At 37.2% G+C, this 54,775-nt stretch carries 51 protein-coding genes and 2 pseudogenes; 42 read left to right on the forward strand and 11 right to left on the reverse strand.

Features of this window, described 5'->3' with window-relative positions; genetic code table 11:
- Window positions 1-237: 237 nt before the first annotated feature.
- Both recQ and KQI76_RS06575 read right to left on the reverse strand, forming a co-directional pair.
- A complete protein-coding gene (gene recQ / locus KQI76_RS06570; protein WP_216399527.1) occupies window positions 238-2,319 on the reverse strand; it encodes a DNA helicase RecQ in 2,082 nt (693 codons plus the stop codon).
- 198 nt (window positions 2,320-2,517) lie between these two features.
- Window positions 2,518-3,603, reverse strand: a complete 1,086-nt coding sequence (locus tag KQI76_RS06575) for an AI-2E family transporter (RefSeq protein WP_216399528.1) — start codon at window positions 3,601-3,603, stop codon at window positions 2,518-2,520.
- Between the two features lie 237 nt (window positions 3,604-3,840).
- On the opposite strand from KQI76_RS06575, the gene KQI76_RS06580 reads away from it, so the two are divergent.
- Complete coding sequence (locus KQI76_RS06580) at window positions 3,841-4,836, forward strand: acyltransferase family protein (RefSeq protein ID WP_216399529.1); 996 nt, start codon at window positions 3,841-3,843, stop codon at window positions 4,834-4,836.
- A 30-nt stretch (window positions 4,837-4,866) separates the two neighbouring features.
- Entirely contained in the window at window positions 4,867-5,151 is a 285-nt protein-coding gene (locus KQI76_RS06585; protein WP_216399530.1) for a DUF5327 family protein, read from the forward strand.
- Between the two features lie 90 nt (window positions 5,152-5,241).
- On the opposite strand, the pseudogene KQI76_RS11755 reads toward KQI76_RS06585, so the two are convergent.
- The 3 genes and pseudogenes from KQI76_RS11755 to KQI76_RS06600 form a co-directional block, all read right to left on the reverse strand.
- Window positions 5,242-5,433, reverse strand: a pseudogene (locus tag KQI76_RS11755) (transposase); the annotation flags it as partial.
- Window positions 5,434-5,853: 420 nt separating this feature from the next.
- Window positions 5,854-6,288: a spore coat protein GerQ gene (gerQ, locus tag KQI76_RS06595; RefSeq protein ID WP_216399532.1), complete on the reverse strand. Its 435-nt coding sequence runs from the start codon at window positions 6,286-6,288 to the stop codon at window positions 5,854-5,856.
- 29 nt (window positions 6,289-6,317) lie between these two features.
- Window positions 6,318-6,737, reverse strand: coding sequence for a cell wall hydrolase (locus KQI76_RS06600; protein ID WP_216399533.1), 420 nt, complete (start codon window positions 6,735-6,737; stop codon window positions 6,318-6,320).
- Between the two features lie 262 nt (window positions 6,738-6,999).
- Here KQI76_RS06600 and pta point away from each other — a divergent pair, with 262 nt between their 5' ends.
- Window positions 7,000-7,971, forward strand: coding sequence for a phosphate acetyltransferase (gene pta / locus KQI76_RS06605; RefSeq protein WP_216399534.1), 972 nt, complete (start codon window positions 7,000-7,002; stop codon window positions 7,969-7,971).
- 310 nt (window positions 7,972-8,281) lie between these two features.
- Here pta and KQI76_RS06610 read toward each other — a convergent pair whose 3' ends face one another.
- Window positions 8,282-9,124 carry a lipoate--protein ligase family protein gene (locus tag KQI76_RS06610; RefSeq protein WP_216399535.1) on the reverse strand — a complete coding sequence of 281 codons (843 nt, stop codon included), beginning with the start codon at window positions 9,122-9,124 and terminating at the stop codon, window positions 8,282-8,284.
- 210 nt (window positions 9,125-9,334) lie between these two features.
- On the opposite strand from KQI76_RS06610, the gene KQI76_RS06615 reads away from it, so the two are divergent.
- From KQI76_RS06615 to KQI76_RS06625, 3 genes are all read left to right on the forward strand, one after another.
- On the forward strand, window positions 9,335-10,633 hold the full coding sequence (locus KQI76_RS06615; protein WP_216399536.1) for an HD domain-containing protein: 1,299 nt from the start codon (window positions 9,335-9,337) through the stop codon (window positions 10,631-10,633).
- A 10-nt stretch (window positions 10,634-10,643) separates the two neighbouring features.
- Window positions 10,644-11,144, forward strand: a complete 501-nt coding sequence (locus KQI76_RS06620) for a YwgA family protein (protein ID WP_216399537.1) — start codon at window positions 10,644-10,646, stop codon at window positions 11,142-11,144.
- Between the two features lie 426 nt (window positions 11,145-11,570).
- Window positions 11,571-12,071, forward strand: coding sequence for a YwhD family protein (locus KQI76_RS06625; protein WP_216399538.1), 501 nt, complete (start codon window positions 11,571-11,573; stop codon window positions 12,069-12,071).
- Window positions 12,072-12,172: 101 nt separating this feature from the next.
- Here KQI76_RS06625 and KQI76_RS06630 read toward each other — a convergent pair whose 3' ends face one another.
- On the reverse strand, window positions 12,173-14,068 hold the full coding sequence (locus KQI76_RS06630; RefSeq protein WP_216399539.1) for a transglycosylase domain-containing protein: 1,896 nt from the start codon (window positions 14,066-14,068) through the stop codon (window positions 12,173-12,175).
- Between the two features lie 201 nt (window positions 14,069-14,269).
- On the opposite strand from KQI76_RS06630, the gene KQI76_RS06635 reads away from it, so the two are divergent.
- The 26 genes from KQI76_RS06635 (at window position 14,270) to KQI76_RS06755 (ending at window position 40,928) form a co-directional block, all read left to right on the forward strand.
- Window positions 14,270-14,707, forward strand: coding sequence for a YwiB family protein (locus KQI76_RS06635; RefSeq protein ID WP_216399540.1), 438 nt, complete (start codon window positions 14,270-14,272; stop codon window positions 14,705-14,707).
- Window positions 14,704-16,374, forward strand: a complete 1,671-nt coding sequence (gene argS / locus KQI76_RS06640; RefSeq protein ID WP_216399541.1) for an arginine--tRNA ligase — start codon at window positions 14,704-14,706, stop codon at window positions 16,372-16,374. Before KQI76_RS06635 ends, argS begins: the two co-directional genes overlap by 4 nt.
- 387 nt (window positions 16,375-16,761) lie before the next feature.
- The gene (locus KQI76_RS06645; RefSeq protein WP_216399542.1) at window positions 16,762-17,784 is read left to right on the forward strand and encodes a serine hydrolase domain-containing protein; all 1,023 of its coding nucleotides are present in this window, start codon (window positions 16,762-16,764) and stop codon (window positions 17,782-17,784) included.
- A gap of 89 nt (window positions 17,785-17,873) precedes the next feature.
- Window positions 17,874-18,044, forward strand: coding sequence for a hypothetical protein (locus KQI76_RS06650; protein WP_216399543.1), 171 nt, complete (start codon window positions 17,874-17,876; stop codon window positions 18,042-18,044).
- 108 nt (window positions 18,045-18,152) lie between these two features.
- Window positions 18,153-18,275 carry a hypothetical protein gene (locus KQI76_RS12050; protein WP_371817662.1) on the forward strand — a complete coding sequence of 41 codons (123 nt, stop codon included), beginning with the start codon at window positions 18,153-18,155 and terminating at the stop codon, window positions 18,273-18,275.
- A 141-nt stretch (window positions 18,276-18,416) separates the two neighbouring features.
- Window positions 18,417-19,004, forward strand: a complete 588-nt coding sequence (locus KQI76_RS06655; protein WP_216399544.1) for a P-loop nucleotide/nucleoside kinase family protein — start codon at window positions 18,417-18,419, stop codon at window positions 19,002-19,004.
- A 669-nt stretch (window positions 19,005-19,673) separates the two neighbouring features.
- On the forward strand, window positions 19,674-20,225 hold the full coding sequence (gene rpoE, locus KQI76_RS06660) for a DNA-directed RNA polymerase subunit delta (protein ID WP_216399545.1): 552 nt from the start codon (window positions 19,674-19,676) through the stop codon (window positions 20,223-20,225).
- Window positions 20,226-20,625: 400 nt separating this feature from the next.
- Window positions 20,626-22,221 (forward strand): CTP synthase, encoded by a 1,596-nt coding sequence (locus KQI76_RS06665; RefSeq protein ID WP_216399546.1) that lies wholly within the window; start codon window positions 20,626-20,628, stop codon window positions 22,219-22,221.
- 680 nt (window positions 22,222-22,901) lie between these two features.
- Window positions 22,902-23,264, forward strand: coding sequence for a response regulator (locus KQI76_RS06670; RefSeq protein WP_216399547.1), 363 nt, complete (start codon window positions 22,902-22,904; stop codon window positions 23,262-23,264).
- A gap of 246 nt (window positions 23,265-23,510) precedes the next feature.
- Entirely contained in the window at window positions 23,511-24,365 is an 855-nt protein-coding gene (gene fba / locus KQI76_RS06675) for a class II fructose-1,6-bisphosphate aldolase (protein WP_216399548.1), read from the forward strand.
- Between the two features lie 489 nt (window positions 24,366-24,854).
- A complete protein-coding gene (locus KQI76_RS06680) occupies window positions 24,855-26,138 on the forward strand; it encodes a UDP-N-acetylglucosamine 1-carboxyvinyltransferase (RefSeq protein ID WP_216399549.1) in 1,284 nt (427 codons plus the stop codon).
- Between the two features lie 270 nt (window positions 26,139-26,408).
- Complete coding sequence (gene rho, locus KQI76_RS06685) at window positions 26,409-27,680, forward strand: transcription termination factor Rho (RefSeq protein ID WP_216399550.1); 1,272 nt, start codon at window positions 26,409-26,411, stop codon at window positions 27,678-27,680.
- A 148-nt stretch (window positions 27,681-27,828) separates the two neighbouring features.
- Window positions 27,829-28,794 (forward strand): nuclease-related domain-containing protein, encoded by a 966-nt coding sequence (locus tag KQI76_RS06690; protein WP_216399551.1) that lies wholly within the window; start codon window positions 27,829-27,831, stop codon window positions 28,792-28,794.
- Between the two features lie 772 nt (window positions 28,795-29,566).
- Window positions 29,567-29,812 carry a type B 50S ribosomal protein L31 gene (locus tag KQI76_RS06695; protein WP_216399552.1) on the forward strand — a complete coding sequence of 82 codons (246 nt, stop codon included), beginning with the start codon at window positions 29,567-29,569 and terminating at the stop codon, window positions 29,810-29,812.
- A gap of 520 nt (window positions 29,813-30,332) precedes the next feature.
- Window positions 30,333-30,947, forward strand: a complete 615-nt coding sequence (locus tag KQI76_RS06700; protein WP_371817663.1) for a thymidine kinase — start codon at window positions 30,333-30,335, stop codon at window positions 30,945-30,947.
- Window positions 30,948-31,114: 167 nt separating this feature from the next.
- Entirely contained in the window at window positions 31,115-32,185 is a 1,071-nt protein-coding gene (gene prfA / locus KQI76_RS06705; RefSeq protein ID WP_216399553.1) for a peptide chain release factor 1, read from the forward strand.
- Between the two features lies 1 nt (window position 32,186).
- The gene (gene prmC, locus KQI76_RS06710) at window positions 32,187-33,038 is read left to right on the forward strand and encodes a peptide chain release factor N(5)-glutamine methyltransferase (RefSeq protein WP_216399554.1); all 852 of its coding nucleotides are present in this window, start codon (window positions 32,187-32,189) and stop codon (window positions 33,036-33,038) included.
- Window positions 33,039-33,083: 45 nt separating this feature from the next.
- Window positions 33,084-33,671: a stage II sporulation protein R gene (spoIIR, locus tag KQI76_RS06715; protein ID WP_216399555.1), complete on the forward strand. Its 588-nt coding sequence runs from the start codon at window positions 33,084-33,086 to the stop codon at window positions 33,669-33,671.
- A gap of 66 nt (window positions 33,672-33,737) precedes the next feature.
- A complete protein-coding gene (locus KQI76_RS06720; RefSeq protein WP_216399556.1) occupies window positions 33,738-34,103 on the forward strand; it encodes a hypothetical protein in 366 nt (121 codons plus the stop codon).
- 264 nt (window positions 34,104-34,367) lie between these two features.
- Window positions 34,368-35,393 (forward strand): L-threonylcarbamoyladenylate synthase, encoded by a 1,026-nt coding sequence (locus KQI76_RS06725; protein WP_216399557.1) that lies wholly within the window; start codon window positions 34,368-34,370, stop codon window positions 35,391-35,393.
- Window positions 35,394-35,463: 70 nt separating this feature from the next.
- The gene (locus KQI76_RS06730) at window positions 35,464-36,009 is read left to right on the forward strand and encodes a manganese efflux pump MntP (RefSeq protein WP_216399558.1); all 546 of its coding nucleotides are present in this window, start codon (window positions 35,464-35,466) and stop codon (window positions 36,007-36,009) included.
- Between the two features lie 86 nt (window positions 36,010-36,095).
- Window positions 36,096-36,686 (forward strand): low molecular weight protein arginine phosphatase, encoded by a 591-nt coding sequence (locus KQI76_RS06735; protein ID WP_216399559.1) that lies wholly within the window; start codon window positions 36,096-36,098, stop codon window positions 36,684-36,686.
- A gap of 77 nt (window positions 36,687-36,763) precedes the next feature.
- Window positions 36,764-37,204, forward strand: a complete 441-nt coding sequence (gene rpiB, locus KQI76_RS06740; RefSeq protein WP_216399560.1) for a ribose 5-phosphate isomerase B — start codon at window positions 36,764-36,766, stop codon at window positions 37,202-37,204.
- 134 nt (window positions 37,205-37,338) lie between these two features.
- A complete protein-coding gene (locus KQI76_RS06745) occupies window positions 37,339-38,574 on the forward strand; it encodes a serine hydroxymethyltransferase (RefSeq protein ID WP_216399561.1) in 1,236 nt (411 codons plus the stop codon).
- Between the two features lie 532 nt (window positions 38,575-39,106).
- Complete coding sequence (upp, locus tag KQI76_RS06750) at window positions 39,107-39,736, forward strand: uracil phosphoribosyltransferase (RefSeq protein ID WP_216399562.1); 630 nt, start codon at window positions 39,107-39,109, stop codon at window positions 39,734-39,736.
- Window positions 39,737-40,385: 649 nt separating this feature from the next.
- Window positions 40,386-40,928, forward strand: a complete 543-nt coding sequence (locus KQI76_RS06755) for a hypothetical protein (RefSeq protein WP_216399563.1) — start codon at window positions 40,386-40,388, stop codon at window positions 40,926-40,928.
- Between the two features lie 586 nt (window positions 40,929-41,514).
- Here the strand turns inward: KQI76_RS06755 and KQI76_RS11765 are convergent.
- From KQI76_RS11765 to KQI76_RS06770, 4 genes and pseudogenes are all read right to left on the reverse strand, one after another.
- Window positions 41,515-41,682: pseudogene (locus KQI76_RS11765) on the reverse strand (ATP-binding protein); the annotation flags it as partial.
- A gap of 333 nt (window positions 41,683-42,015) precedes the next feature.
- Window positions 42,016-42,183 (reverse strand): hypothetical protein, encoded by a 168-nt coding sequence (locus KQI76_RS06760; RefSeq protein ID WP_216399564.1) that lies wholly within the window; start codon window positions 42,181-42,183, stop codon window positions 42,016-42,018.
- Between the two features lie 423 nt (window positions 42,184-42,606).
- Complete coding sequence (locus KQI76_RS12115) at window positions 42,607-42,993, reverse strand: transposase (protein WP_253288846.1); 387 nt, start codon at window positions 42,991-42,993, stop codon at window positions 42,607-42,609.
- Window positions 42,994-43,533: 540 nt separating this feature from the next.
- The gene (locus KQI76_RS06770; protein ID WP_216399565.1) at window positions 43,534-44,490 is read right to left on the reverse strand and encodes a nuclease-related domain-containing protein; all 957 of its coding nucleotides are present in this window, start codon (window positions 44,488-44,490) and stop codon (window positions 43,534-43,536) included.
- A 138-nt stretch (window positions 44,491-44,628) separates the two neighbouring features.
- On the opposite strand from KQI76_RS06770, the gene KQI76_RS06775 reads away from it, so the two are divergent.
- From KQI76_RS06775 to KQI76_RS06820, 10 genes are all read left to right on the forward strand, one after another.
- Window positions 44,629-46,791, forward strand: a complete 2,163-nt coding sequence (locus KQI76_RS06775; RefSeq protein ID WP_216399566.1) for a S8 family serine peptidase — start codon at window positions 44,629-44,631, stop codon at window positions 46,789-46,791.
- 138 nt (window positions 46,792-46,929) lie between these two features.
- Window positions 46,930-47,310, forward strand: coding sequence for an ATP synthase subunit I (locus tag KQI76_RS06780; RefSeq protein WP_216399567.1), 381 nt, complete (start codon window positions 46,930-46,932; stop codon window positions 47,308-47,310).
- Window positions 47,311-47,596: 286 nt separating this feature from the next.
- On the forward strand, window positions 47,597-48,319 hold the full coding sequence (gene atpB / locus KQI76_RS06785; protein ID WP_216399568.1) for a F0F1 ATP synthase subunit A: 723 nt from the start codon (window positions 47,597-47,599) through the stop codon (window positions 48,317-48,319).
- 23 nt (window positions 48,320-48,342) lie between these two features.
- The gene (atpE, locus tag KQI76_RS06790) at window positions 48,343-48,549 is read left to right on the forward strand and encodes a F0F1 ATP synthase subunit C (protein WP_216399569.1); all 207 of its coding nucleotides are present in this window, start codon (window positions 48,343-48,345) and stop codon (window positions 48,547-48,549) included.
- 47 nt (window positions 48,550-48,596) lie between these two features.
- Window positions 48,597-49,115, forward strand: coding sequence for a F0F1 ATP synthase subunit B (gene atpF / locus KQI76_RS06795; protein WP_216399570.1), 519 nt, complete (start codon window positions 48,597-48,599; stop codon window positions 49,113-49,115).
- Entirely contained in the window at window positions 49,112-49,657 is a 546-nt protein-coding gene (locus KQI76_RS06800) for a F0F1 ATP synthase subunit delta (protein WP_216399571.1), read from the forward strand. Before atpF ends, KQI76_RS06800 begins: the two co-directional genes overlap by 4 nt.
- 17 nt (window positions 49,658-49,674) lie before the next feature.
- Window positions 49,675-51,183, forward strand: a complete 1,509-nt coding sequence (gene atpA, locus KQI76_RS06805) for a F0F1 ATP synthase subunit alpha (protein WP_216399572.1) — start codon at window positions 49,675-49,677, stop codon at window positions 51,181-51,183.
- 341 nt (window positions 51,184-51,524) lie between these two features.
- Window positions 51,525-52,403: an ATP synthase F1 subunit gamma gene (gene atpG, locus KQI76_RS06810; RefSeq protein WP_216399573.1), complete on the forward strand. Its 879-nt coding sequence runs from the start codon at window positions 51,525-51,527 to the stop codon at window positions 52,401-52,403.
- An 89-nt stretch (window positions 52,404-52,492) separates the two neighbouring features.
- On the forward strand, window positions 52,493-53,887 hold the full coding sequence (gene atpD, locus KQI76_RS06815; protein ID WP_216399574.1) for a F0F1 ATP synthase subunit beta: 1,395 nt from the start codon (window positions 52,493-52,495) through the stop codon (window positions 53,885-53,887).
- A 28-nt stretch (window positions 53,888-53,915) separates the two neighbouring features.
- Window positions 53,916-54,323 carry a F0F1 ATP synthase subunit epsilon gene (locus KQI76_RS06820; RefSeq protein ID WP_216399575.1) on the forward strand — a complete coding sequence of 136 codons (408 nt, stop codon included), beginning with the start codon at window positions 53,916-53,918 and terminating at the stop codon, window positions 54,321-54,323.
- Window positions 54,324-54,775 lie beyond the last annotated feature (452 nt).

The raw sequence follows: 54,775 nt of genomic DNA on the forward strand, positions 1-54,775 counted from the left end.
ACATTACAAACAAGTACATGTTTAGCATAAAATTGAACCGCCGTATACGGATCCGTACGTACGGTGGTGTGAGGGGACGGATAATCAAATAATGATTATCCTCCTACTCGATATTTTACAGTCAGTAAAAGCTCGATTTGTTCATTTGACACTGAATGGGGAAAAATCTTACTTGATTGAAGTTTCACTTTATCGCAGATCAAATGCCTGCAAAACGTGATCAAGGGAAAGGAGACATTATTCTTCTTCTAATAAATCATTTTTGATTAAAACAGCTTTGATCATCGTGTAGTCAATTTCGTCGTGAACAAGTTCCTTAATTGACTTCAAATATGGCTCGCCGCTTGTATGATAGGCCTTCAACACCGTATCTTCTATCTCATCATCGAAAAAGTCCTGCCAATTGATCGTGCCACCTTCTTGGTAAGCTTTGAAAAGGTGTGTCGCAACTGTCTGGGCTTGGATATCGCGTTTCTTAGCGATTAATTCGATAGGGTTTCCTTCGCTATATAATTGATAACTAATCAAATGACTAGGTTGGTCACTGGTTTTTAACTGAATTAATTCTAGAAAAGCTTGGCCATAGGAGTCGAATTTTTTCAAGCCAATCCCTTTAATTTGAAGCATTTCCGTTTTGTTTTCCGGTAAGAAACGGCACAGTTCTTTTAAAGTTGCATCTGAAAAGATGATGTAGGGTGGTACCCCGTCTTGATCAGCCAACTCCTTTCGTAAAAGGCGCATCTGTTCAAATAATTTACGATCAAAATCAACGGCTTCATTTTGCTGTATTTCTGTTTGATGCATCCAAACCTTCATGTTATTTTTTAGCACATCAGCCGCCTTAGGTGTTAATTTCAAAATCGGATATTTCTGATCACCTGTCGTCAAATAATTCTCTGCAACAAGAAAATGAATAAAATTGGTGATTTCCTTTTCAGTGCGTTGTTTCATCAATCCATAGGTGGAAAGGTGATCGAGTTGAAATTGTTTAACCTTTTTGTCCTTTGATCCTTTTAAAACTTTAGCTGTTAATCCAGTTCCAAAGCGCTGTTCCATCCGCATCACGCATGATAATACCATTTGGGCATCACGCGTGCGGTCAACTTTTTCACCTGAGCGAGTACAATTTGAACAATGGCCACAATCATCGTGTTTTTGGTCTTCTTCGAAATAATCAAGAATATATCTAGGCAAACAAATTTCTGTATGGCAGTAGTTGATCATTGCGCGAAGTTTTTTATATTCAAGCGCTTTTTTCTCCTCGTCTAATTCAGATTGTTCGATAAAGAATTTAGGTAAATGACTATCTTGACCAGAGAATAACAGAATACAGTCGCTTGGTTCACCATCACGACCTGCGCGTCCAGCTTCTTGATAATAGGCTTCAATATTCATTGGTAAACTATGATGAATCACATAACGAACGTTCGATTTATCAATACCCATACCAAAAGCATTTGTTGCGACCATAATTTCGACTTCATCGTTAATAAATTTATTTTGCTGTTGGCGACGAACGTCTTCACTTAAACCGGCATGATAATAGGCCACGCGATATCCCTTTTCGATAAGTTGGGCATGGATAGTATCAACAAGTTTACGGGTAGGTGCATAAATAATCCCAGACTCCTGTTTATGGTCTGATAAATAATTAAAGAGAAAATCTTGTTTATTCTGTCCTTTTACTAAATGAAAATGCAGATTTTCACGGTAAAAACCCGTATTTACTACAGATTGATCATCAATATTGAGGAGTTTTTGGATGTCTTGGATCACTTCAGTCGTTGCTGTTGCTGTTAAGGCTAAGCGAAGCGGGATATGATTGATCTGTTCTAGCGTTTGAATAACGGATCGATAGCTTGGTCTAAAATCGTGCCCCCATTGTGATATACAATGGGCTTCGTCGAAAGCAATAAATGATATTTGTAATTGTTCAATAATGGATCGGAAATATGAATTATCAAAGCGTTCAGGGGCGACATAGATAAAATCAAAGTAGCCTTCTCTCAGCAAAGCCATCCGTTCATCATATTCTTCATTTGTTAAACTACTATTGATATATGTAGCCTTGATTCCTAATGTATGTAAACTATCAACCTGATCTTTCATTAGTGAAATTAGTGGAGAAATAATAATCGCTGTTCCATTCAGTAAGATTCCAGGAATTTGATAGCATAAGGATTTTCCACCACCAGTAGGCATAATTCCAAGTGCATTTTGCCCATTTAATACCGCTGAAATTAACTTCTTTTGCCCTGTGCGGAAGTCATCGTATCCATAATAATCTTGTAAAACCTTCTGAGCATTTGCTAAATCCATTGTAAACACCTTTCTATAATATAATACATCTTTAGACTTCATTAACTTTTGAAGTAGGGGTTAGATCGTTCTTTGTTTAACGATAAAGGTTAATATGAGTAATGGCATATCACCGCAAACGCAATCGCGACGATATGCCATAAAATGATTAAACGATGATAACCTAGATTAATGATCCCATATCAACAGATAATTTTTTCAAAATAAATTCTTTTCACCGGCTGGTCGATGATGCTCAGTGTAAAGATTATAAAAATGAGTGACGACAGTTTTTGCTACTGCGTAGGTAGGGACTGCGAATAAAACCCCGAGAAAACCAGCAATCGATCCGGCTGCTAGGATAACTGTAATAACAGTTAATGGATGTAACTTTAAGACTTTACCCATGATATTTGGTGAAATAAGATTACTTTCAATTTGTTGCGCCACAATCATAATGACAGCTGTCCATACCCCAATCATTGGTTCTTGGAAAAAACCAACAACAACAGCAGGAATGGCAGATAACCATGGACCAATAAAAGGAATTAAGTTCATAAAGAGTCCAAATACTGCAAACATTAAGGCATAATTGAGACCAACAATCCAATATCCGATCAATAGCATGATTCCTACACATAAACTGACCAAAAGCTGCCCTTGAATAAAGGAAGCTAATACATCATTAATTTCTTTGAGTAGTTTTGATAGGTTATTAGCTTTTGCTTCACTTAAAAAGCCAGTTATAAAGGGAACAAACTTATGTCCATCTTTCAACATGAAAAATAGAAAGAAAGGAATTAAAACAAGGGCAAAGACAAAACTAACAAATGAACCGATAAAGCTAAATAAAGAACCGACAATTTGCTCAGCATAGGCATCAAAATTATTAATCACGTTTTGGATGCTATCTTCAACGCTGGCTGGAATATATTCCTGACGGTTTTGCCAAATTGACCAAACACCCTCAAAAGATTCAATCATTTGCGGTGTACTCTCAACTAAACGTGTAAATTGCTCCTGAATGGGCGGGATGATAAAGTAAACACTGAAAAAGCCTAGGCAAATGATCAGTAAAAATACGATTAAAATCCCATAGATTCGTTTTATTTTATGACGCTCTAGTAAATTTACCAATGGGTTTGTTACATAGAATAAGAGCCCAGCCCCGATAATAGGGACTGCAATCGATGCAATTAATAATCCGACTGGTTTAAAGATAAAAGCTGTTAAATTGATTAAATACAAGAGAGCAAAGATTAAAATAGCATAAATTAAAAATCGAAAAGACTTTCGCTTCGTCAAGTTCACCACACCCTTCAATATAATCTAGCATTATCATAGCACAAAAGTCCCTCAAATAGAAAAACAATTCAACTATTTTATATAATCCTATCTTTTTTTATGATTACTACAAAATTGAAATATGAGTTACAATAGATTTACATTTTACTAACAATTCATTTAAACGAGGGATCTAGTCTGAAAACCATGTTATGATGAAAAGTGTCTAGAAAGTTTTAAAAAGAAAGGTGATTCTATTTGAAACGCGAACCTTTTTTTGACAACGCTAGGTTCTTTTTGATTTTCTTAGTCGTTTTTGGACATGTGATTCAACCATTAACTTCTGATTCAGAATCCTTAGCGATACTTTATCAGTTTATTTACTTTTTTCACATGCCAGCAATTATTTTGATCAGTGGTTTTTTTGCCAAGGGAAACAGTGATCTAGGGTATTTTATAAAACTTTTTCGGAGATTTATTATTCCCTACTTGATCTTTCAAGTCCTTTACACCGCCTATTACTACTTTATGGCGGATGATAGTTTGAGCGTGTCCTTATTTGATCCACACTGGTCACTCTGGTTTTTATTAAGCCTTTTTTCATGGCATGTACTATTAGCATTCTTTAAAAAATTTCGTCCTACTATTGGATTATCTTTAGCAATCATAGTTGGGATTGGAGTGGGGTATATTGATCAAATTGGTCAAATGTACAGTTTATCTCGAACCTTTGTTTTCTTCCCATTCTTTTTAGCTGGTTATTGGCTATCAATGGATCAGCTATTCAAATGGAAAACGGCCCGATATCGGTTGTTGAGTTTAGCCTTGATGCTACTTCTCATTATCGGGATCAAACTTTCCCCTGACTTTTCAACGGGCTGGTTATTTGGGTCATCTTCTTATCAAAGTCTTGATGCACCAGTTTGGGGTGGCTTGTTTAGAGGTATGATATACATGATTGCCTTTATCATGACCTTTAGTTTGTATATTTGGATACCAAGAAGGAGGTTTATCTTCACTCGTTTTGGTGAGCAAACGCTGTACGTCTATTTGTTACACGGAATTTTCATTCAATTTTTCCGTGAATATGGTGTGATTCAAATAAATAATGGTCTTGACTTTATTTTCGCCATTGCCATTTCGCTGGGCATTGTCCTACTTTTAGCAAGTCAGCCAATTTTTATTTCTTTCCAACCGATCATTGAGTTAAAGACAACAGGATTGAAGCAGGTAAGGCAATCAATTAATTCATAATTAGATTTGGAGTAAAAGGGGAATTAAACGATGATTAGTTATCAAAAAGTCATTTTAAAAATGGCAGAGGAAATCAAGCAAGCAAATGAAACAACTGATCAAGCAAAGATAATCGCTCATACACGTGCGATTAAATTACTAGCTGAATTAATCTTAGATGACCATCAACTAGATGATGAAGCAGCAAAGTTGGATAAAACAGTTGCTGATGAGTTGGAACTTCGAAAAATGCTCGGAGAAAACTATCAACCAAAACAAAAACTTCAACAAACGATACATCATTATGATCAACCGGATTCACTACTTGATTTCTAACGATTAAAATAAAAAAATGGTTCTAATTACGGTTTTTTTGTAAATAGAACCATTTTCAATTTTGTAGTGGTTTGAATGCTTTGGAGTCTTAGAATTATTAGTCGCTAATTTCCTTAAGTTCACAGCCAATAACACAAATCCTAGCTCATTGTCTACTTTGGATTTATCTCTTAAAAATAAACGGGCGAAACCCAAATTAGCCTTCAAAAACCCAAAGAACGGCTCAACATCAATTTTACCTTGACCGTAAGTTTCGCCAGTCTTTTCTTTGTGTTTCTTCTTATGATCCATTATCAGGAGCGCCCAGCCAGTGATTGGAAGGTCGGGTGGCGACTCCAGCGGGAACACCAAACGGTCTTCGATGGGACGAGTAACCGCAAATGTCTCCGGTGGGGCGAGTAACCGCAGTCCCAGTCCCAGTCCCACGAGTCCGAAAATCTTTATTGCAAACAGTAGTGGAGCTATAAGGAATGTTAGACTAAAACCACCACGTCCTGTGGCAACGTCTAACTGACCCACATCCTGTGCGCCCGAGGCTACACCAACGGAAAGCGTCCACCCAGAGTGTAAATTACGGAGTGACACCTCAAAAACATTTAAGAGGTGATAATTCTCTTTAAATGATGATCATAAGAAAAAGGAATCCAGTATCAACTGAATTCCTTTTTCATTTTAGCTGAGTTTTGTCCCAGACCCTTTATTTTAAGCTGTCGGGTAATCATAATTAATTCTTTCATCAAAAGTAATATAATCTAAGTAAATGGTTAAGAGTAAATAACGTTTCTCAGTTTCTGGATCACTGATAATAATATGATCACGACCAGCTGCTTCAATAATTCCCTTGAAAATTTTCGCATTCCAACGTTCATTATTTTCAAAAGTCATATAAATGGTTGCAACTTTACCTCTATTTAAGCGTAAAATATTCTCCACATAAGATTGTTCTAATGGTAGCATATTATCATTTGGAACCGGTTCAGCAGATTGAGATGGATATGGAGCTAAACTAGGCTGAAACGAATTAGCAGGTACTGGGGGTGGAAAACTCTGCATTGGCATCATCGGATAAGCTGGCATTGGCATTTGATACATCCCTTGACCTGGCATCTGATGACGGTGACTCTTTTCTTCATTCATTGACAATGACACTCCTTTAATAAATATATTTACAAACGTGGACACTCACTTGCTAGTGGACTAAAGAAACAATGTGATTTATAACGTCCAGAATTCCATTGACCATACCATTGTGCTGGGCAATTTCCTGCCGGCATAAAAAACCATAATGATCGTCTGGCAGGGTGAAATCGTCCACCATTAATGACGCGACGAGCCAATTCCTTATCGTGCTCTCGAGCTCGTTGGTAAAAGTAGCCTTTCTTTGTTGCCTCAAATCCACCAGGACTTTGAAAGACCATATCCTGAATATTTCGAATACCACCAAAATCTAAGCAGTTTTCAATAACCCGGTTGATTCCAACATTACCAACCATTAACATGGCGAGATTTCCGTCCCCTTCAGCTTCAGCACGCATCAATCGAGCGAGTAAATCAACCTCTTTTTCAGTATGTGCAACAACGGCCATTGTTTCACCTCATTTCTAAATCACTTCTCTTTAGCAATATTTATGCATTAACAATTTAAAATATGTTTTTAAAAATAAAAATCGGGCAAATTATGATTGAACGCGATAATGTGATTGATTCATCATTTGATCATTTAAAAACCAATAAATGCATTAAATGTGAGTGAAAATCAAATCTTTTCGAAAAAATAAGCTTTATCCCTTTTCATTAAACAGAAAAAGTCGTATGATTATAACAGAATGAAAATTTGGAGGGTGTCATATGAGTAATTTATTTGATACATTAAAAGAACGGTTATTAGGAAACGCCAAGAGAATTGTTTTCCCTGAAGGTTCTGATCAACGTATTTTAGAAGCGACAAGTCAATTAGCAGTTGAGGGATTAGTTCAACCTGTATTAGTTGGAAAACCATCAGAAATAGAACAGAAGGCAGCGAGTCTTAAAATAAAGCTTGATCAAGTTGAAATTTTAGATCCGGAAGAATATCCAGAATTTGAAGCAATGGTTGAGCAGTTTGTTGAACGCCGAAAAGGGAAAGCAACTGAAGAGCAAGCACGTCAAATGCTCTTAGATGAAAATTATTTTGGAACTATGCTCGTTTATATGGGCAAAGCTGACGGCCTAGTAAGTGGTGCAGCTCACTCAACAGCCGATACCGTACGTCCAGCTCTACAAATTATTAAGACTAAGCCGGGAATTAAAAAAACATCTGGTGTCTTTGTCATGGTTCGGGAACAAGAAAAATTTGTTTTTGCAGATTGTGCAATTAATATTTCTCCAGACAGCCAAGACTTAGCAGAAATTGCTTTAGCTTCAGCTGAAACAGCAGAATTATTCGATATTGATCCACGTGTAGCGATGTTAAGTTTCTCTACAAAAGGTTCAGCTAAATCTGACGAAACAGATAAAGTAGCGGAAGCAGTGAAGATTGCCAAGGAAATGAAACCAGAATTAACCTTGGATGGAGAATTTCAATTTGATGCTGCATTTGTCCCTAGCGTAGCTGAAAAGAAAGCACCAAATGCCGATATTAAAGGCGATGCAAATGTTTTTGTCTTCCCAAGTCTTGAAGCAGGAAATATTGGATACAAAATTGCACAACGATTAGGTAACTTTGATGCGGTGGGTCCAATACTACAAGGATTAAACCAACCTGTTAACGATCTATCTCGCGGATGTGATGCAGATGATGTTTATAAATTAGCAATTATTACGGCTGCCCAAGCACTATAAATAAAGAAAAGGAAATCGGAGTTTATTCCGATTTCCTTTTTTGATGCCGATTGAGTGATGGTAAGTCCTCAAGGTCAATCATACAAGTGAAACTATTGAATTATAAATCGGGACGAGTAACCGCAAGTCTCTTTGGTGGGGCGAGTAATCGCAGCCCCAGTCCCAGTCCCAGTTCCAGTCCCAATCCCAATCAGTGGGATGGGGGATTCAGACTAAAGCCATCTTGTCCTGGGGTAGAGTCTACAAGACCCGACCATGTAGGCCCAACCTACACTGATTGAAGTTTCACTTGATTAAATCTACAAAAACTCTACTTTTCAAATAAGTTTCCGAGGGCTTTCTCATTTCGGTCGATCATTAATTTTTTCCGTTTTTTGAGTATTTCCAATTCAGCCTGAGTTAGTTCTTCCTGTTTAACCTCAATTCCCGCCTCAATTAAAATTTCCTTCAACTTTACAATTAGATCTTCAACACTTAGTGGTCTACCAATTAAAGTTTCTAAAGCTTCCATTGTTTCAGGTTTAACATGGGGATAACTGAACCGTGTTTCTTCACCTTTAATGCCTAGTTGGTAAAAATCACGAATTAGCCGGGCACGCGCTTGGTGATCAGCAGTAACCGATAAATAAATTTGAATCGCGATCCCATTTCGAATCCGACGTTGAGAAATGCCTGCAAATTTTTTTCCATTGATACTTAAATCGTAATCACCTGGACAATATGAGCCCACGACTTCAAAAGCTTCAACTTGATCAGTCCAATCGGCTAACAATGCTTTTATGAGTTGAACCATTCTATGATATCCTTCATGAATACCAATGGAATCATCATTCTGCACAACTAGGCTAATATTCAGGACGCCCTCATCTAGTACGACCGCTAGTCCACCCGAATTACGAACAATTACATTAAATCCCTCTTCCTTTAACCACTGAGCGGCCTCTGTTAAATGGGGGAGGCGAGAATCGGCAATGCCGAGGACTACAGTATCGGGATGTGTCCAAACTCTAAGCGTTGTTCTTGCCTCACAACTATGAATAGATTCAGCTAAAGTATCATCTATTGCAAATGACTCCCAAATTCTTAAATCATACGATCTATGATCAATAAAACGAACTTTATGATTTGTAAAAATCTCTTGCCAATTATTCACTGCTCTGTCCACTCCTCTTTAAGAATAACCGAATCTATTATATAATGAATGGATATGAGAAGCGAATTTAAAACCTTTAAATCGTGGAGAGTCTCACATCTTCACCTTGTAAAAATAGAATCGATCAGACCGATACTAACCATCCTCTTTTTTTGGATAAAGGGCAATAGAATTTTCGGTTAGTTAAGGTGGGAAAGGGAGGGATTGTTAATGACTTATCGTGATCAACAACTTCGTGAGGAAAAAGTCTTCAAAGATCCTGTTCATAGTTACGTCCATGTCCGTGATCAGGTCATTTGGGATTTGATCGGCACGAGAGAATTCCAGCGCTTGCGTAGAATTAAACAATTAGGAACAACTTTTTTGACTTTTCATGGAGCAGAACATAGTCGCTTTAGTCATTCCTTAGGTGTGTATGAAATAATTCGTAGAATTACTGACAATTTTTCTGGACGACCAAATTGGAATCCGGAAGAACGCCTGCTTTGCTTAACGGCCGCCTTGCTTCATGATCTGGGTCATGGCCCTTATTCACACTCTTTTGAAAAGATTTTTGATTTAGATCATGAGGATTTCACTAAAAAAATGATTTTAGGGCAGACAGAAATTAATGCGATTTTAGCAAAAGTTAGCCCTTATTTTCCTAAAAAGGTTGCAGAAGTCATTAATAAAACCTATCATAATAAATTAGTTGTAAGCTTAATTTCTAGTCAAATAGATGCCGATCGAATGGACTATTTGCAACGTGATGCATATTATACGGGTGTGAGTTATGGCCATTTTGATATGGAGCGAATTCTTAGAGTCATGCGTCCACTTCCAGATAAAGTCGTCATTAAATCTTCAGGTATGCATGCGGTTGAAGATTATATTATGAGTCGCTATCAAATGTACTGGCAAGTCTATTTTCACCCTGTCAGTAGAAGTGCTGAAGTTTTGCTGTCAAAAATTCTCCATCGTGTCAAAGCATTATATCAAAAACAATATCCTTTTAAGCAAGAGCCAATCCATTTTCTATCCTTTTTTACAGGGGAAATAGCGATTGAGGATTATATAAACTTAGACGAAACGATCGTGATGTATTATTTCCAAATGTGGATGAATGAAGAAGATCCTATTTTGTCTGACTTATGTCAACGGTTCACTAATCGTCGCTTATTTCAATATACTGATTTTAATCCGATTAGAAAAATAACTGAATTAAAAGAGCTTACTTATTTATTTGAAAATGTTGGGATTGATCCAGACTACTATTTAGTCGTCGATTCATCATCTGATTTACCTTATGACTTTTACCGACCGGGTGAGGAAGAAGAAAGGTTACCGATCTATTTGCAGATGACTGATGGAGAATTGGTAGAGTTGTCACGTGCGTCTGAAATAGTTGAATCGATTTCAGGTAAGAAACGTACAGACCACAAACTCTATTACCCAGCAGATTTAATCGAACAATTACCCGATCACAAAATAGAAAAGGGAAGAATAAAGGCTTTACTAGGATTGAAATAGGAGTGATGATATGCTACTAAACCATGCGCGTTTAATGCGTTTTTTTGTCGAAGCACAAGATATTGTTGGACGAAAAAAACTACAAAAAATGATTTATATTTTGAAAAAAACCGGTGTGCCTTTTAATGAGAAATTTGCTTTTCATTTTTATGGTCCATATTCAGAGGAATTGACCTTGCGCATAGAAGAACTTTGTAATCTAGGTTTTATCATAGAAGAAAAGCAGGATAAAGGGCATTACTCCCAATACCATTATAGAATTAGTCAAGCTGGTCAACAGTTTCTTGAACAAGCACCGGATGATCTGCCCAACTGTAAGGAGCAAATTGAACTATTAAATAATCAACGCTCCAGATTCCTTGAACTTGTCGCAACGATGTTATTTTTTGAAGATTTACCACGTCATGAAGTCGAAAAAAAAGTACAAGAAGTAAAAGCGAGTGCAAATTATAGTGAAGAAGAGCTGAAGGAAGCCTGGCAATTCCTTGACCAACTGCAACAGTTCCATTAAAAGTAAAAGCAGTAAAGTTGGTCCCTTTACTTGTTCGTTAGCGAAAATATCCTGCGAATAAACTGATTATAAGGGTTCACTCCAATCATAGCCGTGAAATAATCGAATGATAAGTGAGGAGCGATAGCTAATAAAAGTTTGATTGGTCCATCCAACTCTCTGTCGGTAATGGAGAAAACCTATTTGGCGAAAGCTATCGGAAAAGTAAAATACCAAAAACCAAGTCCCTCTTTATCAATGTTTTTCGTGTTGATTTCGGTTGCTATTCCCTACTTTGACTATTAAAAGTAGATAAATATCTTGGCAAAATTGAGATTTCATATTTTAAATTTAAAAGTTCTAAATCTTTTTAGTGGCCTCACTCAATGAAGGTTCACTTAATAGCAGAATATGTCTATCTACTACTTTACTAAAGGAGATTTTTAAATGACGAAAGGAAAACAGACCCAACCGTTTACGATTATTAAGGATGATTCAACAGATGGTCATGGTGGATTTGGTGTTGGGGCAATTAGTTTAGAAAATGTTTCACCGATAATTATTGATCCAAATGAAGAACGTGCTTTTATCGATATGGGAGCCATGCATGGGCGAAGCGAAATTGAGCGTCGGGTAAAATTTGTAGCAGATAAGGATCAAGTTCCAAATGGCCTCTTATATTGGATTGCATGGATTACCGTAGAGGTCGGCGAAAATGGCCCCTATTATTATGGCGTTACAAGTAGTGAAATGCGGATTGATCGCCCAAATCGTATCGCTTACAAATCGATGCCAGAACATGTTATGCATTTGGATAAGTCACTTAAGGGACATGTTATTGTAGAACATATGGATGCACCATCACGTCAATTACTAGGTCATTTTTTACGTGAATATAATGCTCAAATGTGGACAAATAGTCTTGAGGAATTAAAACAAGCCTTTTAGTGGTAAAAGCCAACGATTCAGAAGATATGAATGGTTGGCTTTTTTAAAAGAGTGGGCTCTTTTACCACGATATAATACTTAGTTGCGGTGAACGGGTAAACTTATTCACCGTGCTGATCGCAATAAAGCAAGGGCTCAGTTCCCTCAATAAAAAACATGAGTCGACTGACTGGACAATGTTGATCAGTTAATAATCCGGTCTGTGGATCAACATATGCCGCCACGATTCCCGCTGGAGCGATGAAACTATCACTCCCATTTTCCTGATGCCCAGCCTCAATGGCATCACGCCAGATTAGCTTTGCCACTTGGCTTGAATGAAGGGTTTGATTATCATCATAACCTGTCCAAACACCGACGATTAAATTTGGACTATAACCAATCATCCAACTATCCGTATCGGTTGAGCCACTTTTCCCAGCATAATCTCCACTGAGATCATCACTAATTGATCCGCCGGTTACAGCTAGATAGTTTGATAAATTAGTGTCAAACATGCCTGTTAGTAATTGGTTTAAAATGAATGTTATTCGTTCATCCAATATTTGCTCTCCCAAACGGTATTCATGCTGATAGACAATTTCCCCATTAGAGTTGATTATTTCTTCCAGGATAAATGGTTTGACAGCGTGCCCGCCATTAGCAAAATGACTGTAGGCAGTAATGAGCTCATGAACGGTAAGCGAGGCAGTACCAAGTGCCAGCGCAGGAACAGGTTCTAAATCACTGCTTATTCCGATTGACCGCCCCCGATCAATTACTTTTTCAGGTGTTAAAAAAAGATGGGTTTTAACCGCATAAATGTTATCACTCACGGCCAAAGCCTGTGCTAGTGTAATCGTGTCATTAGCATAAAGCTGATTAAAGTTACTTGGTCGATAGTTACTATGGTCATTAAAGGCAAAAGTAGTCGGTTCACTTGTTAACGTAGTGGCTGCTGTGAAACCATTCTCTAAAGCTGTATAGTATAATAAGGGTTTAAAAGTAGAGCCAACCATTCGATGGGCCTGTGTTGCGCGATTATATTGACTCATTTGATAATCGACCCCGCCGATTATTGCCTGGATAGCACCGGTTGCTGGATGTGCCATGATTGCCCCGACTTGTAGATCACCAATATGATCAATGACAGATTGGGATAATGCCTCCTGATGTTCCGCGTTGATTGTAGTTCGTAATTGATACCCTGCTGGTAGTGGACCGTTTAAGATCGCTTCTGCTTCTTTGATTGCTTGATCGGCTAGATAACCAAACTGTGGTTGCTGAAGTGGTTCTCCAACAATATTTAAAACCTGAAGTTGGGCCAGTTCAGCCTCGGTTGCTGTAATAAAATTTTCGAGATTGAGAATGGCGAGTACTTTCTCTTGTTGCACTTTTGCGATATCATAGTGATCAAGTGGCGAATAAGCATTTGGGCGATTGGGAAGTGCCACAAGTAAAGCAATCTCGGCAATTGATAAATCAGGGGTCGATTTACCAAAGTAAAATTGACTTGCTGCTTCGACACCATAAACACCATGTCCATAATAAATCGTATTCAGATAGCCTTCAAGCAGTTGCTCCTTATCATAGTAATGCTCAAGCCTAATCGCATAAAACGCCTCTTTTAACTTGCGAATCCATGTTTTTTCATGACTTAAATATAGATTTCGAGCATATTGCTGAGTGATAGTACTTGCTCCTTCTGCCAGATTTCCTTTACGAAGGTTCTTTAAAAAGGCACCACCAATTCGTTTTAAATCAAAACCACCATGATGATAAAAGTTTTGATCTTCAACTAGAACGGTTGCATCGACTAAGAGTGGATTTATTTCATCAAGCGACTGCCAAATTTTTTCACCCTCGGCGTAAACTGTCCCAAGTCGTTCGCCGTTTTGAGCCAAAATGGTAATGGGTTGCTTATTCGTTTCAGGCGCACCTAATATATAAAGGGATAAGATTAGACTAATAAAACCAATAGAAAGAAGTAAACAAAACCACAAGGCAAGTTTTTTCAACAAGCTCAACTCCTTGAATGGGTAATTGTAAGATTTCCTTATCTATTATCACTTTTCCTGGTAAAATTTAAACATAGAATGATGAAAATGAAACGCTAAACGATTTAGAATAAAAATTTGCTTAAATTGAAAGAAGGGGCTTGAGTTTCTGGCTAAACATTTCTATACTTAGGAATACTTACAGTTTATAAGGATGGTTTTATGAGGTTAGGGAAGTTCTTTGTTAAAATAAGATTGCAAACAGAAATTAAAGATCAACATGATCGGCAGCAAACAGAACTTACGACAGTTGGACAATTAATCCAAACTGAAAGACAGGCTGTGATTAGATTTACCGAGCAAATGGATGATCAACCAGATGTACAGACAATGGTTACTGTTAAACCAGAGCAGGTGAACATTAAGCGCTCAGGTGGCGTAGAAATGAATCAACAATTCAAACTCGCTCGGACAACGGAAACAATTTATCGCCATCAGTTTGGTTCGATTCGGATGGAAACTTTGACGGAACAGATTCATTTCCAACCCCTTTTGGCGACTGAAAATGCTGAATTAAGGATTGACTATATAACAATATTAAATGGGGCAGAGAAGCGAGAGCATAAGCTTTTGCTCAAAATTGAGGAGGACAAGTCATGACAATTGTACAAGATATGCAGGATCTGTTGAAAGCTGAAATAAAAGCTGCCATTATTAAAGCAGACCTTGCGACAGAAGAACAAATTCCAACGATTAACTTAGAGAAGCCAAAAGAGAAGGCTCACGGCGATTATGCAACAAATATCGCCATGCAATTAGCGCGGATTGCTAAAAAAGCCCCGAGACAAATTGCTGAAGAACTTGTTGAACAACTTGATCAGGCAAGTGCGTCGATTACCAAAGTTGATATTGCCGGCCCTGGCTTTATTAACTTTTTCATCGATAATCATTATTTGACTCGGTTAATTCCAGTTATTTTAACTGAGGCTGAATCATATGGACGTACACAAGTAGGTCTTGGCGAGAAAGTTCAGGTAGAATTCGTCTCGGCAAACCCAACTGGGGATTTACACCTTGGTCATGCTCGTGGAGCATCTGTAGGTGATACATTAGCTAATATCCTAGATGCATCAGGCTTTCAAGTAGAACGTGAATTTTATATAAATGATGCTGGTAACCAAATGAATAATCTAGCATTATCAATTGAAGCACGCTATATGCAAGCACTTGGTCATGATTTTCCTATGCCGGAAGATGGTTATCATGGCAAAGATATTATAACAATTGCAGAAGCATTAATCGATGAATATAATGATGCATTTGTTGAAAAAACAGAAACAGAACGTCGGGATTTTTTCCGAACCTATGGTTTAAAAGTTGAATTAGCTAAACTAAAAAAAGACTTAGCAGATTTCCGCGTTAATTTTGATCAGTGGTTTTCAGAAACCTCCCTCTATCAAGAGGATAAAATTAAACCAACTCTTACCTTATTAAAAGAAAAAGGCTACACTTTTGAAGAGGATGGTGCGACTTGGTTTAGAACAACTGACTTTGGTGACGATAAGGACCGTGTTTTAATTAAAAATGATGGCTCATACACCTATTTGACACCAGATATTGCTTACCACAAAAATAAGCTTGATCGGGGTTTTACAAAGTTGATCAATGTATGGGGAGCAGACCATCATGGTTATATTCCAAGAATGAAAGCAGCCATTCAAGCACTTGGTTATGAGAAAGATACACTGGATGTAGAAATCATCCAGATGGTTAACCTATTTGAAAATGGCGAAAAAGTAAAGATGAGTAAACGAACAGGTAAGGCGGTTACTCTAAGAGAGTTAATGGAGGAAGTCGGTATTGATGCCATGCGTTATTTCTTTGTCATGCGCTCAAGTGATGCTCACCTGGATTTCGATATGGACCTGGCAAAATCAGAATCAAATGAAAACCCAGTTTATTACGTTCAATATGCCCATGCTCGAATTTGTACACTACTTAAGCAAGCGGAGGAAAAGGGTTACGAGCTTGATTTAAACTATTCGGCAGGCGATTTAATGACAGAAAAGGCAGAGGACTTATTGAAACAATTAGGTGAATTCCCGCAAGTTATTGCAGATGCGGCTGTATCGCGAGCACCACATCGAATCACTCAATATGTTTATGATTTAGCTTCACTTTTACACAGTTATTATAATGCTGAAAAAGTTCTTGATCCGAAAAACCCTGAGAAGACAAAAGCTCGCTTAGCATTGATGCAGGCTGTCAAGATCACCATTGCGAATGCATTAAAGCTAATCGGTGTTCATGCCCCAGATCATATGTAATTTTAAAAACCGAGCGGTGCTCGGTTTTTTATGATCTGATTAACTATTTTAAAAGTACTGATTGCTTATCCAAGATCAGGGGACGATCGAATAGCTGGGAATTCTGCTTTTATAAAATAAGCAGAAAAGAGTTCAATACGCCTTCAGGCAAGTGAATTTACTGGAAACCTTAATGAAAATGCATGCGATTACCGATTTTAATGAGGGAACTGTAACCCACTAATGATCTAATCAATACTAAAAGGTAACTTCTGGTTTTCACCTAGCTGTGGTCCTGTACTAAGTGATTAAACAATAGTTTGGAGATGATGTCATCAAAAAGGTATTTTATGAGTAAAGTAAAGCTGGAGGGAATGCGTATCTCAACTAACCGATTGGAGAATAAGGATGATAAAAAATATTTCTGACATTCAAAAGAAGAATCACTTTTCAGGTACGATATTTGTGAAAACCACCCAGGGTGTGTTGGTAGATGGCAGTTATGGCTATGCTAATCGCTCTGAACGATTAGAGAACAATTCATCTACAAGATATGGAATTGCTTCAGGTTGCAAGCTTTTCACAGCGATAGCTATTTGCCAGCTTATTGAACAAGGTAAGCTCAGTTTTGATGCAAAATTAAGAGATTGTCTAGAATATGATTTTCCAAATTTCGATAAGGAAATAACCGTCCATCACCTACTCACACATACATCTGGCATTCCCGATTACTTTGATGAAGAGGAAATGGATGACTTTGAGCAATTATGGATGATGATGCCTATGTATCATATCCGTCAACTTGAGGACTTTTTACCTTTATTTCAAAAAGCCCCAATGAAGTTGGCACTTGCGGAAAGATTCCATTACAATAATGCTGGTTATATTTTGCTTGGTCTAATCATTGAAAGAGTATACCGTGATAGCTTTTCTAACTATGTTGAGGAACATATCTTTAAACGGGCTGGAATGGATCGATCAGGTTATTTTGAATTTGACCAGCTTCCGGATAATACTGCTCAAGGCTATATTAATCTTTCAGATGGAAAGTGGAAAACGAATATTTATTCTTTACCAGTAAAAGGTGGTTCTGATGGGGGTGCATTTGTAACGGTTAGTGATATGGCAAAGTTGTGGGATTGTTTAATGCGTCATCAATTGTTAGGTAAAGCATATACCCAACGATTATTACAAGATCAAGTTCGGGTTAATGGCGATAGTTATTACGGCTATGGTGTTTGGATTGAGAAGAAAAATGATGTGATCGTAAAATACCATATCATGGGCTACGATCCAGGTGTCAGTTTCCACTCTGCTTTTTATCCTGAAACGGAAACGTCGATTGTAGTTTGTTCTAATGAGTCGGAGGGAGCCTACGAGATTTTTCAAGAACTTGAAGCACAAGTAAATAGGTTGAATAAGAATTATTAAAACTTTGATTGAAGTTAGCCGTGTTTAGTATCCGAGTAAAATCCAAATTTGTAGTAAATACTCACTCAGTTATGGTCTTATAGGTGATTATGTTACTTTTTAAAGGAAGTTTTTCGAATAGAGAAAGTAGTAAAGCAGAATTTAATAAGAAATCAGTAGGGAACGATCCAGTATTTAATGATGATGAAGAATCTGTTGAAGGTGAGGATATGGACACGGAGAATGAGACAGGGGCAAATGAACTGACGGATATTGAATAAGGTAATGATGAATAGACAGATCTGGCGTATTTTGAGAAGGCTTTGTCTGATTACTCAAGTGAAAAAATAGAACATGTCCGTGTTTGACTGCAACTTGGATCCAACCCGGTGATTGAAGAAATAAATGTTCGATTTATTCTAGCTGGTGAACCGGCCAACCCAAATGATACGATGAGTGCGATTTACCCCGAAGATGTCTTTGAAAGGATTGAAGTGCTTAATATTGAATGAGAAACACACTAAAAGTTAAGTGAGTGAATCACTTTCCATGTGTTTTAATGGATACTTGGTTTGAAAAATAAATAACGTGCATTTTTCAAACGTATACGTTACCATATAAGAAAAATGTTTAAGTGAGAGGTGTGTTGGCGGATGCAAAAGTTGGTCTATTTTGTCGGTGTTGCAGGTACTGGGAAGACAACGGTTGCCAAGAAGGTGGCGGAAGAGATTCCTTGTGCATTTTTGGATCGTGATACAGTAGGAGGACGCTTTGTTGAACGATTCCTTGAACTTCAAGGATTAGATAAGGATGACCGAGATTCAGAATTTTATAAAGAAAATTTACGTGATCTTGAATATGATACAACGAAGGATATTTGTATTGAAAATCTCCGGGTTGGACAAAATGTATTTATGATTTCTCCTTTTACATCAGAACTAAAAAGTGAACAATATCTTGTTGATCTATTGAATGAAGCGAATAAAACAAGTGCCGAAGTTGATGTTAAGGTGATTGTTGTTACACTTCAGGATATAGAACAGCAAAAGAAACGAATTGAAAGCCGAGGAACTGAAAGAGATACATGGAAACTTGATAATTGGAGTAGCTACGAAACACGAGTTAATTTCATTCCAGAAATTAATTGGGCTATCCCAAATGAACACATTCATATTTTTGACAACTCTGGTACATTAACAGAAGAAAAAATTGCCAATTTAATTGCTTATATAAAGGAATAAACGATATATTTACTCCTCTTTCAATAAAATTTATCGCAGTGCAACTGTCAGTAAGACTCCCACATCAGGAATTTGAAGGAAAATAAAAGTTGTAAGTGGGAAGTCAACTGACAGTAGCGGCCCGATTGGTTCAACTAACATTCAGTGGGGGTGGGGAAGGTAGCTTAATCCACCAGGTCCTGTGGTAATGTCTGCATGACCTAGATCATTTAGACCTAACCTCCACTGAATGAAGTTTCACTTTATCGCAGTGCAACTGTCAGTAAGATTCCCACATCAAGCATGTGAAGGAAAATAAAAGTTGTAAGTGGGGGGTCAACTGACAGTAGCGGCCCGATTGGTTCAAGGGCCTTTAGGTCATCCCCTTGTGGGACTAACAAATGTTTTCGGTGGGACGAGTAATCGCAAGTCTCTTTGGTGGGGCGAGTAATCGCAGTCCCAGTCCCATTCAGTGGGGATGGGGAAGGTAGCTTAATCCACCAGGTCCTGTGGTAATGTCTGCATGACCTAGATCATGTAGACCTAACCCCACTGAATGAAGTTTCACTTTATAAGAAATATTGCATTTTGCATAGCATACTCATATAATGTACAAATGATGAAGTCATGTTATTTAAAAAGGTTCATGAAAAGTCAGCATAATAATCAGAAAAAGGGAGTGCAGAAACGGTGACTCTAGCAAATATAAACCGTGAAGATTTACAAGAAAACTCAATGATTGAATTAGCAATACTTGTTTTGGAGGATCATAAGAAGGCCTTAAATTATAGAGAAATTTATGACCGAGTTTCTGAAATGAAAGGTTTTTCTCAGGCGGAAAAAGAAGAGTATTTAGCGCAATTTTACACAGATCTTAATTTAGATGGACGTTTTTTAACCCTAGGCTCAGGAGAATGGGGGCTTAAAAAATGGTATTCAGTTGATCAAATTGATGAAGTGATTACAGTTGAAACTACACCAAAAAAACGTAAAAAGAAGAAGAAAGTAACGAAAGAGGAGTTAGAGCCATCAATTGATGATCAAGATGATGATCTAACAGAAGTTCCTTTAGATTTAGTCGATGTTGCTTATAAAAATGATGATGAAGAAGATGAAGATATGATCACACTTAATGATGATCTCATAGATGAAGAAGACTATGATGAAGAAGATTATGAAGATGAAGATGAGTTAGACGACGAAGAAGAGGAAGAAGACGAGGACGAATTTGATCGTAAGTAAGAGAGAATGATTTTTTTAAAATTGCGTCCGAAAAAATAAATTAACAGCTTGACTTTTTTTAACGCAATGCGTAATATTTTATTTGGGCTCTCCAAAAAAATTATTATTAATGCGTCCCCCTATTATAGGGGGGCGCTTTTGTATTTTTACTACGAGTGGAGTAACCAAACAATTAACATAAGTGAGGTCACACTTGGAGAATCTATAAGCAGATGATTAAAGACAAGCTTCATTCAGTGAATGTTTTTGTACCCATTGAATGCTAGCTAATCCAATCGAATCTTTACTCGATGTCATCTGTTTGTTATCATTTGTTATCATTTTTTAATTTTTTGAGGTAGAGACTTACAAACTGTTTAGATTGGACAAATATTTTAAGTAAAAGGGAGCGGGTTAAATCGTGGCAAAATATATATTTGTAACTGGTGGGGTCGTCTCATCAATAGGAAAAGGGATTGTAGCAGCATCATTAGGACGTTTATTGAAAAATCGTGGTTTAAATGTAACGATTCAAAAATTTGATCCTTATATCAACGTTGATCCAGGTACAATGAGTCCCTTTCAACATGGCGAAGTTTTCGTAACAGATGATGGTGCGGAAACAGATTTAGACCTTGGACATTATGAACGATTCATTGATATAAACTTATCTAAGTACTCAAATATTACAACAGGTAAAATTTATTCAACTGTGATCAAAAAAGAACGTCGTGGTGATTACAATGGGGCGACGGTACAAGTTATCCCGCATATAACGAATGAAATTAAGAAAAAGGTATTCCAATCAGCTGAACATAGTCATGCAGATGTTGTGATTACGGAAATTGGTGGAACGGTTGGCGACATTGAATCCCTTCCATTTTTAGAAGCAATTCGTCAAATAAAAAATGAAATTGGTAAAGAAAATGTGATGTATATCCACACAACACTCGTCCCTTATATTAAAGCGGCTGGTGAGTTAAAAACAAAACCAACACAACACAGTGTAAAGGAATTACGTTCGCTCGGTATCCAACCAGATGTGATTACATTACGTTCTGAAATGCCAGTTAGCAAGGAAATGAAGGAAAAAATCGCACTATTTTGTGATATTGAAGAGAAAAACGTTATCGAATCAACAGATGTTGAAACAATTTATCATATTCCTTTATCTTTACATTCACAAGGTCTTGACCAAATTACATGTGATCATTTAGGTTTAGATTGCCCTCAACCAGATATGAAAGAATGGGAACAATTAGCTGAAACAGTTAAGAATTTATCCAAAAAAACTACAATTGGTTTAGTAGGGAAATATATTGAATTACCAGATGCCTACATTTCTGTTGTAGAAGCCTTGAAACATGCAGGCTATCCACATGATGTAGATGTTGAGGTTAAATGGATTAATTCGGAAGAGATTACAGATGAAAATGCAAATGAATACCTATCTGATGTTGATGGGATTGTCGTTCCAGGTGGTTTTGGTGACCGAGGAATTGAAGGGAAGATTAGCGCAATTCGTTATGCCAGGGAAGAGAAGGTTCCATTCCTAGGAATTTGTTTAGGAATGCAACTTGCAGCCATTGAATTTGCTAGAAATGTTCTTCATTTACCTAACGCTCATTCAACTGAAATTGATCCAAACTCATCGGAACCAATTATTGATTTATTCGCAGATAAAAAAGATCTTGAACAAGTAGATGGCACATTCCGTTTAGGCCTTTATCCATGTCAATTAAAAGATGGTTCAAAGGTAAAAGAGGCATACGCTAATGAAGAGATCATTCATGAGCGCCATCGTCACCGTTATGAGTTCAATAATGATTATCGTGAAGCATTAGAAGCAAAAGGACTTGTTTTTTCAGGGATTGCCCCAGACGGCAAGCTAGTTGAAGTCATTGAGTTGGCAGATCACCCATGGTTTGTCGCGACTCAATTCCATCCTGAATTTAAGTCTCGTCCAACTAGACCACATCAATTGTTTTCAAGCTTTATTGGTGCAATTGTCCAATAAGATTAACAATATGAGCTAAGGATTATCTAAAAGTGAAAAATAATTTGTCATCATTTGTTCACTTATTATAAAGCTTAAAGTTTTCTGGTAAAGTAAAGCTATATTCTGTGGGTGCTATTCCCGCTGAACACTTTAGAAGTCAATGGACTTCAATAATCTAAGAAACTGAATTTAGCAATCAGGTCCAGTTAAGGGCGAAAAAGTATTTTACAAAAAAAGTGATGAATCCATCCCTAAAAATGGTTCATCACTTTTTATTTTTCGAAATAATATAAAGAATTGAAGGATAATCTTAATTTAAGTTAGAATATATTATAGACAGTGTCTAAATTTGTTAAAATTGTCTGTTCAATTAGAAGGATTAATGTCATAAAGTAGTTTGAATTGAGCGGGCAAGAAGTATGGAAATCACTGTTTTTAGCTATGAAAAAAATCAAGGAAAAGAGTAAATCTTCATTTGATGAGGAGTATGTGTCCAGTTAGGCAGGTTAAATGGATGGAAACCTTATCCAGTTAACTTAAAATATAATGCTGTATCGCATAGACGACACAGCTAGTCAATTTTGATAAATTCATTGTAAGGATATAAATTAAGAGCAAAAAATAACAAATCTATCGTTTTCGATTATGCATGAATACAACCTGAAAAAGTAAAACAACTTTTTAAATGGGGGATAAAAATGAATAAAAAAGTATTAATCGTTGATGATCAACGAGGAATTCGGTTTTTATTAGAAGAAATTATCCGAAGTGAAGGTTACCGAGTTAGGAGCTGCGAAAATGGTATTCAAGCATTTGCAGAAATTGAGCGAGGAGAACCTGATTTAATCATTGTCGATTATCAATTGCCAATTAAAAATGGTGCAGAAATAATAAAAGAGCTTGAAAGTAAAGGATATTTAATCCCCACAATTGTGATGAGTGGTTTAATAGAGGAAGTAAAAGAAGTAACAGCAGAACTTCAATCAGTAAAAGATTATTTTTCCAAACCATTTGACATCGTTAAAGCGAAGGAACAAATAAACTATTTATTACAAGGATAATAAGCCTTAATTTTACATTATATTACTTTTTATGTTTGTATTTATTAAATATTTTAGACATTTTAAAAATAAATTAATCGTAATCGCTTACAAATGATAAGTTATCTTGCACCTCTTCATCGAAATTGGTATGCTATTAACGTATCCAATCAAATAAAAAAATTGACTGGTTATATGAGTGTGTTCATTTTTGAACAAGCTTTATACTTATACTTAATTTTTTTATATCTTAAGGAGGAACTATTCATGGCATTAGTATCAATGACAAAAATGCTACAAGATGCAAAAGCAGGTGGTTATGCGGTTGGACAATTTAATATTAATAATTTAGAATATGTCCAAGCTATTTTACAAGCTGCTGAAGATGAAAAATCTCCAGCTATCCTCGGAGTTTCTGAAGGAGCAGCACGCTACATGGGTGGTTATGGTGTAGTTGTAGCAATGGTTAAAGCAGTTATCGAAGCACAAGGAACAACTGTACCAATTGCTATTCACTTAGACCATGGTTCAAGCTTTGATGAATGTGCGAAAGCAATTCAAGCTGGATTCACATCAGTTATGATTGATGCATCACACGATCCATTTGAGGAAAATGTTGCAACAACTTCTAAAGTAGTTGAACTTGCTCACTTACACGGCGTATCTGTAGAAGCTGAACTTGGAACTGTTGGTGGTCAAGAAGATGATGTTTCAGGCTCAATTATTTATGCAGATCCTAAAGAATGTAAAGAACTTGTAACACTTACTGGAATCGATACATTAGCTCCAGCACTTGGTTCTGTTCATGGTCCTTACAAAGGTGAACCAAACCTAGGTTTTAAAGAAATGGAAGAAATCGGTGCTGAAACTGGTTTACCATTAGTACTTCATGGTGGAACTGGTATTCCATTAAAAGATATTCAAAAAGCAATTTCTTTGGGAACAGCCAAAATTAATGTAAATACTGAAAATCAAATTCAACAAACAAAAGTGGTTCGTGAAGTATTAGCAGCAAATCCAGATATGATCGACCCACGTAAATACCTTGGACCATCTCGTGATGCCATTAAAGATACAGTCATTGGTAAAATGCGTGAATTTGGTTCTTCTAATAAAGCTTAATCAGGCTTTTTGATAATTAAGTTGAATTTTTATCGATGCTAAATGAACTTTTAGCTCGTTTGAAGTAAATGATTGAATATGGAGTTGTTGTAAAAGTGTATTACTTTTGTAGCAACTCCATTTTAAATTTAACGTCTATTCCGTTTGGATTCCACTATCTAAAAGCACTCATCTGCTACATATATTCTGAGTTAGATCAGATATAACACCTTTATAAAAAAGTCTAATGACTGAACTCATCTGGTAAAACCCTCATATTACTTATGTTTTATTTTTAGAGTAGATAGAAAGAGAATTTATTTGTATAATGATACTACGAACAAACAATAGTATTTGTTTGTTTAATAAAAAAGTTCGTAACCAATTGGATAGAGTAATCAAATTGGGATAAGAGAAGTTACAATTAAATAACGCATTAAAGCAAGAAGAACGTATAAACTATATTAAATGAGAATAGACGACAATCATTAAGAAGTGAGGAAATTAAAAATGCAAAAATTATTTGTCGAAGGTGGTACACGTTTAAAAGGAACTGTAAAAATAGGTGGAGCAAAAAATAGTGCTGTTGCTTTGTTACCGGCAACGATTTTAGCTGATTCAGAAGTGATCATAGAAGGACTACCGGATATTTCTGACGTAGCGATTTTGGGTGAATTACTTGAAGAGATTGGTGGTACAGTTGAACGTCGACAAAGTACTGTACATATTGATCCAACGAAAATGACATCCATGCCACTACCGAACGGAAAAGTAAAGAAACTAAGAGCATCTTATTATTTTATGGGGGCCATGCTTGGGCGTTTTAAACGTGCTGTTATTGGTTTACCCGGCGGATGTCATATTGGCCCACGTCCAATTGATCAACATATTAAAGGTTTTGAGGCATTGGGTGCAGAGGTGACAAATGAGCAGGGAGCTATTTATTTACGTGCTGAAGAGTTAACAGGAGCAAGAATCTATCTCGATGTTGTAAGTGTTGGCGCAACAATTAATATTATGCTAGCTGCTGTTAGAGCAAAAGGAAAAACAGTGATTGAGAATGCAGCGCGCGAACCGGAAATTATTGATGTAGCCACATTACTAACAAGTATGGGAGCGAACATTAAAGGGGCAGGTACTGATGTGATCCGAATAGAAGGGGTAGATAAACTGTCAGGATGTACACATACGATTATCCCTGATCGCATTGAAGCGGGAACCTATACGATTATGGCGGCTGCACAAGGGGACGATGTTTTAATTGATAACGTCATTCCACAGCATTTGGAACCTTTATTGGCTAAGCTTCGTGAAATGGGAGCTGACATTGAAGAAGGTGAGGAACATCTACGTGTGAGACGTTCAGATAAGACGACAGCTGTAGATATTAAAACACTTGTTCATCCAGGTTTTCCAACCGATTTACAACAACCATTTACTGCCTTATTAACACAATCAGAAGGAACATCCATTGTAACTGATACCATTTATACAGCGAGATTCAAACATATTGATGAGCTTAGACGAATGAATGCTGAAATTAAATTGGAAGGATCAAGTGCAATTATTTATGGACCGAGCAAGCTTCAAGGTGCTAAAGTACGTGCAACAGATTTACGTGCAGGTGCAGCTTTAATTATTGCAGGTCTGATGGCTGATGGGATTACAGAAATTACTGGAATAGAACATATCGAGCGTGGTTATGAGCAAATAACATCGAAATTAGCTCAGCTCGGTGCAAAGATATGGAAAGAAGAGATGACTGAGGAAGAAATAGCTCAAACCCAAAGTTAATTGATTGATGCGGACACAAGTAAGGAAATGTGCCCGCATCGATTTTTTTATATCAGGAGCAAATATACTAGAAGCCTCATAATTATTGAAAAATAATACTCAATTTTATATTAAATTCCACAAATAAGTTGAATTTTTTTCAAAAAAGGGGTACGATGAGATTACCTGCTACGTACTTCTGGAAAATACACTCATAAACGATCTTCCGACGAACTAAATCCCAATTTTCAAAAGTATAAAATAAATCAATAGAATAGGTGTGATGACTACGTGTCCGAAGTAACAATTTCACAATTAGAGGAATTAACCCTAAAAGATCTCTATGCCAAAGCGAGAGAATTTAAGGTGTCTTATTATGCAAAATTAACGAAGCGCGAACTTATTTTTTCTATTTTAAAGGCACAAGCTGAGAAGAGCGGCTATTTATTTATGGATGGTGTACTAGAAATTATTCCATCAGAAGGGTTTGGCTTCCTTAGACCAATTAATTATTCCCCTAGTGCTGAAGACATATATATTTCTGCTTCGCAAATTAGGCGTTTTGATTTAAGAAATGGGGACAAGGTATCTGGAAAAGTACGCCCACCTAAGGAAAACGAACGTTATTATGGCTTGCTTCATGTTGACGCAGTGAATAATGAAAACCCTGAATTAGCTAAAGAGCGAGTGCACTTCCCTGCCTTAACCCCACTTTATCCAAATCGAATGATGAAGCTTGAGGCTGAACCAACAAACATTTCAACGCGAATTATGGATATTGCGACACCGGTTGGTTTCGGTCAACGTGGTTTAATTGTTGCACCTCCAAAAGCAGGAAAAACAATGCTCTTAACTGAGATCGCCAACAGCATTACCAAAAATCATCCCGATGTAAAATTAATCATTTTATTAGTAGATGAACGGCCAGAAGAAGTAACCGATATTGAGCGTCACGTTCATCCAGACGTCGATGTTGTTAGCTCGACTTTTGATGAGGTTCCAGAGAATCATATTAAAGTATCGGAACTTGTCCTAGAAAGAGCAATGCGTTTAGTTGAACAAAAGAAAGATGTCGTTGTATTAATGGATAGTATTACCCGATTGGCAAGAGCTTATAACTTAGTGATCCCGCCAAGTGGAAGAACCTTATCCGGTGGGATTGATCCGGCAGCCTTTCACCGTCCGAAACGCTTCTTCGGTGCAGCTCGAAATATCGAGGAGGGCGGAAGCTTTACAATTCTTGCTACAGCCCTGATTGAAACAGGTTCTAGAATGGACGATGTTATTTATGAAGAATTTAAAGGAACTGGTAATATGGAGCTTCATCTTGATCGCCAACTCGCCCAACGCCGCATCTTCCCAGCTCTAGATCTCCAACGCTCAGGTACTCGAAAAGAAGAACTTCTAATGCCAAAAGATAAGTTAGATATCGTTTGGTCAATCAGAAAGGGTTTCCAGGATTCACCGGATTTTGTCGAGCGTTTCTTAAGGAAAATTCGGTCGACTAAAACAAATGATGAATTTTTCGAACAACTTAGCGAGGAAATCAAACGTAAAAAATAAGGCATGATCAGCTCTCGACCCACTAGATTTGGGTTGAGGGTTTTTTAATATTTTATGATATGGGTGATTCTTGAATGCTTAGCAGACTATTGTCTTTTGTTTGATGGACAAGCTATAATATAGAAAAAAATAGAAAGGAAGTTTGCTAATGAAATATCAGTCTGTACAGAAAACGAACCAACTACTTCAATACGAAGCATTAGTGCCCCGTCTTAAGAAAAGTCACCCACACTATCAAAAACTCAAGCAACAATTAGGGCAAGACCTATCAGGTTACCTAGGTGAAAAAAATGTACGTTACTACTTCGAATTTATCCAGGTGAAGAAAGGCTACCACATCACCGGACTCCGATTCAAAGGAAGCACCTTCTATACACAAATCGACCACTTGATTGCTACACTCACAGCTATATTCATCATTGAAGCGAAAAATCGGAAAGGCTATATATCACAAAATAAACATGGCCAATATTTACAGCAGTATAATCAAACAACAGTGGCATTTGACAATCCAAGAATCCAAGTAGAAATTCAAAAAAGGCAACTTAGCTACGTTCTAAAAAAACACGGTTTTCCAACAATACCAATCATCCCACTCGTTGCTTTTTCACATAACACCGTACAACTCGACCAATCAATCACATCACCAGATGTTATGATAGCCCAAGATATTCCGTTTTACATCAATGATTCTCTCTCAGCACAACATCAAGCCTCCTTCAATAATTACGAATTAAACCAATCCAATAAACTCCTAACAAAACTTCATGAACCCCTTCAAACGAATATCATTGAGGAATACCAGATTAATAAAGCTGACCTCATACCAGGAGTTATTTGCCCAACATGTAAAAAAACTTTTACCCAACGAAAATTTGCTACATGGACCTGCCCAATATGTCAAAAATCAGATCCACTAGCTCATATTCAAGCATTGAGAGAATACGCACTTTTATTTAAACCAACAATAAACAACTCTCAAGCCCGATGGTGGTTGAACATTACCAATAAAGATTTATCATATCGACTGATATCCCAATTCCCGCTTGTAAAACAAGTTGGAAAGAAAGCAATTCATTATGATCTATCCTCATTAATAGACAACCCAAAATAATGTGCCCTCAAGTTTTGTGAAATGCTCTCAAGTTTAGAGATTTGCTCTCAACTTTTGTGAAATGCTCTCAAGTTTGCAGAATTGCTCTCAACTTTTGCGAAATGCTCTCAAGTTTGGTGAATTGCTCTCAACTTTCACGAAATGCTCTCAAGTTTGGTGAATTGCTCTCAACTTTCGCAAAATGCTCTCAAGTTTGTAGAATTGCTCTCAACTTTCGCAAAATGCTCTCAAGTTTGTAGAATTGCTCTCAACTTTCGCAAAATGCTCCCAAGTTTGCAGAATTGCTCTCAACTTTTGCAAAATGCTCTCAAGTTTGTAGAATTACTCTCAACTTTCGCAAAATGCTCTCAAGTTTGTAGAATTGCTCTCAACTTTCGCAAAATGCTCTCAAGTTTGCAGAATTGCTCTCAACTTTTGCAAAATGCTCTCAAGTTTGGTGAAATGCTCTCAACTTTTGCAAAATGCTCTCAAGTTTGGTGAATTGCTCTCAAGTTTGTAGAAATGCTCTCAAGTTCGATGATTTGCTCTCAACTTTCTTGAAATGCTCTCAAGTTTGGTGAATTGCTCTCAACTTCAGCAAAATGCTCTCAACCCAAATCATTTATTCTCATGACTTAATAATTTTATGACAAGCTATTGCATTGCTTCTACTTAATTGTTATAATCTTTAAGTATGTAAAAGTGCAGTTTGGAGCAGTTTAACCCGCTGTTGTAAGCTAGCCAAAATTAACTCTGTTTCGCAAAGATTCAGGGCAAAAGGAGTTGGAAAGACATGAAAAAGGACATTCATCCACAATATCAAAAAGTTGTTTTTCTTGATACTAGTTCTGATTACAAATTCTTAAGTGGATCAACAAAGACTTCTGACGAAACGATTGAATGGGAAGATGGAAACACTTATCCATTAATCCGTGTTGAGATCAGTTCAGAGTCTCATCCATTCTACACTGGTAAACAAAAAGCTGATAAAGCTGGCGGACGTGTGGATCGCTTTAAGAAAAAATATAAACTTAACTAAGTGTGTATGACGAGTTAACTTTGTGACAGCCATTCCGAAATTTGGAGTGGCTGTCTTAACTAACATTAGAAGTTAAACAGGCGATAAATATTATATAAAGCCTGTTTTTTTAACGAAAAATAAATGTATGAATTTCACTGACCAAATAAAGTTAAACTTGAGTCAGTTGGGGGCCTACAGGATGTGGTGGGTTTAATCTGCCTTCTCTCATCCACCGCTAACTGGGACTGGGGCTGGGGCTGCGATTACTCGCCCCACCAAAGAGACTTGCGATTACTCGCCCCACCAAAGAGACTTGCTGTTACCCGTCCCATCGAAGTGATTTACGGTTACCCATCCCACCAAAAACATTTGTTAGTCCCACAAGGGGATGATCTAAAAACCCTTGAACTAATCAGACCCTTACTGTCAGTTGATCTTCCACTTGCAATGCTTACTTTCCTTCGAATGCTTGAGGTGGGGTCTTGCTGACAGTTGCACTGTGATAAAAAAGACCAATATAATAAAGGAGGGCGACTTCGTGCAGATAATGAAGCAAAATGGCTGGATTGAACTCATTTGTGGGAGTATGTTTTCAGGGAAATCTGAGGAATTAATCCGCCGAATTCGGCGTGCCCAATATGGAAACTTGAAAGTCTGTGTATTTAAGCCAGCAATTGATAATCGTTATTCAGAGGAGACAGTCGTTTCTCATAATGGGAATACGATTAAAGCACATCCAGTAACTGCTGTGTCAGAAATTATTGATAAGATTGATGCAGATTTAGATGTAATTGGTATTGATGAGGTTCAATTTTTTGATGAAGAAATAATTGATACAATCAGTCAATTAGCCGATCAAGGCTTTCGAGTGATTGTTGCTGGACTTGATACAAACTTTAGAGGCGAACCATTTGGTGTTGTACCGCAGCTAATGGCAATTAGTGAATCAGTGACAAAATTAAATGCTATCTGTCCAAGATGTGGTTCACCAGCAAGTCGAACACAACGTCTGATAAATGGGGAACCCGCTTCATATGATGAGCCGATCATTCTAGTGGGGGCTTCAGAATCTTATGAACCTCGCTGTCGCCATTGTCATCAAGTACCCAATCAACCGGAATCTAAATACAAGATAAAAAAAATCACCAAATAATAACAAGCAACTGATATTTGGCTGTCCATTTAAAATAGCTAGTCATCAGTTGCCTTTTTTTAAGTTTAAAAAATAGAGAAACCTTATTGACCAAACGACTTTGACGTGCTTATTCCTACTGTTATATAATTAATTGTAATGATTTGAATAAAAAAGAGGTGAATCTCATGCTTGATAAATTAGTTACATTAGAAGAACGTTATGAAAAGTTAAATGAACTTTTAAGCGATCCAGAAGTAATTAGCGATCCAAATAAACTGCGCGAATATTCAAAAGAACAATCTGATTTAACAGAAATTGTTCAAGTCTATCGTCAATATAAAGAGATCAGTAAACAACTAAACGAGGCACAGGAAATGCTTGAAGAAGAATCAGATCCAGAAATGAAGGAAATGGTTCAATTGGAGATAGAAGAGCTAGAACCACAAATTCCCGAACTTGAAGAAAGATTAAAAATTCTCCTACTACCAAAAGATCCAAATGATGATAAAAACGTTATTATGGAAATTCGCGGTGCTGCTGGTGGAGATGAAGCTGCACTATTTGCCGGTGATTTATTTCGAATGTATCATCGCTTTGCAGAAGCAGAGGGTTGGAAAATTGATGTCATGGAAGCTAACTCAACAGGCGTAGGTGGCTATAAAGAAATTATTTTTATGATTAATGGTCGAGGTGCATACTCAAAGTTAAAATATGAAAATGGTGCCCACCGCGTCCAACGTGTTCCTGAAACAGAGTCAGGTGGCCGAATTCATACTTCAACTGCAACAGTAGTCGCCTTACCAGAGGCAGAAGACGTAGAAGTTGATATCAATGAAAAAGATATTCGAGTTGATACATTTGCTTCAAGTGGCCCAGGTGGACAAAGCGTAAACACGACTATGTCAGCAGTCCGTCTAACACACGAGCCGACAGGAATTGTAGTTTCAATGCAAGATGAAAAATCACAAATTAAAAATAAAGAAAAAGCGATGAAGATCCTCCGTGCTCGAATTTATGATATGTATCAACAGGAAGCACAAGCTGAATATGATCAAAACCGTAAATCCGCTGTCGGTACAGGTGATCGCTCAGAAAGAATTAGAACCTATAATTTTCCCCAAAACCGAGTGACAGATCACCGAATTGGTTTGACCATTCAAAAGCTAGATCAAATTCTTGAAGGTAAACTTGAAGAAATTATTGATGCACTGATTATGGAAGAACAAGCGCATAAGATGGAACATATAGGTGATTAATATGGATAAAACGATTCAGGAAGTCCTCAATGGGGCTTCTCTTTTTTTAAAAAGATCCAATCGAGAACAAAAAGTAGCCGAGATCCTCTTGCTACATCATACTGGTTTTTCAAAAACAGAATTATTGATGAACCTTCGAACCCCCATTGATCAAGCAACATTAGCCAAATTTCAAGCAGACTTAAAAATACATGCGGAAACAGGGAAACCTGTTCAACATTTAACCGGTGTTGAGTATTTTTATGGCCGAGAATTTACTGTAAACAAAGATGTGCTTATTCCGCGCCCAGAAACAGAAGAACTTGTCCAACTGATTTTAAAGCGGACAAAAGATTTACCACGGCCTCTAAATATAATTGATATCGGGACAGGGAGTGGTGTGATCCCGATCACCCTTAAGTTAGAGGATCCAAGTTTAACTATAGAGGCAAGTGATATATCAGATCAAGCACTAACTATCGCCCGCTATAATGCAGAAAAATGGCAGGCTGACATTGAATTTCATCAAAGTGACTTTTTGCAAAAATGGCTTGGCTCTGATAAGCGTTTTGATTTGATCGTTTCAAATCCACCCTACATTGCCTGGGGAGAACAAGACCTACTATCAGATACTGTGAAAAACTTTGACCCGGAACTTGCGCTCTTTGCTGATAATGACGGATTAGCCGCATACCAACAGATTATCCAAGAAGCGAAATCATTGTTAGTAACAGGTGGATATCTTGCATTTGAAATAGGTTATCAACAAGGCTTGGCTGTCAGCGAACTTATTCAAACGGCTTTTCCACAATGTAGAGTCGAAATTATTAAAGATATTAACAAAAAAGATCGGATCGTTTTTGCAAAATGCTAGTTTAAAAGATTCCCTTCTTGGTGATACTGAATTTATCAAGAGTTCATGAGAGGGGAACTAGCAGTGATTCGATTAATCCAAATCATAGCCATGTTATTGTTAATGAGTCAATCGTCTGTTCCTGTTGAGCAAGAACATTATCAGGTGATTCCAGACGAGGCAATAAGATTACGTATTTTAGCTGAGAGTGACGATCAAGCTGATCAAGCAATTAAACACGCTGTCCGTGATGCGGTTAATCAAGAGATAAGTGAATGGGTAGCAGATCTAACAGATATTGAACAAGCAAGAACGCTAATTCAAAAGAACCTGCCTGAGATTGAAGCGATTGTTGCTCAAACTTTGGAAGAGCATGACCAGAAGTTAGAATATCAAGTTGAATATGATGAGCAGGTACAATTTCCTGCCAAACTATATGATCGATATGTATACCCAGCGGGGGAATATGAGGCCATTTTAATTACTTTAGGTGAAGGAAAAGGCTCAAACTGGTGGTGCGTTTTATTCCCACCTTTGTGTTTTCTAGACTTTTCCTCGGGAACAACGGTGACAGACGATAATCAAGATGAGGAATTAGAAAGTGAAGAAGAAACACCAAAGGTTTCCTTCTTTTTTCTCAGATGGTTTCGATAAATCTATCATAGCAAGTGTCTAGCTTTCATAGACTATATTAAAAATCTATGAGAGGAAGCGATGCGATTGTTGCTATCACAATTAAAGCTAGAAGAGGATCTATCAAACCTACCTTTTAATCATCTGATTAAAACTGACCAAACAGATAGTTCAACCTACTTAATCAAAGATAATCAAGAGATTATAGGTTTTATTAATTTAAAAAATGTCGGCCAAAATTTAATGAAGTTAGACAAATTCGTCATTTGTAAACCTGACCACTCTGAGCAAATAATTGAAGTCTTTTATCACATACTAGAGTTAGTTGAAAAAGAAGATGTTGACCATTTATTAATTGAAACAGATCAAGAGTCTTTAGTTGAATTATTAAATTGGCTAGGATTTAAACGATGGTCAGAAGCACATCATACCTATGGCTATCCTTATCCTTAATTCAAATGTTGCTTTTTTAGACAAACAATTATTATATGGAATGAATTGGATATAAAAACGAATCGACTGAAATCATTGATATATTCGCTTTTTTTGAATAAATACTTTTTCTTAATCCTTCAGCTTTTAAAAGAGGATATCCAATAATTTACTTGTGTAAATGAAAAAAAATCGCTAAAATAATCAAGAGACAAAATTAACCTGTTGATAAATTGTGGATAAACAAGTGATTAGCAAAATAAATAGCAGAGGAGGGATTAGCTAATGTCAAAACAAACGCAATTTTTAATTTGGGATGAGCAAGCTGTTGAACAATTAGCTAAACAGATTCAGGCAGGGGAAGTTGTCGCCTTTCCAACTGAAACTGTATATGGTCTAGGCGCTGATGCTTCTAATCCTGAAGCAGTCGCTAAAATTTTCGAAGCTAAAGGACGACCTTCAGATAATCCTTTAATTGTTCATGTTGCTGATAAAGATCAAATTAAACATTATGTAAAGGAAATTCCTAAGTACGCCAATCTATTGATTGAAGCTTTTATGCCGGGACCATTAACAATTATCTTGCCGAGCAATGGTAAAATAGCTAATAATGTGACTGCCGGTTTAGACTCTGTTGGCATTCGAATCCCTGATCATCCAGCTGCCCAAGAATTAATTCGTACCGCTAACTTACCAATTGCTGCTCCAAGTGCTAATCTATCAGGTAAACCTAGTCCAACTAGTGCAATTCATGTTTTTCAAGATTTAAATGGAAAAATTGCTGCTATTTTGGATGGTGGGACAACTGGAGTAGGTTTAGAATCAACTGTTGTTGATTGTACAGGTGAAGTACCACGGATAATGCGCCCTGGAGGTATAACAAAGGATGACATTGAGTTAGTCCTTGGCTATCCAATCGAGCAATCTATGATTGAAAATGATAAACCTAAATCACCTGGTATGAAATATAATCACTATCAACCAGATGTTCCTTTAATTTTAATTGATGGAAATGCAGAATTTTTTCAATCTAAAATTGATCAATACCAAGCCGAAGGTAAAGCTGTTGGGTTGCTTGTAAGTGAAGAACTAGCGAGCCACTTGTCAGCTGATCAAATACAAGTGTGTGGGACAATTACGAATTTATCAACAATTGCTGGTCAACTATATCAGACTTTAAGAACATTTAAGAAGACAGAAGTGGATCTGATTTTAGCAGAAGTCTTTCCTGAAGAAGGGATAGGACAAGCGATAATGAATCGATTAAAAAAAGCAGCCATTCATATTGAGAAAGCAGAAAATGACAGGTGAGTTAACCCTGTTATTTTTTTGTCTAATGAAGCATAGACTGAATTAGCTCGTCCATCAAAGGGGGATATTTATGCTAGATTCAGTCGTTACTCCTCTCATTCTTGCTTTTGTAGTAGCTCTCGATGCTTTTTCTGTTTGTTTAGGAATTGGCTTACAACCGCTACGCTTAAAAAAAATTGCTTCAATCGGTCTTTGGATCGGTTTTTTCCACATGCTTATGCCATTATTGGGCTTATTAGTCGGTACTTTGTTAGTTGGCTGGATTACCAATTTAACCGAATTAGCTAGTGGTATTCTTTTATTCGGTTTGGGTGCACATATGATTTTTCAAACTTTTTCTGAAGTGATCCGTTCAACGCCACCGAAGATGATCAACCTCACTTCAATTATTATGCTTGCCCTTTCCGTTAGTTTAGACAGCTTTCCAATCGGGATTAGTTTAGGTATGTCTGGATTTTTAACGATTATAACCATCCTCTTATTTGGTGGTATTTCAACCGCGATGTCATGGGTTAGTCTGTTAATTGGGAAAAAGGTGCAAGGCAATTTTGATCGTTCGCTCGATTGGATTGGCGGGACAATACTTTGTCTACTTGGTTTAATGACTATTTTTTAGCCCATCAGTCTGTCAGATAATTTGGTACAATTTTTCCCTTGTGTTATTATTTACGTAATAAAAAAACCACTCAAAGGGGAGGAAAAATGAAGGTACTATTTATCTGCACTGGCAATACATGCAGAAGTCCAATGGCAGAAGCAATACTTCAAGACAAATCAGATTACCAAGTTAAGTCAGCAGGCATTTTTGCACAACCAGGAACGCCAACAAATGAAAAAGCTATCGCTGCCCTAAAATCAAAGCATATCCACTTTAATGGAAGCTCACAACCGTTAACAAATACTTTAGTAGAATGGGCAGATTTAATTTTAACAATGACAAATCAACATAAATACACAGTTGTATCTCAATTTACTCAAGCCCATGGGAAGATATATACGTTAAAGGAATATGTTAGTGATGATATTGATGAGACTTGGCATGCCCTCAAACAAGCTCATTTAAACTTAGAAGAAAAGCGTAGCCGAGTGATTGAAAAACACGGAGGTAAATTAACAGAGCAAGAACAAGGTGATTTTTTTCAAGAAGAACTAGATGAAATCCATCGACTTGAGCGAAAGTTACCCAATCTTGATATCCCCGACCCATTTGGCCTAGATCAAGAAGCGTACCAAAAAACACTTACGGAAATTTCCCAAGCCATCGATGCTTTAATAAAAAAATTGACGGAATAATGCGAAATTAACTGTTCATTCAGTGGTAAAATAGATACAATAGAAGAAATGATAAATGATGAGGAGTGGATAGATTCATGAGAGTTGTAATTGCAGCAGATCATGGTGGCTATCAATTAGCAAAAGAAATCGAAGACTTTTTAGCAGACTTAGATGTTACAGTTGAGAATATCGGGAGTAATTGTGCAGATTCTGTTGATTATTCTGATTACGGTATTCCAGCTGCTGAAAAAGTTGCCAAAGGTGAGTATGATCGTGGGATTCTCATCTGTGGGACAGGCGTTGGGATGTCGATTTCTGCCAATAAGGTAAAAGGGATTCGTTGTGCACTCGTGCATGATGTGTATACAGCGCGTGTAACCCGTGAACATAATGATTCAAATATGTTGGCAATGGGTGCGCGAGTAATTGGTGTCGACCTAGCTAAGGAAATCGTAAAAACATGGATTAACAGTGACTTTGAAGGTGGCCGCCACGAACGACGAATTAATAAAATTCGTGATTATGAAGATAAATAAGCGGTGATTGATGCTCAATTAATTGTTGATTAATGATGGGTATACTTTTTTGGGATAAAGATGAAGAAAATCGCTAAGAAATTCTTCTTCATATAAATATTTAATTATAAAGGGATTGAGGGGGAACGATTTGGATGAAGCATTTACAAGAAAATGATTTAGAATTGTATCAAGCAATTGAGCAAGAACGTGGTAGACAACATGAAAAAATTGAATTGATCGCTTCAGAGAATTTTGTTTCAGAAGCGGTCATGGAGGCACAAGGATCCGTCCTAACGAATAAATACGCGGAAGGTTATCCGGAAAAGCGTTACTATGGAGGCTGTGAATATGTTGATATTGCAGAGAACCTCGCTCGTGATCGTGCTAAGGCACTTTTTGGTGCTGAACATGTCAACGTACAACCTCATTCAGGTGCACAGGCAAATATGGCTGTTTATTCCGCATTTCTCGAGCCTGGGGATACTGTGCTTGGAATGAATCTTTCACATGGTGGACACCTAACACATGGAAGTCCAGTTAACTTTAGTGGTAAACTCTATAATTTTGAAGAGTATGGTGTTGATAAAGAAACGGAAGTACTCGATTATGAAGCGGTACGTGAAAAAGCACTTGCCGTTAAACCGAAGATGATTGTTGCCGGTGCGAGTGCCTATCCGCGTCTCATTGACTTTGAGAAATTTCGTGAAATTGCTGATGAAGTTGGCGCTTATCTAATGGTTGATATGGCACATATTGCTGGCCTAGTAGCAACCGGTCAACATCCAGATCCAGTTCCTTATGCTGACTTTGTCACGACAACCACACATAAAACGCTACGCGGCCCACGTGGTGGAATGATTTTAACCAAAGAAAAATATGCAAAAGCGATTGATAAGACTGTTTTTCCAGGTATGCAAGGTGGTCCATTAATGCATGTTATTGCAGCAAAAGCAACCGCATTTAAGGAAGCCCTTGATCCTAGCTTTACAGACTATGCCAAACAAATTATAAAAAATGCCCAAGCATTTGCTAAATCACTACAAGATGAAGGCATTCGTCTCGTCTCAAATGGTACTGACAATCATTTACTTTTACTTGATGTCCGGGGACTTAACTTAACGGGTAAAGATGCTGAGAAAATCCTTGATGATGTTGGGATTACTACAAATAAGAATACAATCCCATTTGACCCAGAAAGTCCATTTATAACAAGTGGTGTCAGAGTAGGTACAGCAGCTGTTACAACCCGTGGGTTTAAAGAAGCAGAATTAAAAGAAGTGGGTTCAATTATCGCCTTTACTTTAAAAAATTACCAAGATAAAACTAAATTACAAGAAGCGAGAGCGCGTGTTAAAGCACTCACCGACCGCTTCCCAATCTACCAATAATCGAAAAGCCGAAGCAATAGGTATGCTTCGGCTTTTTCCTATGACACAATTAACCGTATGCAGCGAAAACTAGAAAAGCTAAAACAATTATTCTTTGTCTTCTCCTACTTGCGATAAGTCAATATATTTCTTAGCAGATTTACTGATTGTAAACGCATTCAGTGATCGTTGGATGGGGAAATGACTGATTCATTCACCTAAGACTTGGAGTGATGAAGAGAAATCAGTACAAGGAGTGGAGTTTACTGTGAATTGAGCAACAGAAAATGAACTAGTCACTTAATAATATTTTCAATGTTAATTCCAGAATATAATCTTCACTTTGACTATCAAAAGTAGCTGCATATATTTTTGAATTAGCTTCTTTTAGTGACCCTAACAGAGTGGAAGTTTTCTTTATTGATCTGCCCAGCAGCTGCATGAGTATTTAATTATAAACTAAAAAACAATAAAAAACGTTTATTCGCTTGAAAGCGACATAAATTTTCTGTACAATTTTAGAGATATATACTTTTATGAGGAGTGGTCGAACTTGGGTAATGTATTTGTACTGGATCATCCATTAATTCAACACAAAATAACACATATTCGAAAGACAGACACTGGAACTAAGGATTTCCGTGATTTAGTTGATGAGGTAGCCGGTTTAATGGCTTATGAAATTACACGCGACTTACCGTTAACTGAAGTAGAAATTGAAACCCCCGTAGCTAAAACAAAATCAAACGTTTTAAGCGGGAAAAAAATAGGGATCGTACCAATCCTACGAGCCGGATTAGGCATGGTTGACGGTGTTCTCCGCCATATTCCTGCAGCAAAGGTCGGCCATGTCGGCTTATACCGAGATCCTGAAACTCTAAAGCCAGTCGAGTATTATTTCAAAATGCCAAAAGATATCTCTGAACGTGATCTAATCGTCGTTGACCCAATGTTAGCAACAGGTGGATCAGCAGCCGATGCAATCCAGTCACTGAAAAAACGAGGTGCAAATAAAATTAAACTTATGTGCCTAATTGCGGCACCAGAAGGCGTCGACCATATTAAAAAAGAGCACCCTGATGTCGATATCTACTTAGCAAGTATCGACGAAAAGCTCGATGAAAAAGGCTACATCGTCCCAGGACTTGGCGATGCAGGTGACCGATTATTCGGAACAAAATAGATAATAAAAAAGCTTAGAAATAGAAATATTTCTAAGCTTTTTTAATTGAAATAATCCCTATGCTCGAAAATCCCGTTTTATGCTCGGAAGTTGAGGGTCTATGCTCGGAAATCCCGTTTTATGCTCGGAAGTTGATGCCCTATGCTCGAAAATTTCATTTTATGCTCGGAAGTTGAGGGTCTATGCTCGAAAATCGCGGTTTATGCTCGGAAGTTGGTTCTATGCTCGATAATTTCATTTTATGCTCGGAAACAGATGCTCTATGCTCGGAAATCTCATTTTATGCTCGGAAGTAGCTACTCTATGCTCGAAAATTTCATTATACTAAAAATCAATAAAAGCAGTTGTGAAAGATATTTATTATTTTAATAAATAAATATTAATTAATATATTGTCGTAATACGCAAAAAATGGTAATGTGAAAGAGTAATAAACAACCAAAATATAATTTAGTTGGGAAGGAAATGTTAAATGTAATTGATATTAAAAAAGTGCTTACTTTTTATTATCAATTATTCTATTTTCAAGTTTCTTAACGATTACTACGTTTGCATCAGACGCAGGATTAGATCAAGAAGAACAGCTTTTAGTAGAATTGGATAGTAAAGTTATTGGCAGAGCAGATTATACTACAGATGAGGAATTTGAAATGATTCTAAATCAATTATTAAATGACCCTAACGTAATGAGTGTAAATGCCATCGATACAAGAGATTCATTAGAATCTGAATTATTTGTTGATGAGGGACTTATACAGCCAATGAGATTATTACCTTATATAAAAAATGTAAAACATGTCGGAGACTATGTTCAAAATGTTACATTGGCAACAGTCTGGACAGATCCAGGTATTAAGGCGTCATTGACTAATTCATGGAGTAGAACAGCAACATTTAGCTCTAATACAGGCATAACAAGAAACAAAGTTAACCTGGGGCTTAATTTTACTGTTGGAAAATCATATACAATTTCTTATACAGGGTCGTACACCGCACCAAAAACATACAATGGAAAAAAAGTTAAGCAAGTGAAATTATACGCTAAACCAATAAGAGAAAAAAATACATTCGATGTGTACGAACCTACAAAATTTAGTTGGAATCTTTTTGCTGACCCTTATCAAAAAAACGGTACAGGCACTGCGTACAAACCAGTAGGGGTTTCTTACACTAAAACTTTTGTATATAAGTAAAGGATGGAGTTAAATTGTCTAATAAGGAAAAGTTCATTTTTTGTATAATCGGAATCGCTATAGTATCCTTTTTAACGCCAGTAATTGTTTCCTTTTTTATGAATTTTGAAGACGGCGTGATGTTAACAGCCGATTATTATATTAAATACATCTTGAATGTAATTAACATACACATTGGATTATTGTATTTGGCTGTATTATCTATAATTCTATTTATATATAGAGACAAATAGAAGTAGTTACCTTATTAAAAACTTTTTTATAAATCATAGTCACAACATTAATTTAATAAATGATAAATTCTATCAAAAAAGCAAGTACTTGCTGATTAAGTACTTGCTTTTTTGATGAAAAATACAATATTTTAGATATAACCATACGTTCTAAATGTTGATATTATTAGATATATTTATTATTTTTTTTACTGAAGAGCAGTATAATTTATACAAAACAATACATTTATGAAGAGTGTGAAAATATGAAAAAACGAGTTGAGAATGTTCAACCATTTTGATTATTTAACGATGTACAAATTTGTTCAATTGAGTATGGTGCAAGCCATACTCAATAACTTTAATACCTGAGCTTACGACTTATGTTCCTTTTGAATGTGATCCTTGAGGTGATATGAATCCCCTACAATATTTATTACTGTCGCATGATGAAGTATTCTATCCAAAATGGCGTTTGCTATTTTGGTATCTTGAAATATATCTCCTCACGATTTAAAGTTCGCATTCATTGTAAAAATGGTTCAGAATATACTGCTGAAATATGGGCTGGAGTTCCTGCTATTGGTTGGTCTACAGTAAAACAAGACTTTAAAGCTATAATCTCTGGCGGTAAAATAAAATCAAATCAATTAAAATGTTAGGTAGCAGCTACATGACAGGTGTTTCATGGGGACAATATAACCATAATCGTTCATGGGCAGATATTTATGGTAGTGGTAGGAAAGTTGACATATACATAAAAGGAAATATTAATTATACTTTTAATTTGATAACCTCAAATTATTCAGCAACATTTAAAGAATCATTAAAACCTAGTGGTACTAAGTTAGTTAGTCAATAAAAAAACAAGCCATCTATGATAGCTTGTTTTTTTTATTTTTCACAAAGAAAATAACTGCTAAAACAGCGGGGAAAATAAAAGCACCTAAATTTACACTTCTAGTATTAGCTATTACAGAGATGAGCCCTATCAATGCAATTACGAAGAATGTGATAAATAAATAAAAATATTTATTTGTCATTAAAAAGATCCCTCCTTTATTTCAATTAGTTCAACTTCAGAAATAGAATTACCATTTTCAAGTCAAGTCCCTTATCCTGTGTAAATACTATTTACGTGTTTTTAACCTTTTTGTTTGTTATTCAATTTATAATCAAAATTAGAAAGTGTTAAGTTTAATTCTATTAAATTTCAACCCACGATTTGACATGGAGAGCGAGCATGATAGCCTTTTTGGTAAAGCCAGTTTTTTAGAATACTGGCGGCCTGGCTATAGAATCATGCTTGTGCAGGGATCCATGTCAAATCATCTATGGTTTAATCTCAAAACTCTTCGTACAAGCGATTCAGCTTTCTAATTTTGCCTCTAACTACTCTTTGAAATAAATGTACTTTTTATTTCCTGGATCCATGGCATCCTCACAATCCATTAAAACAGCACCAATTAAGCGAAATGCAGATTGCTGATTTGGAAATATGCGTATCGTTTTTCTCTTTTTCTGACTTCGCCATTTAAGCGTTCTAATACGTTTGTCGTACGAATATGAACGTGTGCCTCAGTTGGTTCTGAGAAAAACTGAACAGTGTCTTCATAACTTTCGTCTAATGTTTCAAGTGCTTTTTGATACTTTTTCTCATCCGCATAACGATTCATAAATTCTTCCTTAACTTCTGTAGAGAAATTCCCACTTCTCGTTCCCGGTACATTCAACTCAACGCGTCCAATGTTTAAAACATAGTCTCTATGATAGTATCTATTACGGTAATCATGACGGTATTCAGAACGATCGTAAGCCTGATTTTCCATGTATTCATTTAAAACAAGCACCATGGCCGATTTAACAAAATCATTTAAATCGGATTGAACAAGTTCCTCTTTAAGTTTAGTGTAAAATTAATTGGAGTCATCATCAATTCCTACTGATAGTTTTTGTGGTTAAAAACATTATATCATGGAGTTGATGAGACTCTTTCTTTTTACACAATTATATGGACTTAGCCGCTTTATGCTCGAAAATCTCATTTTATGCTCGGAAGCCAATGTCTATGCTCGAAAATCCCATTTTATGCTCGGAAACAGATGCTCTATGCTCGAAAATCCCGTTTTATGCTCGGAAGCCGCTGCTCTATGCTCGAAAATCCCATTTTATGCTCGGAAGCTGGCTCTATGCTCGTAAATCCAATTTTATGCTCGAAAGCCGCTGCTCTATGCTTGGAAATCCCGTTTTATGCTCGGAAGTTGATGCTCTATGCTCGCAAATCCCATTCTATGCTCGAAAGCCGATGGGCTATGCTCGTAAATCCCACTCTATGCTCGGAAGCCAATGCTCTATGCTCACCGTCCGCATTTCACTGTGCTTCTAATTCAATATTAGTCAATTAAGTTTGATAAATCATAGGTGGTGTGGTTTGTTTGATTTACTTGTCTTATGTTTTCGCTTTTTAAGAGTCGGTTAGCGATGTGGCGTGATGTGATGTTTAGATGTGATCTGGCTTCTTTGTTTGTAATTGTGGGTCCGTAAATCAGGGCGTAGTCGGTGAGTGCTTGAATATGGGCGTTTTTGTCTGAAAAGTGACATTGTGGACATAGCCAAGTTCCGGATTGTCGGGTCATATCAAATGATTGGCAATTCGAGCATTGAATACCGGTTTTTATTAATGATTTTTCAATTTGATATTTATCAATAATCGAAGTTTTCCTTGGACAGTGCATTTGCTTTAATGTCATTGCCAGATCATTTAATTGTTGTTGGGGATAGATCATCTTTTGATGTTGTTTATGGAAGTCGCGAAGTCGAGTAGCCAGTTGTTCACTTGTGATTCGAGTGGGACAAGGTTTGGACAAGTTGAGAATAACATTCCGGTTTGTAAAGGCAACTAATGTGTGAATAGGTAGGGAAGAATAACCGATTTGAGCAAGGACCTTATTAAGCTTTAGTCGTTGTTCATTAACTTGACGAATGGGATCTTGATAGGGCTTCTCTACGTTTTCCCATATTTGAATCATTTGATTCGCCTGATTAAAATAAATGATTCCACGGAGATTTTTGACCTCAATAATGACAGCATACCTAGGTGTTAAGTACAAACAATCGATTTGAAAATAATGATTTGCTATAGGAAGTCGGCAGTTAAAAATGATATTAGCTTCTTGGTCATCAACTAGATCCAAATAATATAACAATGATTTTTCACCTGAATAACCTGATCGTTCCTTCCATAATTGTTGCTCAAGTGTGTGATAATCTGGGGACTTAGATGAAAGTCTAGGAATGAGGGCTTCTAATTGCTTTAATACATGATCCTTACGGGGCGGTAAAATTAACAATAAATCAACTCCTTAATCAAAAATTCTTATAAGCATTATACCACATTAACCACCACTATTTTACAAAAAACCTAACTGACCATGAATAATCTCATATCCCCCAACACAAACTATCGATTAAAAAAGGAGCTGAAAACAATGAAGCGAATCTATACAGTCAGTCTTTTTATCCTCATTATGATAACTATACTTACTCCAATTACCAAAGCTCATGCGAACAACCAGACCTATCGCCTCTTGCTTGAATTACATACATCAGCTTCAGAATTTGAACAGGAAGTAATTCGTGATTTTCCTAATGTCACTGTCTTAGAACGCTTTGATACTTTATTAAATGGAATTGCACTTGAAGGAAAAATGACCCAACTCGAACGCATTACCGAACATGAGGACATTAAGCAGGCTTATCCGATTATGACATATTCCGTAACGCCAGAGAAGCTCAAATTAATCGAGACATCAGATCTACCCTTACAAAAAAATGACGGGCAATTAAGCTATACCGGAAAAGGCATTAAAATTGGAGTGATTGATACAGGAATCGATTATACCCACCCAGATCTTGAGAAAAACTATCGAGGAGGCTATGACTTAGTTGATTTTGACGATGATCCGATGGAAACAACCCCCGAGCAAGGCATGCCAACAATTCACGGTACCCATGTAGCAGGAATTATCGCAGCTAATGGCGCCCATCAAGGAATTGCGCCAGATGCAGAGATTTACGGTTACCGAGCACTGGGACCGGGAGGAAGTGGAACATCGATCCAAGTGATCGCTGCCTTAGAAAAAGCAGTCGAAGATGGAATGGATATTATTAATCTTTCATTAGGAAACAACGTCAATGGCCCAGACTACCCGACAAGTATCGCAGTTAACCGCGCCATCGAACATGGCATCTCAGTAGTTATCGCAAACGGAAATTCAGGCCCAGACGATTGGACAGTTGGCTCACCGGCAACCGCGACAGATGCCATATCCGTAGGAGCCTCAACACAAGCCTATCAAGAACCATTTCTCATCGAACCGATTAAAAATAAAACAATTCCACTAGATCCAATTACAAATGCAATGGAATGGAATCTAAATCGAGACTATCCTATTATATCAGGCGTCTTAGGCACCGAACCCCTACCAGATGCAACAGGGAAAATCGTACTTTTTCAACGAGGTGAAATCCCCTTTCAAGAAAAAATTACCCAGGCCAAGAAGGCGAATGCCCAAGCAGTGCTGATCTATAATGATAGCGATGCTCCAATTGAAGCAGGAATAGAATCCACAATAGACATCCCAGCTGCATTTATCAAGCGCGAGGATGGAGAATGGTTACTCGCACAACTTCAGCATCAACCCAAGCTGTGGTTGAGCACGTCCTATCAGCATCATGATAACGATGTAGCCTCTTTTAGTTCACGAGGCCCTGTTACGTCTAATTGGCAAATAAAACCGGAAATTATTGCGCCAGGTGTGGACATTATTAGCACCGTGCCAGAAGGTTATGCAAGTTTACAAGGGACAAGCATGGCTGCACCCTATGTTGCTGGTGCGCTTGCTGTCTTAAAACAAGCACATCCAGATTGGACACCTGGACAATTGAAGGCCGCCTTACTAACACAAACAGATTTTCTACCAAATCAGGAACCCATTGACCAAGGCATGGGACAAGTGAATGTACAAGCTGCTCTTGATACACCAATTATTATAGAAAATTCATTATTAAATTTAGGTTGGATGGAAGATAAAATTGAACATCGAACACATCGATTAAAGTTAACAAACATATCCGATCAGCCTGTAAAGATTCAATTCAAACGACCACTGATTGAAACAGGGATAAGATGGACATTACCTAAAACAAAGACGATCGCACCAAATCAAACAAGTGAACTTGATCTTTCATTAACAGTCAGGCCAGACCAGCTAACAGACGGTATCCATCAGAATTATTTGGAAATGACTATAGATGAACAAATTTTTCAATTACCTTATTTATTTGTTAATCAAACAGCATCATTTCCCAAAGTAGCCGGATTTGAAATGGAACCTAGCTTAAAAGAAGAACAAATATATCATCTTCGCCTTCAACTAGCAGAAGCAAGCGAACGCGTCACAATTGATCTATATGATCCGGTAACTTTCACCTATTTAGGCCAAGTTTTTAATCAAGAACAACTCGAAGCAGGTCTACTAGAAGTCGACCTAGATTTATCAAAAATTGAACTGAAAGATTTTTATTTGATCAATGTAAGTATTGAAAAAGACCAGCAAACAGACTATTTTCAACAAATATTAAAACCATAAAACAAGATAAAAACGTAAATATTAAAGCCACAGACCACGATCAAATCGCTTGGTACCAACTTTTGTTATAAAAAAATACGATTGAGTAGATAATCAGATCAAAAAGTAGTATAATGCGAATAGTGTGGAGGTACCAAGATGGAAGATTATCAAAAAGCCGTTCAACGTCAACGGAAATGGCATTTAAATGTTTTGTTGATCGTGATCAGTGGTACATTAGTTACACTAGGAAATCGAACATGGCTTGGTTTATTACTAGGAAGTATAGCAAGTTATGCGAATTTATTACTATTACAGCGACAAGTAGACCAAATTGGCCAAGTCGCAATAGGAGAAAAAAAGCATGCTATGGCTGGAACAATTTTTAGAATTGGTTCAGCTCTTCTTGTTGTTTATTTAGCAAAATTCATCCCGCTAGAAGTTAATTTCTATTCTCTAGTGATTGGCCTTGTACTCAAGGATATCATCATTATGCTTGATGCATTTGTTCAAATCATGAAGAATAGAGCAACGAATTAGTGTATGGATTTGTGCTTGCTTGTGAAAAATGAGCAAGAGATGTTGAATTAGCAACATGTTGCTTCCTGTAATCTTAAGCAATTACTTGATATCGATATTCAGGTAACCTTAAGACCCTCACTTCAAGCATTCAATTAAAACTAAGAATGCCAAGTGGAGATTGAAGTAGGTACCGCTAAATGATTATTTAGTTTATCGCATGGTAAGTCCTTGCTTAAGCTTGTCAGGGTTAGGATAAGCCAAAGTCCCTTTGTTCGAGAGTTATCAAAGAAAAGGGGTGAATAAAATGGAACATGGAGCTCCAATTGTCGAGGAGTTTCTAGGTATCCCATGGTTAAGTTTTAATGCTTCGAATGTCTTAATGGTTATTGTTTCTTGCGTAATTGTTTTTGTATTTGCTGTTTTGGCAACAAGAAACCTAAAGATGAAGCCAACGGGTCTGCAAAACTTCATGGAATGGCTCGTGGACTTTGTCAAGGGTATTATTAACGATCCAATGGATTGGCGTACAGGGAAATTATTTCTACCGTTTGCATTAACTTTAATTACCTTTATTTTTGTTAGTAATACACTAGGCGTTATGATGATTGGGATATATGGAGGAGATACATGGTGGAAATCTCCAACAGCAGATGCCGGCGTTGCCTTAACGCTAGCGGGATTTGTAATTATAATGACCAATTATTATGGAGCTAAATTACGGGGTAGTAAAAAATATGCAAAAAGTTTCGCACAACCAGTGGGGTTTATTTTACCGTTTAACTTGGTTGAAGAATTCACGAATACGATGACTCTTGGTTTCCGGCTTTTTGGAAATATATTCGCTGGAGAAATTTTGTTAGGTTTAATTGCCCAAATGGCACTTATGTCGGGAGCATTTGTCTTCATTGCTTCACTAGTGCCGATGATATTATGGCAAGGTTTTAGTTTATTTATCGGAGCCATTCAAGCCTTTATTTTTACAACACTTTCAATGGTGTATATGTCACACAAAGTAAATGAAGAATAACAGAAAATTTAGGAGGAGATAACATGGAAGCACTAGCAGCAGCTATTGCCGTAGGTATTTCAGCACTTGGCGCTAGTTTGGCCAACAGTATTATTGTAAAGACTACTATCGAAGGGATTTCTCGTCAGCCTGAATTACGTGGTCCACTCCAAACAGTTATGTTTATAGGTATTGCCCTAGTTGAGGCGATTCCAATCCTAGCTGTTGTTGTTGCCTTTATGATTTTGTAATTAAACCAAGGATTCTAATGGTGGTTTAACAGGAAGGAGTGGAGAAGGTGAATCCCTTTGTATTAGGTGTTGCGGTTGGCGGCCTATATGTAGGAGATATAATCGTTACACTACTAAGCTTTAGTATTTTATTATTTCTTTTAAAACGTTTTGCTTGGGGACCATTAATTAAAATAATGGAAGAACGTGAGCAACATGTTGCCACAGAACTTGATTCAGCTGAGGAAAGTAGAAAACGTGCTGAAAAATCAGTCAAAGAAGCTGATGAAAGATTAGAAAAAGCCCGAGCAGAAGCTAAAGAAATTGTAATAAATGCTAAACAATCAGCAACAGGCTTAGAAGAAGAAATTATCAGAGAAGCCCGTTCAGTAGCTAAAAAGATGAAGCAAGATGCGGAAGAAGAGGTGGAAATTGAGCGCAAAGAAGTCCTTCAAGAAATGCAAGAAGAAGTTGCGCAAATCGCCTTCCAAATAGCAATGGATATCATTCAAAAAGAAATGAGTCCAGAGGATCAAAAACGTCTGATAAAAGAACGTCTCAATAATATAGGAGACGATTGGTCATGAGAAACAGGTTACAAGCTCGTCGTTATGCCGAAGCCCTCTATGAAATTGCTAGGGAAAACGGACGGGAAGAAGCCATCGGTGAAGAATTAAAAATCATTCAAGAAGTTTTCACTGCGGATTCTGAATTAGTTACCTTTTTACAGAACCCAACAAATTGGTTAAAACGGGCTCAGATCATCGAATCAGTTTTTAAGAGTTTTTCAACAGAAGTAGTTAAAACCTTACTCATAATGGTAGAACATCATGCTGAAGAAAATGTTGAACTTATGGTTGATCATTACCAGGTTCTTTTCAATCAGGATCGGCAAATAGCGACTGGGGAAATCTTCACAGTTGAACCCTTAGCGCAAGAAGAATTAGCAGATATTGAAATCAGGTTTGCCGAAAAATTTGGTTGCCAAAACCTAAAATTAAACAATGTAACTGATCCAAACGTACTTGGCGGTTTTAAAATCATCGTGAACCAACAACTATATGATGCATCTGTTCAAGGACGTATTCAACATATGAAACGTGATTTTGTTCCAATGAATAAAAGATGATAGGGGGGGACAATGACATGGACATAAAAGCAGAAGAATTAAGTGCGCTAATAAAGAAGCAAATTAAATATTATCAAAATGATGATCAAGTTCATGATATTGGAACCGTGATTGAAACGGGTGATGGAATTGCCCAAATCTATGGTTTAAATCAAGCCATGTTGGGAGAACTTATCGAGTTTTCAGATGGAACGATGGGATTAGTTCAAAGCTTGAAAGAAGATCAAGTCGGTGCCATCATCTTAGGGTCGCAACTTTCTATAGTCGAAGGGGATGAAGTTCGACGTACAGGTAAGATTATGGAAGTCCCTGTCGGCGAAGAATTAATCGGTCGAGTCGTTAATCCACTTGGTCAACCGATTGATGGACGTGGCCCAATTAAAACTAACAAAACACGTCCAATTGAAGCACCTGCTCCCGGTGTAATGGATAGAAGATCAATTTATGAACCACTTCAAACAGGAATAAAGGCGATTGATGCACTTGTTCCAATTGGTCGTGGCCAACGGGAATTAATTATTGGTGACCGTCAAACAGGGAAAACAACCGTTGCGGTCGACACAATTTTGAATCAAAAAGATCAAGATATGATTTGTATTTACGTCGCCATTGGTCAAAAGGATTCAACGATTAGATCAACTGTTGAAACATTTCGTAACTATGGCGCATCCGATTATACAATCGTTGTTAATGCTGGAGCCTCATCTCCTTCACCAATGCAATATCTAGCTCCGTATGCCGGAGTTGCTATGGGCGAAGAGTTCATGTATAACGGCAAGCATGTCTTAGTAATCTATGATGACCTATCTAAGCAAGCGGCGGCTTACCGTGAACTTTCTCTATTATTAAAACGCCCACCAGGACGGGAGGCTTTCCCAGGGGATGTATTTTATTTACATTCTCGTCTATTAGAGAGAGCAGCTAAATTAAATGATGAACTTGGTGGCGGATCATTAACAGCTTTACCTTTTGTTGAAACACAAGCAGGTGATATTTCTGCCTACATCCCAACAAACGTTATTTCGATCACTGATGGGCAAATTTTCCTACAGTCAGATCTATTTTATGCTGGGGTGCGACCTGCAATTAACCCAGGATTGTCAGTATCACGTGTTGGTGGGTCAGCACAAACTAAAGCAATGAAGAAAGTAGCAGGAACGTTACGACTAGATTTAGCTTCTTATCGCGAACTAGAGTCCTTTGCACAATTCGGATCAGATCTAGATCGCGCAACACTTACGAAATTAAATCGTGGTGAACGGACGATTGAAGTTTTAAAACAAGGCTTGCATCGCCCGATTCCAATGGAGAAACAAGTAATGATCATTTACGCATTAATCAATGGCTTCTTAGACGAGATCCCTGTTGAAGATATTATGCGTTTTGAAGCTGAGTTTTTCAATTACTTGGATGGTGCTTATTCAGAGTTACTCGCACAGATTAGTGAAACAAAAGATTTGGCTGAACCTGAAAAAATGGAAGAAGCGATTAAATCATTCTCAAAACAGTTTATTGTTTCTGCCTAAGAGAAGAGATATGATCTAAGCATTTTACGGAAAGAGAAAGCAAATAATCGTCATTCAGTAGATTTTTCTCGTGTGCGGATTGAATAGGAGCTGAATAATACGGATTCTTTATTAGTAAGCTTCCCAGATTAGTAAATATTCGATCTTTCCTAAAAGTTTATCGTAGATCTTTTACAACAGATAAGACATAGTAGGGTCGACAATAAGAACACTATGAAGAATTGACATTAGAAAAGTAGGATATGATTTCGATTCAGCGTTCGGTTTAAGGCATTATGCCTGAGTCGACCTACCTGTCAAGGCAGGATAAAATTGAACAACCTCAAAAAGGAGGATGAATGATGAGTCGTTCATTGAGAGACATACAACAACAAATTCAATCGACTGAAAAAACGAAGCAAATTACTAATGCGATGCACATGGTTGCTTCTTCTAAATTAGGAAAATCGGAAACAGCAAACGATGCTTTTATTCAATATGCTGAAAAGATTGACCAAATTGTTCATCATATCGTTGACAGTTATGATGATCACAAGCACCCGATTTTAATCCCGCGCAAAGTAAAGAAAACTGCGTATTTCGTCATTACTTCCGATCGGGGTTTAGCGGGTCCTTTCAATAGCCATGTGTTACGTCGTTTAGAAGAACTAATTGTCGAGCGCCATCAATCAAAGGAAGAGTACACCATTATTGTAATTGGGAAAATAGGGCGAGATTATTTTAAAAATCGTCAAATGCCTGTTTTACGAGCGGTAACAGATTTACCAGATCGCCCATATTTTAGTGACCTAGAAGACTTAACTTTTGAAACGGTTCAACATTTTATTGATGGGGAATTCGATCAATTAGAGCTAATTTATAATTATTTTGTCACTGCAATGAGTCAAGAAGTAAAGGTAAAGAAAGTCTTACCCTTAATTACTGAAGAAGAAGTGGCAGATATTCAAAAACCAAAGCACAGTGAGTTTATTTTTGAACCTAATGAAGAACAAATTTTGAATGCATTATTACCACAGTATGCAGAAAGTTTAATTTATGATGCATTTCTTGAAAGTAAAGCGAGCGAAAATGCATCGCGGATGAATGCAATGAGAAGTGCAACAGACAATGCCGATGAAATGATATCCGATTTGAGATTACAATATAATCGAGCTCGTCAGGCAAAAATAACCCAAGAACTAACTGAGATTATTAGTGGATCAAGTGCAAGTGAAGCTTAGGAAACGATCAACCATTGAGTAGTTAGAATTTGGTGAATTTGAAATAGGAGTACGAGGATACACATTAATCGGTATAGGAGGAATTTTCGATGAAGAAAGGATATGTCACACAAGTTGTCGGTCCTGTCATCGATGTCAAATTTAAGATCGATGAATTACCGAAGATCAACGATGCTCTAATGGTGACAACAGAAGATAATGAGATCACTCTTGAAGTTGTGTTACACTTAGGGGATCATAAAGTTAGAACAATTGCGATGTCCGCAACCGAAGGAATAAAACGGGGAGATGAAGTTACCAATACAGGTTCCCCGATCAAAGTCCCAGTTGGTGAAGCAACGCTTGGACGTATATTTAACGTGCTTGGCCAAGAAATTGATGGTCGACCACCAGTTGCAGAAGAAACAAAACGGTTACCAATTCACCGCCCAGCACCAGATTTCCGTAAACTATCAACAGAAACAGAGATCCTGGAGACAGGTATTAAAGTTGTTGATTTATTAGCTCCTTATATTAAAGGTGGAAAAATTGGTTTGTTTGGAGGAGCGGGTGTTGGTAAAACTGTTTTAATTCAGGAATTGATCAATAATATTGCCTCTGAACATGGGGGAATCTCGGTATTCGCCGGCGTAGGTGAACGTACACGGGAAGGTAACGATCTTTATTTTGAAATGGAAGAATCAGGTGTAATTAAGAAAACAGCGATGGTGTTTGGTCAAATGAATGAGCCGCCAGGAGCTAGAATGCGCGTTGCTCTGACTGGATTAACAATGGCCGAATATTTCCGTGATAAAGAACGACAAGATGTTTTATTATTTATCGATAATATCTTTCGTTTTACACAAGCAGGTTCTGAGGTTTCAGCATTATTAGGCCGTATGCCTTCAGCTGTTGGATATCAGCCAACTCTAGCATCAGAAATGGGACGTCTACAAGAACGAATTACATCGACAACTCAAGGTTCAGTTACATCTATACAGGCAATTTATGTGCCAGCGGATGACTATACAGACCCGGCACCAGCAACAACCTTTACCCATTTGGATGCGACAACAAGCCTTGACCGACGTTTATCTGAACAAGGTATTTATCCAGCTGTTGACCCATTGAACTCAAGTTCACGGGCACTTGATCCAAACGTCGTCGGCGAAGAACATTATAAAGTTGCTCGAGATGTTCAACAAGTTTTACAACGCTATCGAGAGCTACAGGATATTATCGCTATTTTAGGTATGGATGAATTATCAGACCAAGATAAAGTAACTGTAGCACGTGCACGTCGGATTCAGTTTTTCTTATCGCAAAACTTCCATGTTGCTGAGCAATTCACAGGGCAACCTGGTTCTTATGTACCCGTAAAAGAAACAATTCGTGGCTTTAAAGAAATTCTAGAGGGTAAATATGATGATTTACCAGAAGATGCTTTCCGCTTAGTGGGTACGATTGATGAAGTCGTTGAGAAAGCGATGAAAATGGCTGATTAGATTGGCGCTAGTAAGGAGGAAGGGTTAAATGACCAAAAAACTTACAGTAGAAGTCGTTACACCTGATGGTTTAATCGTTAAAGACGAATGTGATATGGTCGTTGTGCACTCGTTACAAGGCGAGTTAGGTATTCTACCAGGCCACGCATCTTTAATAGCACCATTAATCATTAGTTCTGCTCGATTAAAAAAGGATAAAGAATCAATGAGGGTGGCTATCGGTGGTGGTTTTGTAGAAGTTGATCAAGATCATGTTACCCTACTTGCTCAATCTGCAGAGACACCAGCTGCAATTGATGTTCAGCGCGCACAAAAGGCTAAAGAACGTGCTCAACGCCGAATTAAGCAAAAAAGAGATCAAATTGATTTTCAACGTGCCGAATTAGCATTAAAACGAGCAATCAATCGTTTAAATGTTGCGAGTGGACGCGATTAAGATAAAAATACTTTAACAAAGCTTTTAGCTATGTTAAAGTTTTTTTATAAATAAAATTTATTTCCAACAAGTGGTTGTATTCAATACATATGATCTGTTTCCGTAAAGCAGCCATAAACACAGTCAACTAATTTACTAAAGTAGGATAAGGTGAATTTTCACTCGGGTTGGGTTTTTCCAAGCTTTCACCGAGTATCATATGAACAGATCAAGCTTCTGTTGGCTGGCCATCCTTTACTGATCATCCGATGTTTTTCCTTGGATGATTGAAGTATCACTTTATCAGGAAATTCTACATCAAACGATAATATTTCCCGGGAAATCACAAAAATTCGTATTGTCAAAAGTTTCTTAGTAAACCTTGATTTTTGGTTGATTTCATGCCATTAAACATTAAAAAACTTGCCACCCCCTTAGATTTAGGGTATTAGTGAGGTAACCACACACACAAA

It is taken from the genome of Amphibacillus sp. MSJ-3, assembly GCF_018919165.1.
GTDB lineage: Bacteria > Bacillota > Bacilli > Bacillales > Amphibacillaceae > Amphibacillus.

Excerpts from the sequence above, each read along its gene's own strand:
- KQI76_RS06760 (WP_216399564.1), bottom strand. The coding sequence starts at position 42,183 with ATGACAAATAAATATTTTTATTTATTTATCACATTCTTCGTAATTGCA.
- KQI76_RS06680 (WP_216399549.1), top strand. The coding sequence starts at position 24,855 with ATGCAAAAATTATTTGTCGAAGGTGGTACACGTTTAAAAGGAACTGTA.
- KQI76_RS06655 (WP_216399544.1), top strand. The coding sequence starts at position 18,417 with ATGCAAAAGTTGGTCTATTTTGTCGGTGTTGCAGGTACTGGGAAGACA.
- KQI76_RS06695 (WP_216399552.1), top strand. The coding sequence starts at position 29,567 with ATGAAAAAGGACATTCATCCACAATATCAAAAAGTTGTTTTTCTTGAT.
- KQI76_RS06615 (WP_216399536.1), top strand. The coding sequence starts at position 9,335 with ATGACTTATCGTGATCAACAACTTCGTGAGGAAAAAGTCTTCAAAGAT.
- KQI76_RS06650 (WP_216399543.1), top strand. The coding sequence starts at position 17,874 with ATGTTACTTTTTAAAGGAAGTTTTTCGAATAGAGAAAGTAGTAAAGCA.
- KQI76_RS06625 (WP_216399538.1), top strand. The coding sequence starts at position 11,571 with ATGACGAAAGGAAAACAGACCCAACCGTTTACGATTATTAAGGATGAT.
- KQI76_RS06775 (WP_216399566.1), top strand. The coding sequence starts at position 44,629 with ATGAAGCGAATCTATACAGTCAGTCTTTTTATCCTCATTATGATAACT.
- KQI76_RS06735 (WP_216399559.1), top strand. The coding sequence starts at position 36,096 with ATGAAGGTACTATTTATCTGCACTGGCAATACATGCAGAAGTCCAATG.
- pta (WP_216399534.1), top strand. The coding sequence starts at position 7,000 with ATGAGTAATTTATTTGATACATTAAAAGAACGGTTATTAGGAAACGCC.
- spoIIR (WP_216399555.1), top strand. The coding sequence starts at position 33,084 with ATGAGAGGGGAACTAGCAGTGATTCGATTAATCCAAATCATAGCCATG.
- KQI76_RS06690 (WP_216399551.1), top strand. The coding sequence starts at position 27,829 with ATGAAATATCAGTCTGTACAGAAAACGAACCAACTACTTCAATACGAA.
- atpA (WP_216399572.1), top strand. The coding sequence starts at position 49,675 with ATGGACATAAAAGCAGAAGAATTAAGTGCGCTAATAAAGAAGCAAATT.
- KQI76_RS06725 (WP_216399557.1), top strand. The coding sequence starts at position 34,368 with ATGTCAAAACAAACGCAATTTTTAATTTGGGATGAGCAAGCTGTTGAA.
- KQI76_RS06670 (WP_216399547.1), top strand. The coding sequence starts at position 22,902 with ATGAATAAAAAAGTATTAATCGTTGATGATCAACGAGGAATTCGGTTT.
- atpE (WP_216399569.1), top strand. The coding sequence starts at position 48,343 with ATGGAAGCACTAGCAGCAGCTATTGCCGTAGGTATTTCAGCACTTGGC.
- KQI76_RS06755 (WP_216399563.1), top strand. The coding sequence starts at position 40,386 with ATGATTCTAAATCAATTATTAAATGACCCTAACGTAATGAGTGTAAAT.
- KQI76_RS06780 (WP_216399567.1), top strand. The coding sequence starts at position 46,930 with ATGGAAGATTATCAAAAAGCCGTTCAACGTCAACGGAAATGGCATTTA.
- atpG (WP_216399573.1), top strand. The coding sequence starts at position 51,525 with ATGAGTCGTTCATTGAGAGACATACAACAACAAATTCAATCGACTGAA.
- atpB (WP_216399568.1), top strand. The coding sequence starts at position 47,597 with ATGGAACATGGAGCTCCAATTGTCGAGGAGTTTCTAGGTATCCCATGG.
- KQI76_RS06620 (WP_216399537.1), top strand. The coding sequence starts at position 10,644 with ATGCTACTAAACCATGCGCGTTTAATGCGTTTTTTTGTCGAAGCACAA.
- argS (WP_216399541.1), top strand. The coding sequence starts at position 14,704 with ATGACAATTGTACAAGATATGCAGGATCTGTTGAAAGCTGAAATAAAA.
- KQI76_RS06600 (WP_216399533.1), bottom strand. The coding sequence starts at position 6,737 with ATGGCCGTTGTTGCACATACTGAAAAAGAGGTTGATTTACTCGCTCGA.
- rpiB (WP_216399560.1), top strand. The coding sequence starts at position 36,764 with ATGAGAGTTGTAATTGCAGCAGATCATGGTGGCTATCAATTAGCAAAA.
- recQ (WP_216399527.1), bottom strand. The coding sequence starts at position 2,319 with ATGGATTTAGCAAATGCTCAGAAGGTTTTACAAGATTATTATGGATAC.
- gerQ (WP_216399532.1), bottom strand. The coding sequence starts at position 6,288 with ATGAATGAAGAAAAGAGTCACCGTCATCAGATGCCAGGTCAAGGGATG.
- KQI76_RS12115 (WP_253288846.1), bottom strand. The coding sequence starts at position 42,993 with ATGGTGCTTGTTTTAAATGAATACATGGAAAATCAGGCTTACGATCGT.
- KQI76_RS06745 (WP_216399561.1), top strand. The coding sequence starts at position 37,339 with ATGAAGCATTTACAAGAAAATGATTTAGAATTGTATCAAGCAATTGAG.
- fba (WP_216399548.1), top strand. The coding sequence starts at position 23,511 with ATGGCATTAGTATCAATGACAAAAATGCTACAAGATGCAAAAGCAGGT.
- prmC (WP_216399554.1), top strand. The coding sequence starts at position 32,187 with ATGGATAAAACGATTCAGGAAGTCCTCAATGGGGCTTCTCTTTTTTTA.
- KQI76_RS06730 (WP_216399558.1), top strand. The coding sequence starts at position 35,464 with ATGCTAGATTCAGTCGTTACTCCTCTCATTCTTGCTTTTGTAGTAGCT.
- KQI76_RS06800 (WP_216399571.1), top strand. The coding sequence starts at position 49,112 with ATGAGAAACAGGTTACAAGCTCGTCGTTATGCCGAAGCCCTCTATGAA.
- atpD (WP_216399574.1), top strand. The coding sequence starts at position 52,493 with ATGAAGAAAGGATATGTCACACAAGTTGTCGGTCCTGTCATCGATGTC.
- KQI76_RS06635 (WP_216399540.1), top strand. The coding sequence starts at position 14,270 with ATGAGGTTAGGGAAGTTCTTTGTTAAAATAAGATTGCAAACAGAAATT.
- prfA (WP_216399553.1), top strand. The coding sequence starts at position 31,115 with ATGCTTGATAAATTAGTTACATTAGAAGAACGTTATGAAAAGTTAAAT.
- KQI76_RS06645 (WP_216399542.1), top strand. The coding sequence starts at position 16,762 with ATGATAAAAAATATTTCTGACATTCAAAAGAAGAATCACTTTTCAGGT.
- KQI76_RS06585 (WP_216399530.1), top strand. The coding sequence starts at position 4,867 with ATGATTAGTTATCAAAAAGTCATTTTAAAAATGGCAGAGGAAATCAAG.
- KQI76_RS06820 (WP_216399575.1), top strand. The coding sequence starts at position 53,916 with ATGACCAAAAAACTTACAGTAGAAGTCGTTACACCTGATGGTTTAATC.